Raw genomic sequence first — 57,551 nt, forward strand, 5'->3', positions numbered from 1 at the left:
ATCAGCGGGCCGAAGGCGGGCGTGGCCGCGGCCTCGGCGACCAGGTCCGCATACGAAGCGCGGGTCCCCCAGGCCCGGCGGCACTCCTGGAGCAGCCACAGGCCGTTGAGGTTGCGCAGGAACCGCACGGTGCCGAGCACGCCGCCCTCGTTGGTGAACCCGGCGAGCCGGGACTCGGGCGTGGTGATGGGCGCCGCCGTCTCCACGCCGACGAGCGACCATGTGCCGCAGGAGACGTACGCGACCGCGCCGGAACAGCCGCTCGGATCGGAGACGGCGGGGAGCGCCGCCACCGCCGACGCGGTGTCATGACCGGCCACCGCGACCACGACGGCCTCGCCGGGGCGGCCGGCTTCGTCCCGCAGCGGCCCGGCGACCGTGCCCGGTTCGACGACCTCGCCGCCGAACAGACGCGACGGCAACCCGAGCCGGGCGATGAGGTCGCCGGCCCAGCGGCCGGTCCGGGCGTCCAGGAGCTGGCTGGTGCTCGCGATCGTCCGCTCGGTGAGCGTCTCGCCGCTCAGCCAGAGGGTGAACAGGTCCGGTAACATCACCAGCCGATCGGCGGCGTCCAGCAGCGGCGACCCCGCGTGCGCGAGCAGTTGGCACGACGTGTTGATGGGCAGCGGCTGCACCCCCGTCACCTCATACTGCTCCTGAGAGGAGACAAGGGCGGTCAGGCCCGCGGTGTAGGGGTCGCGATGGTGCCGGGGGTTGGCCAGTAGCCGCTGGTCGCGGTCGAGCAGCCCGAAGTCGTTGCCCCACGCGTCCACGCCCACGCTGACGACCCGGCGCTCGGCGGCGACGCGCCCGATCCCGGCACGCGCCTCCGCCAGCAGGCGCAAAACGTCCCAGTGGAGGCCGCCGAGAACGCGCACCGGCACGTTGGGAAAGCGGTGGGCTTCGCTCACCACGAGACGCTCGCCGTCGAACTCACCCGCGAGCACCCGTCCGCTCTCCGCCCCGAGATCCACGGCAACGTAGGTGGGCACAGGCCGAGCCTATCCCGCACACGGCGCCCGGAAGGTGCCGCAAGGTCACGGTTCGAAGGCGGCTGCGACCACGGGTCCGGATCGCCGCCCGCGGCCTGACCCACCAGGACAAGACCATCCTTCTCGACCGCGCCACCGGCCAGATGGCCAGACCGGCCCCACCCCGCGCCGCACCACCCCACGCCCCGTGCCCAGGCGACGCGGGCACCCTCCACCCCCGGCCCCACCGGGCCGGCGGGTCAGCGTCCGGAGGGACACGCTTACACGGACCAACCGCACCCCCCACCCGACGGGGCCAAGGATCGCTCAGCCAATCAGAGACGCTGTAGACGGATGCCGGAGGGTCGACGTTCGGACCAGCAGGCGAGTGTGGTGGACCACGCCTCCTGACACCGCGGGCGTTTCTCCTTCGACGAGTTGGATGAGGAGTTCCGTGGCGATTCTGGTCGCTCCGACGGGATCGAGGGACAGCGTGGTGACCGGCGGTGTGGTCGTCTCGTAGGCACTGGACTCGCTCGCGCAGGCCACGAGGAGGTCTTCGGGAATCCGCAGGCCATGGCCAGGGGCGGCCGACAGCACGGCGTGCCCGCATCGGTCGTACGGACCGAAGATGGCGTCAGGAGGATCGTCCCGGGACAGGAGGCGGGCGACGGCAGGGGCCGGATTCTTGCGTCTCATGAGTTCGAGCAGGGCGGGCTCTCCCCGCTCGGCACACCACTGCCGGTACGTTGTCATGCAGGCCTGGATGTAGGAGTCGGTGGTGTCGCCGCCCAGCAGGGCGACCCGCCGTGCACCGGCCTCCGACAGGTGGTCCAGCACGCCGCGCACCGCGCCTTCGACATCGTTGTCCACCCAGATGTCGTGCGGCTGTGGGCTGGCCGGCCTCCCGATGTGGACGACGGGCACGCCGCGCATCAGCAGATCGGCGCGAACCCGATCGCCCTTCGGGCTGTCGATCAGCAGCATGCCGTCGACGGCCAGCACGGCCCACCGCTCCAGACCGACAGCGGTGGGCTGCACGACGAGCCCGTAGCCGTGTTCGTGTGCGACAACGGTGGCAGTCTGGATGGCTTGGGAGAAGTATGGGATTTCCGCGAAGCCCCATGAGGCGGGGTGGTCGGTGGTGACGGCCAGGCCCAGCGTTCTCGTGTGCGTCTTGCCAGGGAGGTAGCCGAGCTCTCGTGCCACGCGCCGCACGGTGTCACGCGTGCTCTGGGACATGCGGCCGGCCGAGTTGAGCGCGTTGGAGACGGTGGCGATCGACACTCCGGCCACTCGCGCCACATCCGCCATGGTCACGTCAGGTGAGGGCTTTCGGGGCACCTTTACGATCGTACGCTCGTGGCGTTTCGCGGAGGTTACCCGCCGGCTGTCATCCGGTCGTCTCCACCGGGACGAACGACCCGCCGTGACCAGGGATGATCAGGCTGGGACGCAGGGCGAGCACGCGCTCGCGCGATCGTCTCAATGCGTGGCCGTCCTCGGCCAGCGGGTCGTCGGCGGGCCCGTCGGCACTCCACCACAAATGCGTGGCGACCACCAGCCCGTCATCGGTCTCCGCCACCGTGGAGATGTCCTGCGCCGTGTGCCCCGGGGTTCGCAACAGCCGGACCGAGGGCGACAGCTCGAAACCATCGGCCTCACGCTCCACCCACTCGTCGCCGGAGTAGATCGCCCAGTGGTCGTGGAAGCGGGCCTCGGGGAACAGGGCGGCGTTCAACGTGTGGTCCGGGTGGTGGTGAGAGAACACCACGTCGGTGACCTGCTCGGGTTGCAGGCCCAACTCGGCAAGAGGGTCCAGGATGAGCCGGCGGTGGGCGACCATGCCCGGGTCGACCACGGCGATCAGGTCGCCCTCCCGGATCAACGTCACGGTGCCGGCGACGCGCTCGCCGGCGTATCCGTCCGTGAGGACGTGAACGAATGCTGGCATGCCAGGCAGCATATGGAAACCGTTGCCAGTAAGAAAGGTGGCGACCGATTCGGTCGCCATGCCGGGGCCATGCAACGAGATTGTTACCGTACGGGGTTGAGGTTAATTCATTAATCAACCTCAATGGCCCTCACCCGCAAGCTCGTCCGGGTGGAGGTACGGAATGCTCGCTCGCATACTCGCGATGGCCGCCGCGCTGTCGTTGACCGCATGCGGAACGACGGGGAAAACGGAGGCGGCTCCAGCCGGCGGCAAGGCCATGGTCGCGCCTCCTGCGGTGATCAAGGATGGGGAGATCGTCTACTGCTCCGACATCTCCGCCCCGCCACTGGAGTTCTACGACAAGGCCAAAAAACCCAGCGGCGCCGACGTGGAGATCGGCGAGGCGCTCGCGGCCAGGCTCGGTATGGCGGCGGTATGGCGCAACACCAAGTTCGCCTCCATCATCCCCACGTTGGTGGCCAAGCAGTGCGATGCGATCCTGTCCCAGCTCTACATCAAGGCGGAGCGGGAAAGGGTCGTCGACTTCGTCCCCTATATGTACTCCGGGCAGTCGATCCTCGTGGCCAAGGCCAATCCCCGACGCATCACCGGGCTGGACGAGAGCCTGTGCGGGCTGACCGCGTCGACCCTCATTTCCACCACGGCCGCCGCGCGTCTCGAGGGTCAGTCGAAGAAGTGCGAGGCGGCCGGCAAGCCGGCCATCAAGCTGACCCGGTTCGATCAGGACATCGCCGCGCTGCAGGAACTGGCGCTCGGCCGGTCGCAGGCATACGCGACCACGAGCGAGACCGCCGCCTACTACATGGGGCAGAAGCCGGGCCTCTTCGCCTTCGCCGGCGAGTCCTTCGACAAGATCAAGGCCGGCATCGCCGTGCGCAAGGGCAACGCCCCGCTGCGGAGCGCGCTGGCCAAGGCCCTGCAGGAGATCCGGGCGGACGGGACGTACGACAAGATCCTGACGAAGTGGAATCTCCAGATGAACAGGCTGGAGCCATGAGTTTCGACCCCGCGTTCTTCTGGGATGCGCTCCTTCGCCCGTCGGGGCCGTTTCTCGAGGGGCTCTGGCGTACGGTCTACATCTCGGTCCTCGCACAGCTCCTGGCAGTGATCATCGGGCTTGGCGTGGCGCTGATGCGCCGGTCCAGGCGTCGCTGGGTCACCGCGGTGGCCGGGTTCTACATCTGGATCCTGCGAGGCACCCCGCTGCTGGTGCAACTGGTTCTCGTCTACAACGGCCTGGCCGCGGCCGAGATCTACTCCTTCTCCGACGTCACCCTGCTCGGCGTGACCGTCACCGGCGTGTTCCAGGCCGCCCTCGTCACGCTGGCGGTCAACGAGAGCGCCTACATGGCGGAGATCATCCGTGCGGGGATCGACTCTGTCGGGAAGGGTCAGATGGAGGCGGCGCTGGCCATCGGCATGACACCGCGCTCCGCGATGAGATGGATCATCCTGCCGCAGGCGCTGCGCTTCATCGTCCCGCCGCTCGGCAACAACTTCAACGCCATGATGAAGACCACCGCGATCTTGAGTGTGATCGGCGTCGACGAACTGTTCCTCAACACCCAGGCGATCAGTTCCACGACCTTCCGCACGTTCGAGGTGTTCATCGTCGCGGCCCTGTACTACCTGATGCTCACCACCTTGTGGTCGTTCGTCCAGGCTTGGATCGAGGGCCGGCTGAATGCATCGGCCGGGATATCGCGACCTCCGACGATAGGGCAGCGGCTCTTCGGCGGCGGGCGTGCCGTGGTCCGGGCAGAGGCGCCATGAGCGTGATCGTCCGAGCCGAGCACGTCACTGGCGCTCGGTGGCCACGTCGCGAACGTACGCGATCGTACCTACCCAAGATCATCTGAAAGTGACATGACCTATCACTGCGCCATCGCCAGCCCGCACGTTCTCGCCACCGCCGCTGCAAAGGAGGCCGTCGCACGCGGCGGCAACGCCGTAGACGCCGCGCTCGCGGCCGCCGTGACGCTCACCGTCGTCTATCCGCACAACACCGGACTCGGCGGCGATCTGATCGCTCTGATCCGATCGCCGGACGGAAGGATCTCGTGTGTCAACGCCAGCGGTCCCGCTCCCGCCGGCATCGACGTGGCGGCGCTGAGCTCGCGTTCCGGTGGCCAGATGCCCGTGTCCGGGCCTGACACGATCACCGTGCCCGGCGCGGTCGCGGGCTATGCCGCGCTGCACGCCTGCGGTGCCGTGCTGACGTGGCCCGACCACTTCGCCGCCGCCATACGCCATGCGGAAGGCACTCCTGTCGTTCCGGGCCTGGCAGCGGCCATAGCCGAGGCCGGAGATCTGATCGCCGCCGACCCTGGGATGCGGAGCGTCTTCGGGTCACTGCGCGTCGGCGAAACCCTGCGCCAGGAGGCGTTGGCCGCGACGCTCGCGGAGATCGCGGCTCAGGGCCCCGAGGTGTTGTACGGCGGGCGGTTGGGCAAGCGGCTGGTCGCCGGCCTGCAGGCGTTGGCGGTCCCCATCGCCCTGGACGACCTGTCCGCCTACGAGGTCGAGCAGTCCGATCCGCTCCACCGTGCCTTCCGGGGTTTCGACGTGTACACAAGCCCGCCCAACACACAGGGCTTCCTGCTGCTGCAGGCGCTGGCCGCACTGGAGAGGACGGACCCGCACGGAGAGGACGCCGGACAACTGGCCGCGATCTTTCACGGAGGCATCGCCGACAGGACCCGCCATCTGGCCGACCCCCGGTTCGCGCAGATCGACGTGGACGCCCTGCTGCTGGGCCCCTCCCGCGAAACGGCCGGGCCGGCCGTCACCGGCAGGGCGAGTGGCGACACGGTCGCGGTCGTGACCGCGGACAGCGAAGGGCGCGCGGTCTCACTGATCCAGAGCCTCTTCCACAGCTTCGGCGCAGGGCTGCTCGAACCCTCGACCGGCATGGTGATGCACAACCGCGGGGCGTTCTTCTCCCTCGACGCCGCCTCGCCCAACGTCATCGCGCCGGGCAAGCGTCCGGCACACACGCTGATGCCGGTCATGGTCACCCATGAAGAGCGGCTGGCCTGGACGATGGGCACGATGGGAGGCAAGGCGCAACCACAGATCCTCACCCAAGTGCTGCTGCGGCTGCTCCACGGGGAACAACCCGCCGACGCGGTGGCCGCGCCCCGCTGGGTCGTCGGCGGCATGGAAGCGGGCCAGCCGGAGGACACGATCAGCCTGGAGATGGATCTCTCCCCTCGGACCATCGCAGCTCTGACCGCGACCGGCGCGCCGATCGTCCCGCTGCCGCCGGCATCGGAATGGGTCGGCCACGCACAGGTCGTCGGGGGCGCCACCTCAGCGGGGAGCGATCCTCGCTGCGATGGCGCCTCCGCCATGGTTTCGCTGATACCGGAAGATCCCCAGGCCGACATGTCCTGAGGTGACGCGGGACAGTGGGGTTGCCACGCCGACACCGTTGAGCTTGTCATCCGCTGAGCAGCGCTGCTCCGTCGTCCGCGAAAGCGCGCGACCGTCGAACAAGCGCCGCTCGAAGCGTCCGGCGAACATGCAGCCGGCCTGAAGCCCGGTACGGCCGGCTCGCACATGCGTCCGCGCGAAACCGGGGCTCGATCCTGACTCTCAGGCCGCGACTCATGCCCCTGGCCCTTGTCCGCCCTGGCCGTGCTCGGGATCATCGTCACGATGCAGAGCAGCCCCATGAGCACAAGGGCACCGCGCCCGGGTAGGACGCCGAACCGAACTTCACGATCACCCTCCTGATCGAGGGCCGCGGTGTGTCAGGTGCGGGTCCAGCGTTGGTTCGCGCCGCCGTGGCATGAGTAGAGCTGGATGCGGGTGCCGTTGGCGGTGCCCTGGCCAACGGCGTCCAGGCACAGTCCGGACTGCGTCCCGGTGATGGTGCCGTCCGAGTTCACGCGCCACTTCTGGTTGTCTCCGCCCCAGCAGGAGTAGATCTGGATCCTGGCGCCGTTGCCGGTCCCGCCCGCGTCGAGGCACTTGTTGCCATAGACCCTGATCTCGCCGGCCGAGGTGGCGACCCAGTGCTGGTTGCTTCGCCCGTTGCAGTCCCACAACTGCACCTCAGTGCCATCAGCGGTGGCGGCGTTCGGGACGTCCAGGCAACGCCCGGAGCCCACCCCCTTGATCTGCCCGGCGCCGTCGCCGGGTCCCGTGGGAGTCGTCGTCGGTGAGCCGCCGTCCAGGCCGAAGAAGCGGATGGCGTGAGCGGCCATCCCGGGTCGCGGCAGATCGTGGCCGGCACCGGTGATGGTGTACGCCTCGACCTGCCCGGAGCCGAAGACTCGCCGGGTCCATCCGGATTGCGGGCTGTCGGTGGAGGTCGGGGTCTGACTCAGTCCGTGCACGTTGGTCCACTGGTCGACCTCCTCCTGCAGCATCGTGTAGGGCAGCACCGAGTCGGCGGTGCCATGCCAGGCCATCACGCGCGGCCGGGGCCCGGTGTAGCCCGGGTAGGCGTTTCTGACCAGGTCACCCCACTGCTGCGGCGTCTTGTCCCCGCACCCGGCGGGCCCGAGGCAACCGTAAGGAACACCCGCGAACGGCGCGCCGGCCTTGAACACGTCCGGATACGTGGCGAGCAGGTTGTTGGTCTCCATCGCGCCGGAGGAGAAGCCGGTGGCGAACACCCGCTCCGGGTCACCGTTGTAGCGTTGCAGCACATAGGTCGTCATGGAGACGATCGACACCGGGTCACTGCCGCCACCGTGGCGCAGGGCCTCGTTCGACCACACGTCGAAGCAGTTCGACATGCCGTTGGCGCTCTTGTTCGCCTGCGGGTAGATGACGATGAAACCGTACCGGTCGGCCAGCGAGGCGAACTCGGTGCCTTGGTGGAAGCCCGGGGCCCAGCCGTTGCAGCCGTGCATCGCCACCAGAACGCCCGGACGGGGTGCCACCGTGGCGGGGACGTAGAGATACATCCGCAGGCCACCGGGGTTGGATCCGAAATTCGTCACTTCGGTCAGGGCCGCCGCCGACGCACGCGGGGCAGCGGTGAGGAACATGGACAGTGCGGTGGCCACCACCACCGCGACCAGAGCCGCCACGCCGGCTCCGATGGTCGCGTACGCCCTACGACACGGTTTCATGTGCTGCCCTTCTCTTCACTGTTCCGCCTCTCTGTGGGGCCGCCGTCTCGGCGGAGACGCATCGGACGGGCCCTCGCTCCGAGCCGCCGGCGCTCGCGAGCCGGCTGCGCCGGTACGGATGGGGAGCAGCCGCGCAGCGTCCGGCGGCCAGCACGAACCGTCTCCCATCGGCGGATGGGCGAGCGAGGACCGAAGGGTGTGGTGCCTGTGCGGATCTCGCGGGCTGCGGTCGTCAGCGCTACGCTTGTTGTGAGCGCTAACAAGCAGCTTGGCTGGTCGAACTCCTCCTCCTCGGTCCGGTGGAGGTGGTGGCGGAAGGAGCAAATACGAAGCCGAAAGCCACTGTCAAGGAGCCCCGAGCTCGCGGTGAATCGGAGTAGGCAGCGGCCGGGCGCGCTCACCTCGCGCTATCAGGACCTGCCGCACCGGATCCGCGATGAAACTTTCATGCGAGTACCGGCCGGGCGCGTCAGGCCGAAAGTTTCAGGAGCAAGAAGCCGAACGTGAGCCACTGCAACAACATGAACTGCGATGGCTCTTCACCGAAAGTTTTCACGCCTTCCTTGACAAGTTTCGGCGAGATTCCCACACTGAGTCCCCAAGGCGATCTCCCTGTCAGATCGGTGGTGCGCGGCAGGGGCCGCCGTCACGACGCCCTTGTGGTGCGCGTTCCCCATGACGGGGCGTCGGGTCCTGCGGGTGTGTCCCGCACGCTCCTATCCCCCGATTCGCTTACGGAGGCTCAGGCATGCGTGTCAACGCCATGTCCCTACCTGCCGCCCGGCACCCGCTCGGCGGGCGCCGGGCGCTGATCGCCGGCGCGCTCGGCGTACTCGGCCTGCTCACGGCGTTGACGGCGCCGACCCCGGCGGACGCCGCGGCGAGCACGCTCGGCGCGGCTGCCGCCCAGAGCGGCCGTTACTTCGGCACCGCCATCACCGCGGGCAAACTCGGCGACTCCGCCTACACCACGATCGCCAACCGCGAGTTCAACATGGTGACGGCCGAGAACGAGATGAAGATCGACGCCACCGAGCCCAACCGGGGGCAGTTCAACTTCACCGCCGGGGACCGGGTCTACAACTGGGCCGTGCAGAACGGCAAGCGGGTGCGCGGGCACACCCTGGCCTGGCACTCCCAGCAACCGGGCTGGATGCAGTCGCTGTCGGGCAGCTCGCTGCGCCAGGCGATGATCAACCACATCAACGGCGTCATGGCCCACTACAAGGGCAAGATCTACGCCTGGGACGTGGTCAACGAGGCCTACGCCGACGGCAACTCCGGCGGCCGGCGCGACTCCAACCTCCAGCGCACCGGCAACGACTGGATCGAGGTGGCCTTCCGCACCGCGCGCGCCGCCGACCCGGCTGCCAAGCTGTGCTACAACGACTACAACATCGACAACTGGACCTGGGCCAAGACACAGGCCGTCTACAACATGGTCAGGGACTTCAAGGCACGAGGCGTGCCCATCGACTGCGTCGGCCTTCAGTCGCACTTCAACAGCAACAGCCCCTACAACAGCAACTACCGCACGACCATCCAGAGCTTCGCCGCACTGGGGGTCGACGTGCAGATCACCGAGCTGGACATCCAGGGCGGCTCGGCCACCACGTACGCCAACGTCGTCAACGACTGCCTGGCGGTGCCGCGTTGTACCGGCATCACGGTCTGGGGGGTTCGTGACAGCGACTCCTGGCTCGGCGCCAACGCCGCCCCGCTGCTCTTCGACGGCAACGGCAACAAGAAGCCCGCCTACACCGCGGTGCTCAACGCGCTCAACGGCGGCACCACGACGCCGCCGCCCGGGGGCGACGTGGGGCAGATCAAGGGCGTGGCCTCCGGCCGCTGCGTGGACGTGCCCAACTCGAGCACCACCGACGGCACCGCGGTGCAGCTGTGGGACTGCAACGGCCAGGCCAACCAGCAGTGGACACAGACCTCAGCAGGGGAATTGAAGGTGTACGGCAACAAGTGCCTGGACGCCGGGGGCACGGGCAACGGCGCCAAGATCCAGATCTACTCCTGCTGGGGCGGCGACAACCAGAAATGGCGCATCAACTCCGACGGCACCATCACCGGGGTGCAGTCCGGGCTGTGCCTCGACGCCGTCGGCGCCGGCACCGGCAACGGCACGGGGCTGCAGCTCTACAGCTGCTGGGGCGGAAGCAACCAGAAGTGGACCTACAACGCGGGCACCGCGTCCTCATAGCCCCGCATGGGACCTGCCGGTCGGCAAGGCAGACACAGGTGAGGTCATCAGGCAGCGGTTGGCGAACAGGGTGGCTCACCCTTCTTCGGCCCGGTGGAAAGGCCGAAGGAGGGCGAGCCACGCCGGTGCCCGCGGAGTGGGTGAAGCAGGTCCGGTCTCGAGCGGGCCGGAAGAAACTTAATTAAGATCAAGTACGATGCCGACCACGCCCGCAGAGGAGCCACAGGCCGGCAGCATATTGCCGATGAGCGGCGGTTGAACTCAGCGCCAGACCGAAGGGGATCACCCCTACGTCGCATGGCCACGACGCCGAGACAGCAACTTAACCCATTATTCGCGGCAAATTATCCTGTTGCCAACGGGTAACTTCTGTGAAACTTTCACAGGCACGAGCAGCACGGCGCGATCTCCTTGGAGGCAAAACTCCAGGCGGGAAGCGTTCCGATGGCAACGCCCAAGTCGGGAGGGGGTGCCCCTCGTTGACGCCGGGCCGGACCGTCGGATGTACTCCGCGACAACGCGCTCAACGGAGTAGCCACACGGCTGTCGACAGGAGGATGTTAACGCTAACAGCTTTCGTGACCCCATCTGCGACCTAGTCAAGGAGCCCTGGATGTGCCCCCTCATCCCCGGCGACCGCACAGGACACACGGCATCGGCCTCCAAGAACAGCCATGACGGCCGCGGCCCCGCATCGCCCCTTCCCGACCTTCCGGGTGACCCCATGAGCGAATTGTTAGCGTTAACAAGTCGTTCGCGAGCGGCATCTCCGCGCGGACAGCCATGGGCGGCCTTTCCGACAGCCTGACCCGGTGAACACGGACCGGTGGCGGCCGGTCAACACCCCCCATTTTTCCAAGGAGCTCCACATGTCCTTGAGCCGTCGTCAGATGTTTCAGGCCACAGGCGCGACCACCGCGTTCTCGGCCGCCGGCCAGGCAGCCGGCACATCCCCCGCTCTGGCCCCACTCCCCCGGGCCAGATCCGACATCGGCGTCTCGGCCTACGAGTTCGACCTCGGCCAGGTCCGGCTGACCTCCGGCGCCACCATGCCGGGCACCTACGCCGCCCTCACCCGGTCGTGGGCGTCGCCCCCCTCCTCGATCACCCGGACCAGCACCTCCTCCCTTGCCTTCACGGCCACGGCCAACGGAGCGTCGGTGCGGCTGGGGCCGTTCTACGACGCTCACGACCACAACAACGTCGTCTACTGGAACACCGGTGGCCAGGGCGGTACCGGCACGGCGAGCTTCCGGCTGGTCAACGCCGCCGGCGGGCCGGCCTTCGGCGGCACGTCCCAGGGCGCGCAGGTCGTGCTCGCCGACGACAACGACGCGAACAACAACCTCTGGAGGCTCCTGTGAGGCGCGTGCTCGCGGTTCTCTCGCCGCTGCTTCTCGTCGGCGTGTTCCTCACGCCCCAGGCGTCGGCCGCGACGGTCGACACCAACGCGTGGTACGTGCTGGTCAACCGCAACAGCGGCAAGGCCTTGGACGTGTACAACCTGTCCACCGCCGACGGCGGCCGGATCACCCAGTGGACCCGCAACAACGGCAACCAGCAGCAGTGGCAGTTCGTCGACTCCGGCGGCGGCTACTACCGGCTGAAGTCCCGCCACTCCGGCAAAGTCCTGGACGTCTACAACTTCTCCACCGCCAACGGCGCGAACATCGTCCAATGGGCCGACCACAACGGCACCAACCAGCAATGGAGACTCGCCGACTCCGACGGCGGCCACATCCGCCTGATCAACCGCAACAGCAACAAGGCCCTCGAAGTCCAGGGCGCCTCCACCGCCGACGGCGCCAACATCGTCCAATACGACGACTGGGGCGGCGCCAACCAGCAATGGCAACTCGTACCCGTCGGCGGCAACCCGGATCCGGGCGGCACCTACACCAACCCGGTCGTCTGGCAGGACTTCGCCGACGGCGACATCATCCGGGTCGGCGACGCCTACTACTACTCGGCCTCGACGATGCACTACTCGCCGGGCGCGCCGATCCTGCGCTCCTACAACCTCATCGACTGGGAGTACGCCGGGCACTCGGTCCCGAGGCTCGATTTCAACTCGGGCGCCTACGACCTCAACGGCGGGCGGGCGTACGTGAAGGGCATCTGGGCTTCGACCCTGAACTACCGGCCCAGCAACAGCACCTACTACTGGATCGGCTGCGTCGAGTTCAACCGGACCTACGTCTACACCGCCTCCGCCGTCGACGGCACGTGGACCAAACGCTCGCAGATCAACAACTGCTACTACGACGCCGGCCTGCTGATCGACACCAACGACACCATGTACGTCGCCTACGGCAACGGCACCATCAGCGTCGCCCAACTGTCGGCCGACGGGCTCAGCCAGGTGCGCGCCCAGCAGGTGTTCCAGACCCCCAGCAGCGTCGGCACCCTGGAAGGCGCCCGCTTCTACAAGCGGAACGGCTACTACTACATCTGGCTCACCCGGCCCGCCAACGGCCAGTACGTGCTCCGCTCCACCTCGCCATGGGGCCCGTACGAGATGCGCCAGGTCCTGCTCAACATGCCCGGCCCCATCTCCGGCGGCGGCGTCCCCCACCAGGGCGGGCTCGTCCAGACCCAGAACGGCGACTGGTACTACATGTCCTTCGTCGACGCCTACCCCGGCGGACGCGTCCCCGCGCTCGCGCCGATCACCTGGACCGGCGACTGGCCGACCGTGCAGACCGTCAACGGCGGCTGGGGCGTCAACTACCCGAAGCCGAACATCCAGACCAGCCGGACCGTGGCGTCCATGATCGGCCCCGACACCTTCACCTCGGGCAGCCTCGGGCACCGCTGGGAGTGGAACCACAACCCCGACACCAGCCGCTTCTCCACCGGCAACGGCCTGCGCCTGCAGACCGCGACCGTCACAGGCGACCTCTACAACGCCCGTAACACGCTGACCCACCGCATCCAGGGCCCGTCGTCGACGGCGACGATCGAGCTCGACTACTCGCAGATGGCGGACGGCGACCGCGCCGGGCTGGCCATGCTCCGCGACCAGTCGGCCTGGATCGGCGTCAAACGCGACAACGGCGTCAACCGGGTCGTGATGACCAACGGCCTGACCATGAACAGCTCGTGGCAGACCACAGGCACCGGCACCGAGGCGGCGAGCGCGAACATCTCGGGCGGCCGGATCTGGCTGCGGGTCAACGCCGACATCCGGCCGGGTTCCGGCAGGCAGGCCCGCTTCTCCTACAGCACCGACGGCAGCACCTTCGTGAGCCTCGGCCCGGCCTTCACGTTGAACAACGCCTGGCAGTTCTTCATGGGCTACCGCTTCGGAATCTTCAACTACGCCACCCAGTCCCTCGGCGGAGCAGTGACCGTGCGCCGCTTCGACCTCACCACCCCCTGACCCGACACGTCGACACAGGAAGGCACCACCCCGTCCATGAAACGACTTTTATCCCTGCTCACCACCGGGCTGGTCGCCATCGGCCTCTCGGTGGCGCTCACCGGGCCGACCGATGCCGCCTCGACCCTGGGCGCCTCCGCAGCCGAGCGGGGCGGCCGTTACTTCGGCGCCGCCGTGGCCGCCGGCAGGCTCGGTGACTCGACGTACGTGAACATCCTGAACCGGGAGTTCAACTCGGTCACCGCCGAGAACGAGATGAAGTGGGACGCCACCGAGCCGTCCCGGAACTCCTTCACCTACACGAGCGCCGACCGGATCGTGAACCACGCGATCGGGCGCGGCATGAAGATCCGCGGTCACACCCTGCTGTGGCACTCGCAGATGCCCGGCTGGGCGCAGAGCCTGTCCGGCTCGACCCTGCGCAGCGCCATGATCAACCACGTCACGCAGGTGGCCACCCACTACCGAGGCAAGATCCACTCCTGGGACGTGGTCAACGAGGCCTTCGCCGACGGCGGCAGCGGCGGCCGGCGCGACTCGATCCTTCAGCGCACCGGCAACGACTGGATCGAGGCCGCCTTCCGGGCCGCCCGCGCCGCCGACCCGGGCGCCAAGCTCTGCTACAACGACTACAACACCGACGGGATCAACGCCAAGAGCACCGGCATCTACAACATGGTGCGCGACTTCAAGGCGCGAGGCGTCCCGATCGACTGCGTCGGCTTCCAGTCCCACCTGGGCACCTCGCTCTCCAGCGACTACCAGGCAAACCTCCAGCGCTTCGCCGACCTCGGCGTCGACGTCCAGATCACCGAGCTCGACGTCGCCTCCGGCCCCAACCAGGCGAACATCTACGCCTCTGTGACCCGCGCCTGCCTGGCGGTCTCCCGCTGCACCGGCATCACGGTCTGGGGCATCCGGGACAGCGACTCCTGGCGCGTCGGGGAGAACCCTCTGCTGTTCGACTCCTCGGGCAACAAGAAAGCCGCCTACACCGCCACCCTGGACGCCCTCAACGGCGGCTCCACCAACCCGGGGCCGATCGACACCAATGCCTGGTACGTCCTGGTCAACCGCAACAGCGGCAAGGCCCTGGACGTCTACAACCTCGCCACCAACGACGGCGCCCGCATCACCCAATGGACCCGCAACAACGGCAACCAGCAGCAATGGCAGTTCGTCAGCTCGGAGAGCGGCTGGTACCGGCTGAAGTCACGGTTGTCCGGCAAGGTCCTGGACGTCTACAACTTCTCCACCGCCAACGGCGGCAACATCGTCCAGTGGACCGACCACAACGGCACCAACCAGCAGTGGCGGGTGGCCGACTCCGGCGGCTACCTGCGCCTGATCAACCGCAACAGCAGCAAGGCCCTGGAGGTCCAGGGCGCCTCCACCGCCGACGGCGCGAACATCGTCCAGTACGACGACTGGAACGGCGCCAACCAGCAATGGCAACTCGTCCGAGTCGGATGAATCGGAGCACATCATGAAATTCAGATCCCTGGCCGTCCTCGCGACGGTCGCCACCTTACTGGCGAGCCTGTTCGTCGCCGTTCAGACTCAGTCCGCCAACGCGGCCACCGTCGACACCAACGCCTGGTACGTCCTGGTCAACCGCAACAGCGGCAAGGCCCTGGACGTCTACAACCTCTCGACCGCCGACGGCGGCCGCATCACCCAGTGGACCAGGAACAACCAGAACCAGCAGCAATGGCAGTTCGTCGACTCCGGCGGCGGCTACTACCGCATCAAGTCCCGCCACTCCGGCAAGGTGCTCGACGTCTACAACTGGTCGACCGCCAACGGCGGCGCGATCGTGCAATGGGCCGACACCAACGGCACCAACCAGCAGTGGCGGCTGGCCGACAGCTCCGACGGCTATGTGAGGTTCATCTCGCGCCACAGCAACAAGGCCCTGGAGGTGCAGGGCGCCTCCACCGCCGACGGCGCGAACATCGTCCAGTACGACGACTGGGGCGGCAACAACCAGCAGTGGCAGCTCGTCCGGGTCGACGGCGGCAACCCCGGTGAGTGCGATCTTCCGTCGACGTACCGCTGGACATCGACGGGCCCGCTGGCGCAGCCAAGGTCGGGATGGGTCTCGCTCAAGGACTTCACCGTCGCCCCCTACAACGGCAAGCACCTCGTCTACGCCACGACGCACGACTTCGGGACGAGGTGGGGTTCGATGAACTTCACCCCCTTCACCAACTGGTCCGACATGGCCTCGGCCAGCCAGAACGCGATGTCGTCCTCCACCGTCGCGCCCACGCTCCTCTACTTCGCCCCGAAGAACATCTGGGTGCTCGCCTACCAGTGGGGCGGGACCGCCTTCTCCTACAGGACCTCCAGCGACCCCACCAACCCGAATGGCTGGTCATCGCAGCAGGTGCTCTTCTCCGGAAGCATCTCAGGCTCCAACACAGGGCCCATCGACCAGACGCTCATCGGTGACAGCACGAACATGTACCTGTTCTTCGCCGGCGACAACGGCAAGATCTACCGGGCCAGCATGCCCATCGGGAACTTCCCGGGCAGTTTCGGCACCACCTCGACGGTGATCATGAGCGACACGACGAACAACCTGTTCGAAGCCGTTCAGGTCTACAAACTCCAGGGCCAGAACAAATACCTCATGATCGTCGAAGCGATCGGCTCACGGGGCCGCTACTTCCGCTCGTTCACCGCCACCAGCCTGAACGGTTCGTGGACACCCCAGGCCGCCACCGAGAGCAACCCCTTCGCCGGCAAGGCCAACAGCGGCGCCACCTGGACCAACGACATCAGCCACGGCGAACTGGTCCGCACCAGCGCCGATCAGACCATGACCGTCGATCCCTGCAAGCTGCAGCTGCTCTACCAGGGCCGCGACCCCAACTCCGGCGGCGATTACGGCCTTTGGCCCTACCGGCCGGGTCTGCTGACACTGCAGCGCTGATGGCGTGACACGCGTCCGGCTCGGATGTTCCTGACGTTCACGGCAATGGCGTATGCCCCATCGGGTGAGCGCCATCACGGCACGTCATCAGGTCCGGGTGGAGCCGGCGTGGCGGGCTCGGTGCAAGGCCGAGCCCGCCCGTGCCATGCAGAAATGTCAGCGCTCACTCTACGCCTCCGGCGGCAGCGAGTAGCCGGCGGTGCCGATGGGCTGCCCGTGCCCCCGCGCCAAGATCGCCGTCTACACGATCAGCGGCTCCTCGGCCCTCGGCGGCGTGCTGCTGTCAGCTCCTGGTGGACGAAGATCTTCATCGGCGCCATGCTGCTCGTCTTCCCCCTGCACCGCCTCATGTCAAATCGCGGACATGACCCGCGGCGCAGAAGCCCTGATCTTGGCAAGACGGCACCGCCCGCCTCCCTGTACTCCCTGACTAGACTGCCGCCATGACCACGGAGTCGTCCCCTCTCACCATCGCTCAGCTCGCCGAGCTGGCCGGAGTTTCCACCGCGACGGTCTCCAAGGTCGTGAACGGCCGTTCCGCAGTGTCGTCCGAAACCCGCGCCGCCGTGGAGGAGCTCATCCGCCGGCACGGCTACCGGCGACAGCGCCGCCGTTCCACGCCGGCAGCCCTGGTGGAGCTCGTCTTCCACGCGCTGGAGGGCGACTATCCCGTCGAGATCACCAAAGGCGTGGCGGAGGCCGCCCGTGAGCACGAGCTCACGGTGGCGATATCGGACCTGCACCGTGACCACACCGCCGCAGACGCCTGGCTGGACGGTGTGCTGCGGCGCCGCCCGAGCGGCGTGATCGCAGTGTTCTCGGGCCTGACCGAAACCCAGCACGAACAGCTCATCCGCCGCGAGATCCCGCTGGTCCTGCTGGATCCGGCCGACGCTCCCGCGCGGAACATCCCATCGGTCGGCGCCGGCAACTGGAACGGCGGGCTCACGGCCACCCGCCACCTCCTGGAGCTCGGGCATCGCCGCATCGCCATCATCACCGGACCCGACTCCGCGCTGTCCAGCCGGGCCCGTCTCGACGGCTACCGAACCGCCCTCGACATGGCCGGCGTGCCCGTCGACCCGGGGCTGATCGGCCGGGGGGACTTCCTCATCGAGGGCGGTCTGGCCGAAGCGCACCGCATGCTGCGCCTGCCCGACCGGCCAACCGCGATCTTCGCCACGAACGACGGCCAAGCCATCGGCGTCTACCACGCGGCCCGTCAGCTCGGCCTGCGCATCCCGGACGATCTCAGCGTGATCGGCTTCGACGACATGCCGTCGGTGCGGTGGGCCATTCCGCCGCTGACCACCATCCGCCAGCCCCTCGCCGAGATGGCCGCGGCGGCGACCTCGATGCTGCTGACGCTGACCCATGGCGAGCAACTGCCACAGAGCCGCGTCGAGCTGGCCACCGAACTCGTCGTACGCGAGAGCACCGGGCCTCCCCCACTCCCAACCGCCTGAGCCGAAGCGCGGCCTCCAAAGGGCAGCGGCGCGAGTTCACCAGCAGGAGCAGGCCTATCCGCCAGAGAAAGCGGCCATGGCCGGTACATCATCGCCGAACTCGACCCGGCGCAGGTGACGGCGGTCGTCACCGCTCCCGAACCCGTTCTGATCGGCGTGAGCCCGACCGGTCTGGAAAGGCTCGGCGTCACCGTCCACACCGGGCGTTGGAACCCATCCGGCATTAATGGAGGCTTTGGTGTGCCCTGGGTTCGATGGAGTCGCGTTCCTGGATTGTCATGCCACGGTGGACGCGTTCTCGAACTGTATCGGGGTGAGCATGCCCAGGCGGCTGTGCCGTCGTTGCCGATTGTGCCAGACCACCAGGAGGCCCAGTCGATGGACAGCGACCAGGCGGCGGCGCGCCAGGGCAGTGAGCTGGTCGGCTCGCTACGTGGGGCTCAAGTCGTACGGCGGCGGCTCCGTACCGGGGCGGGTCACATCCGGGCGCCGTCCTGGTGCGCCGGCTGCTCGGCCACGCCGGGCGGCACTTCGCGATGCCGCTGGCCCGTGGCGTGCTGAGCGTCTTGTGCCACGGTGGCGTCCATGAGCCGGGTGGCCAGCGTCCGGATGTGCTCGGCCAGTTCGGGTGGCTCGTGCACCGTGAACGGCATCCCTATCAGAGCCACCCACAGAGCCAGTTCGTCGAGTGAGTTGGAGCCGCAGACCAGCGTGCACGTCCGCTCGTCGATGGGCTCGACCGTGCCTGTCGTAGGTGAGACACGCTCGGCCACGGTCGCGGCAGGGGCGTGGAGGGTGAAGCGGCCCTGGTAGCGATAGGGGGCGCTGGAGATCGTGTGAGAGGTGTATCCCGCGAGGTCGGTGGCGGGCGGGTCACGGGGGATGAAGCGCGGGCCGTTGGGTGAGCGCAGGCTGAGCCGGTCGAGGCGGAAGGTGCGCCAGCCGGCGCGCTCTGTGTCGTAGGCGACCAGGTACCAGCGGCGGCCGGTGGCCACCAGCCGGTACGGCTCCGCCATCCGGCTGCTGTGGACGCCCTCATGGGAGCGGTAGTCGAAGCGCAGGGTCTCATGATCGCGGCAGGCCGCCGCGATGGCGGTCAAGGCCCCGGAGTCGACCGCGGGCACGTCGGTGGTCATCGGGACCGTCATCGACTGCAGCGTGTGGACGCGGTGCCGCAACCGGGACGGCAGCACCTGCTCCAGCTTGATCAGCGCCCGGACCGAACTCTCCTCGATTCCGGTCACGGTGCCGCCCGCAGCGGTGCGCAACCCCACGGCGACCGCCACCGCCTCCTCGTCGTCCAGCAGCAGCGGCGGCAGGTCGGCTCCGGCGCCCAACTGGTATCCCGCCGCCCCCGCGACCGCATGCACGGTATAGCCGAGCTCGCGCAACCGGTCGACGTCGCGGCGTACGGTGCGCGGGGTCACGCCGAGGCGGTCCGCCAGTTCCGCGCCCGACCACCGGCGATGGGTCTGCAGGAGGGTCAGGAGCCTGAGCAGCCGTGCCGAGGTTTCCAGCATGTCTCCACCCTTCCAGGCACTTAGGACTCATCCTGTCCTAGGAGTCTCCTAGCGTCTGCGTCATGAGCGACACCGACTTCGAAATCCGCCCGTTCCGCATTGAGATCCCCCAGGCCGAACTGGACGACCTGCGTGAGCGGATCGGCCGTGCCCGCTGGCCGAGCGAGATCGACGGCCAGGACTGGAGCCGCGGAGTGCCCGTCGGCTATCTGAAGGAACTGGCCGCCCATTGGGCCGCGGGCTACAACTGGCGGGCCTGGGAAGCCAGACTGAACGCCTATCCACAGTTCACCACCGAGATCGACGGACAGAACATCCACTTCCTGCACGTCCGCTCCACCCGGCCCGACGCCCTGCCGCTGATCCTCACCCACGGCTGGCCCGGCTCGGTCGTGGAGTTCCTCGACCTGATCGAGCCGCTCTCCCAGGACTTCCACCTGGTCATCCCCTCCATCCCGGGCTTCGGCTTCTCCGGGCCGACCCGGCAGGCCGGCTGGACGACCACGCGCATCGCCGCCGCCTGGGCCGAGCTCATGCACGGACTCGGCTATGACAGGTACGGCGCCCAGGGCGGCGACTTCGGCGGCGGCATCGCCCGGGCGCTGGGCCTGGCCGCTCCGGACAACGTCGTCGCGGTGCACGTCAACGGCGGCACGACCTATCCGAGCGCGGCCGAAGACGACCCCACGCTCACCGATCGGGAACGGGCGAGGGTGCGGCGGATGCAGGAGTTCATGAACGAGGCGGGCGGCTACATCGCCATCCAGTCCACCCGGCCGCAGACCCTCGCCTACGGACTGACCGACTCCCCCGTCGGCCAGCTCGCCTGGATCATCGACAAGATCCGGGACATGACCGACCTGGCCAAGCCGCTTCCGCACGAGGCGATCGACCGGGACCTGCTGCTCACCGATGTGACGATCTACTGGCTGACCGGCACGGCGGGCTCCTCGGCGGCGCTCTACTACGAAGACGCGCAGGAGTGGGGCGAGCAGCAGACATCTTCGGTGCCGATGGCCGTGGCGCTGTTCACCATCCAGGACATCGCGCTGCGCCGCGATGAGGAGAAGGTCAACAATGTCGTGCGCTGGTCGGACTTCGACCGTGGCGGCCACTTCGCCGCGATGGAGGCCCCCGATCTGCTGCTCGGCGACCTGCGGGAGTTCTTCGGCACCTATCGGTGACCCACTGGTCCGAGCCGCGGGGCCCGGGAGAGCATGATCTCGCACGCCGTCCGGCCGGCTGCGGTCGCAGCTGGCCACCAGCGCCTGGACCTGGCCCGATGGCAACGCCTGCGGCAGCGACAGGCCGCGCGGCCCGGCGACCGCCGGCACCGCCGCGGCCAGATCCCGCCGGATCCGGCCAGTCAGATGCAGGTAGCGCAGAAACGCCCGCATGCCGGTCACCAAGACTTGGGCCCCGGCGACGCTGCGCCGGCGCGCGCCTGTCCGATGAAGCCCGTGATCTGGGCGGCGCTGCGCGAGCTGGCACCGCCCTGGCCGGGGAGCGGCACATGACCATCTCCTTCACCGCCGCGGTCGCCGACTATCCCGGCACTGGCCATGGCGGCAGGCCTGGACCAACGCCTTCCACGCGACCCACCGCCCACCACCGGCCCGCACAGCCTGACCCGCCCAAAAGCCCAGGTCACCACCCCGCTCGACGACCTCCCGGTCACCTGCCACCCCGCCCCGACCCGCATCCACGGACAAGCCGCGACCCGAGCACGGCGGGTCACCCACGCCCCGAAACTGGGCCTCTACCTGCGAGAACGATCCTCATAGAGGAATTGGGCCGAGGAATGATCACAAAGAATGAAGCCGTGGATCCAGGCTGAGGGATATCACCACAGCGCCGAATGTGAAGTTGCGAACGGGGCACGAGAATAACATGTCGCCCCTTCTTCGCCGGTAATGACTTTCGCGGACTCGACCGGCCGCCCGCGTGGGAACGCGCGTTTCGCAGCAAAGTATCTTTTATCGCTGGAAGAGGCAGCGTGTCCAGGGCGGGAGGCGGACATTCAGCGGACATTTCGCTGTCGGGGACGACGGGATAATCCGCCCAAGTCCCTGCGCAAGGCGCCGGACCCGGTCGAGGCAGCCGAGTCCGCGAATTACAGCGACATAATCAGCACCTCAAGCGGCTCAGGTCGCTACCATGCCGTGAGATGAAAACGTCATTTTCCCCGTTCTGGCTACCGCTGGATGCACTTGTACTGGCGGTGCGCTATTTTCTGCCCCTGGCGTTCTTCTACACGATCGGGCGCGTCGCGCACGACCTGGTGCTGGTCGCGGCGGCCTACGTGGGTGACGTGGAGGGGCCGCGCAAGTACGCGGGCTTCGCCATCATGAGCATGGCGGTGCTGGCCACGCTGGCCGCGTACGTGGCGATGTTGCAGGTGCTGAAGCACGACACCGCCCGGTCGGAGGGCGGCGATCGCGGCGAACGCCTGCCCGCGGTGATCGCCCACACCCTGCTGCCGTTCCTGGTGTTCTACGGCGCCTGGGGGCTGTTCGTCGACGACGTCCGGCAGTACAGCATCCTGGCCCAGGAGCTGTTCGGCGTGCAGCAGATCAAGAACCTGGAGTTTGACCCGCTCCTGCTGATCCTGGCGATCGCCGGGGTGGCGTTCGTGATCAGGGTGGTGATCGAGAAGCAGTACGAGCGGACGAGGAAGGGCTGGCTGGGGCTGCTGACCACGGTCTTCGAGGCCATGTGGATGTTCTTCGCCGTCGTCAGCGTCGAGGAACTGATCGGCGGCGGCGTCGACTGGATCACCTCCAGGGCCGCGTGGGTGGCGGCCGGCGACGCCGTCGGCACCGTGCTCGGGCCGGTCGGCGACGCCATCGGCTTCGTTCTGCCCGACTGGCGCGATGCGCTGCTGGTGCCGCTCGTCTGGATCACCATCGCCGCCGTGGTCTTCGGCCGCGAGATGGGCCAGGGCGAGGCGGTCATCGCGGGCACCAGGATCGAGGAACGGGCCGGCCGGTTGCGCTCCGCGGCCCCCACGCCGGTCCGCAGGACAGTCGAGTTCGTCACGCGTGACCTGCGTGACAAGTACACGCCCATGCTGAACGGCCTGCGCCTCGTGCTGGGCGCTGGGCCGGTGCTCTTCCTCGTTCTGTGCCTGTGCTACACGCTGCTGACCGTGGCCAGGGACTGGGCCTTCATCGGCGTGACGTACCTGATCGGGCCGCACGAGGCCCACTGGTGGACGGTTTGGCACGGCCCGGTCAAGTTCGGCGTGACGGCCGTCTACGAGGTGTTGCGGATCAGCCTGCTGGCTGCGGCCTTCCGGATGGCGCTGCGGCCGGCGTCAGGCGCACGAAGCCCTCAGTCTTCTGCACCCGCACCTCAACCTGCAGCGAACTGACCGCTTCGATGGGAACGGCGAAGGAGGCCTGCCACTTCAGCTCCGTGCCCGGTGGGACTAGCACGGGCTTGTTCAACCGCATGCACACGGACGCGAGGCCGGGCAGGCCCTGGACGGCTCTGGAGGGACTCCACACACGGTCGGCCCTGTCGCGTACGGTGGCGCTGCATCCCTGGGCCATCGCCTTGCTGGCCGCCTGGTCCTTGGGCGTGACACCGATGACCGCGGTCACGCCGGCGGTGCCCTTCGGCAGGTTCTCGCCGGTCGCCGGGGCGAGGCTGATCAGCCGCCAGGACGCGCCGCCGTAGGAGTCGGCGGGGACGGGTGAGCCGCCCTCTTCCAGCGTGTACTGCTCGAGATGGGGCACCACCTGCACGGCGACCAGAGCGGCCACGGAGACGATGATGCCGAGCCCGTACCAGAGGTGCTTCATGACTCCACCTCCGCGACCGAGGCGGTCGGGACGGGTGCGGGCAGGGTGCCCAGGTCGATCTCGACCGCCGGGCCGAGCGCGCTGGAATATTGCGGCCCGGTGATCCGCAGGACCGCGCTCTTGAGGCCGGGCGGCACCTCGAAGGCGATCGAGCCCGCCTGGGGGATGCCTGCCTCGAGATTGGCGGTGTTGAGGCCGAAGACGCCGTCGCCGGCGGCGTAGACGGTGCCGTCCGGTCCCTCCAGCATGACGTCCTGGAGCGACACCGGCTCCTTGGTGGCGGTCGCGGTGAGCTGGACCGTCACCCACACGCCCTTGGACGGCAGCACCTTCTTCACCTCGCCAGAAGGCGCGGTGACCTGCAGCTCGCGACCGGTCCGGACGCCGTCCACGCGGACCGAGTACGGCGCGGTCCGCACCTCCTCGTTGATCCCGCCGGTGGAGGCGATCGGCCGGTACATGCGATCGGCGTCGGGCAGCAGCCGCTGCGCCAGGCCGACGGCCACCAGCAGCACCGCTGCGATGATCCACTTCATGTGCGCTCTACCTGCGTTTCCAGCAGGGCCATGATTTTTCCGCGGTACCAGAGGGAGGTGCCGGAGCTGTAGCCGAGAAGTGACCAGCTCGGCTCGTACACGTGGTCGCGGAAGGAGACGGACAGCCGCTGGGGATTGCCGGCGTTCTCGGGCAGTTCCCAGGCGATGCGCACTGTTTCCGGCAGTCCCGGGTTGAGCAGGGTGCCGCGCTCCTCCCCGTTCCGGATGATCTCCCGGCTTTGCAGGTTCATCACCGGATCGAGGGCCTGGCCGTCGACCTTGGCGTTCATGGCGAGATAGAGGTCGGACACGTCGGCGGGCATCTTGCTCACGTTGGTCACGTCGAGGTTCAGGACCAGGTAGCGGCCTGTGAGGCTGCCGCCGGGAGAGCGCGTCGTGGAGTACACCTTGCGGGGGACCAGTTCGAGGCGGTGGCCTTTCACACGCTGGCCCAGGCTCACCCGCGGCGGCTGGGGGTCAGGGGCGTCGGCCAGCCCGCCCAGAGGCCAGGCGATGGCGAAGGGGAGCAGCAACGCGACCGCTGTGGCCGCGCCCCACGTCCATGCAAGTCGGGTGGTCACTGGCGGGAGTGTAGTAGTTAAAGATGTGATATGCGTCGTTGTGCAACCCAATTCGCGTGGCCCATCCGACCTTCGCCGAGTCTTCGTGCTGTTTCACCAGGTAATCGTCCGGCCGAGCGGATCTGAAGCAGCTCCCATGAAGCTCATATGAAGCCGTCAGCTGAGAGACTGCCTACTGTCTACGTTGGGGTCGGGTTTAGTCGGCGTGAAGCCGCTATACCCAACCTGCTCCGCCAACGCCTCGAATCGAACGGGGAATGTGTCCGCACCCGTTCCGGCTCGTCCAGCCACGCAGAAGATCGATATCCGTCCTTGACGTGCTTGGTGATGTCACCAGTCACTGCCAGAGGGCGCGCGCAGCCGCTCCGTCCAAGCAGTGAAACTCTCCGCTACTGCCTGTGGCACCTGTCCGCCTAGCGGGTTCTCACACGCGGCGCCCACCTGACCAGCTCAAATGTGTCCCACCTAGGAGCGGAAGGAGGCCAACACAGCATCGGGCACAGGTATCGATGATGCACTCCCCTGCGCTCCCGCCGCGGGTGTCAACGACGGCCGAATACTGGGTCTGGCACGAATTCCGTGAAGTGGTGGACTCATTATGCAGTTCGGGCAGGGCGTCGGTGTCGGCTGTGGCCATCCAGCGTTCGAGGTGGTGGCCGTGCCGGTTGAGCATCATGTCGGCGAAGGCGCGTACGTGGTCGTGCAAGCCCGCCAGGGGGTGGGCAGGCAGTGGTGAGCGCGTCCAGGTGTCGCCGCTCGTCCGAGGTGAGGGTGGCGGGGTTGCGCAGCAGCCATCCGGTGGCTTGGCGCCCGAATGAGATCAACTCCACGAGATCGAGCTGGGAATCGACGAGCTTGCGTGGTCAGTCCGAATCCCACCAGCGCGGAGCGAAGTCTGGTTGCTCCGGGCTCGCAAAATGAAACGGGATACCGAACCGTTCTGCCAGCCTTCGCCCGATGGTGCCAGCTTCCTCAGCCTCTGGCCACGGAGGGACCTCGCCGTTGAATAGACGGAGGTCGGTCCCATGCCGAATGATCGCGAGATGATGCTCGGCCCTCGGCTCAATCGTGACGGCCAGAAGGCAGACCATCCATCCTTCGCTATCGCCGTCCCATAGAGCTTCGATTGCCGCGGGTGCGTGGGGCAGGGCCCGGACCATGGCCATGAGTTCGTCGAGATCCAATGAGGCGGTTGGTGAGCGGGTGAACCGTTGTCCGAGGTCTTTGAAGCGCTCGGCGACCAGATCCATGCACTCGCGGAGTCCTGGCCGCGGCTCCTCCAGGGCTTCCCGGATCACCTTGACGGCCTGGAGTTTGTTGCCCTTCGTCACGAGATCATCGACCTGGGCGCGCACCTGCGCGGGCAAGGCCTCCCAAAGCGGAGTTTTCATGCCTGCATTCAACCGGCACACGCCCAGGACGGGCCGTGCTGTTACCCGTCGCTCGGCATGAGCATGAACGTCACTGGGATCGAGCACGTTGGGGACCGAAACCCTGTGGGGATAGGCGACACGATCGTGAGTATGACGAGGTCTTCGGCATCGTGGCCCTCGCCTGCCCGCGGGCACGCAGTGCTGGCTGATCGATCGTGTCCCGTGCCGGAAGGGCGATGTCGTCCTCATCTGCCGATGACAGCGTCGCCCTCCGGGGACTGCGACGATGGAGGCGGGCCGTCGGTCTTCAACTCCGCGGGAACATTTGTCCAAGACTGATAGTCGACCACCCGTGCACAGTCTCCGCATGAGTGAGTACGACATTGAGCACTCGCATGGGATGCACGTGGTCCATGACGGCCCGCGGCACGCGCCGCCGTTGTTGCTCATCCACGGATCGGGGGCCTCGGGCGGCTTCTGGAGCCCGGTGGTCCCGGCACTGGCCGGCCACCATCACGTCATCCGGGTCGACCTCCCGGGCTGCGGCCAGTCCCCGCCCGCGCCGTCGTACGACGTGCCTGCGCAGGCGGGCCAGGTGGCGGCGCTGCTGGACGACCTCGGCCTTCGTCACGTCGCCGCGGTCGGGCACTCCAGCGGCGGCTACGTCGCCACCGCGCTTGCCGAACAACGTCCCGACCTCGTGGGTTCGCTTGCACTGATCAGTAGCGGCCCAAGTCTGGATGCGCTCCTTCGGCAGCCGTTCATCCTTCGGGTTCTGTTGGCCCCGCCTTTGGGCCCGCTCCTGTGGTCGAGGCGTTCGGATGCGATGATCCGCAGGGGGATCATCGCGACGGCCGCTCGCCCGGTGGACCTCTCGGACGACGTGGTCGCCGACGTACGGGGCATCACCTACCGCGTGATGAGGACGGTGCTGCGCCGGAACACCGCGTACATCGCCGAGCGGAGCGTGCCCGAGCGTCTCGCCGCCCTCGAGGTCCCCGTGCTGGTGATCTTCGGCGCTGCCGACCCCCGTTGGGAGCCGTCGTCGGCGCACCAGTACGACGCGGTGCCGAACGCGCGGGTCGAGCTGCTGCCCGGCGTCGGGCACCTACCCATGTTGGAAGCGCCCGAGACGACCGGCAAACTGCTGCTGGGCTTCACGGCAACGGGCCGCTGACAGCCCACCCATGATCCCTGAGGCCTAGACTGGTCACGTGTTGTCGACCGGGACGCCACCTGACCGGGCGTGGGTGGACGTCGCAGTCCCACGCCCGTCGGTTCGGCTGCCGGGGGTCAGCATGGCCGGGTTCCGCCATCGTGCCCCGGCCCTTGTGGACATCGCCATGGTCGCGTACCCGTCCGTCACCCTGCTCGTCGATCTGAGCGAGGGAGAAGGCGTCGTCTACGAAACCCATGGCCGGCACGAGCGCGGCAGTGTCGTCGTCGGGCTCCTCCCCGGCGATCTTCGGGCAACTGGCTGGGGAGTCGGCGAGTGCCTCCAGATCCGGCTGCAGCCGGTCGCGGCGGCTGCGTTGTTCGGCGCATCGACCGAGCTCAGCGGGACGGTGGTAGCCCTTGAGGATGCCTGGGGCCGCGACGCCGGGCGAGCCGAGGACAGGCTGCGCGCCGCCCCGTCGTGGGACGAACGGTTCACGATCGCGGTGGACATCCTCGGCCGACGGCTGGGCGCCCACCCACCGGTCGATCCGCAGGTCGCCTACGCCTGGCGGCGGACGCTCACCAGCCGGGGGCGGGTGCGGGTCGACGGCCTGGCGGACGAGGTCGGCTGGAGCCGCAAGCGCCTGTGGTCCCGCTTCCGGTCCCAGCTCGGCATCACACCCAAACGCGCCGCCCGGCTGGTGCGCTTCGACCACGCCGCCCACCTTCTCGCGGCGGGTCACGCCGCCGCCCGCGTTGCCACCGAGAGCGGCTACGTCGACCAGTCCCACCTCCACCGCGAGGTCACGACGTTTGCCGGGCTCACGCCCACGGCCCTGGCCGTCGCGCCGTGGCTCGCGATCGACGATGTTGCGTGGCCGGCTTCATCGCCAACCCAGCGCCCTGCGAAGGGTGGCGAACGCATCCCCGGCCTTCGTTGAACAGCTTGCTACACGATGCGGCTGCCACGCGCTGCGCACATTGAGAAACCCACCGCGTCAGGGCAGTTTCGTCAAAGTCCCCGCGGAAGGTTCGCTGGTCGTGGCTGCAGCTCGAGAACTTCCTGCCCGGCGCAGTGACGTTCTGTGCTCACAGCCGGTGACGCCTGACACCGTGCCGACGTCTGAGCGTGCCGCGGGCACACCCATCTGATCGCCTGGCCGTCGAGCAGGGCCACCTATCGTTCACAGGGGCCATCTACCGTCACAGGCACACCCACAGAGGCTGTGAACGATTAGACGGCGGACGAGAGCGGTAGTTGGCGGCACAGACGCCTGGAGCCGATCAAGCAGCGCAAGGAGATCGGTTGATCACGATGTTCTCGAGGCGAGGCTGCGCGCCGGCCCTGGCTGCGGCAACCCCTGGCAGGCGCCGACCTGCGCCCCGGCGAGACCGCGCTCCATCTCGGCTCCGGTGACACAGAAGCCTGGGAACCACCGGAGAGCCTCACCGAGGAGCGAGCCATGTCGACGCATGGTCCGCGACGATGCGGGCGAGCTCATCGGGAGCATCACGAGCTACCAGGTGACCTGCGGAAGGCACACGGGAGACGGTGAGCGCAGGGTTGGCTGCGCGGAAGCGCTCCACGTCAGCGTCAGTGAGCGGCGAGCCCGGCCCGCCACGAACGAGCAGGATCGGCAGCTCGATCCTCGTGGCCGTCGCCAGGAGCTCGGGGCCTTGTCCGAGGATGTCCTCGACGAGCTCGAGGCTGTGGCGGCGGAGGCCGCGGTCATCGAGCCAGGCGCGAACCCGATCGGGATCGGGGTCGGGGACGACGTCGACGAGTACCAACCCGGCGACATGTCGTGCCGCGCGGGGGTCGGCGAGGGACGCGATGGCCGCCAGTCCGCCGAGGGAAGCGCCGACCACGACGACCGGTGCTGGCTCACGGCAGATCATCGCGGTCACGTCCTTCGCGATCGTCCGCAGCGTCGTCGCCCGTCCCGAACTGTCGCCGTGACCCCGCAGGTCGAAGGCCACGGTCCGCAGCCCGCACGGGGTGAGCGCCGCCACGACCGGCGACCACACGCCGCGACGTTCGCCACCGGCGTGGAGCAGGAGGACGGTCGGCCCGGTGCCGGTGGCCGTAGCGCGCAGCGTCGCGCCGTCTCGGACGAGGGTGGCTTCGGCCGTCGCCGGTTGAGACGCGGCTCGTCCCGACGTTTTGCTGCCGGGGACGGGACCGGATTGCCGAGCGAGGCCCGCGCGGTCACCCGGTAGCTCGTTCCTCTGCGGCTTCGTCAGATCGACCATGGGTGCCTCCATGTCCTCTCTACCTTGAGATGTCAAGGTACGATATGGCCCAATACCTTGACCGGTCAAGGTAAAATTGACGGTATGGCGACACGTCGAACCCGAAGACCGCCCGAGGAGGCTCGCCGCCTCATCTTGGACGCCGCAGCGGCACTGCTCGCCGATGGAGGCGTCGCAGCGGTCCAGGTCCGCGCCGTCGCCGCCCGGGTCGGCATGACCGACGCCGGCGTGACCCACCACTTCCAGAGCCGCGACAACCTGCTGCGCGAACTGCTCCGACACGGCGGACGCAACCTGAGAGCCGCTGTGCAGGACGTTCTCTCGTCATGGCTGGAGCGGGACGCCGACCTCCTCGAACTCGTCGAGTCACTCGCAGGCCTGTACCGGCAGGGTTACGGCGAGCTGGCGGTCGCGCTGCACGCTGCGGGCTGGCGAGAGCATGGCAGCGGGATGCTGAACCCGGTGGTCGACGCCCTCCACAAGCTCAGGCCACCCGGGGCCTCGATCGAGGACACGCGGCTCGCGGTCGCGGCCCTCCACCAGGCGATGGCGACAGAGCCCCTCTACGGGAGTGCCTTCCGCCGCAGCGCCGGCCTCACCGACGCCGCAGCGAGCGACTCGACCGCACACCTGCGCTGGTGGACGCGCCAGCTCGAACTTGCCCTCGGGCTCGAACCGTCCCCGCTTCGGCATGACCGGTGACCGGCCAACGTCTGGAGAGCCGGTCATGCAGTCGTCAGGATACGAGGCTGTAGCCGTCTCGCTGTCGCGACGGCCGCTGCGGGCCACGATGGTCGGCCCGGGGAACGGCCCGCCATATCCCCATATCTAGGTACGCAACCCGGGCAGCAGCTCCATGTCGGCCGCCCGCTCGACCAGCTCGTAGAAGCCCACTCCGCCGACGCTGCGTACCGGCTTGGCGACCTCGGGGATCGGCAGCGGCACCGCGTACGGCTTGGGCGGCGCCGCCGCGCAGGCCAGAAACCGCGGCTGCGGGGTGCCGGCCAGCAGCGAGCAGCCCGGCACCCCGGCCACCGCCACGGCGCCCAGCCCACCAGGCGCAGCACGTCACGTCTGTTCGGGTTCATGCCGCGGGCCGGCCCAGCACCCTGAAGAGCTGCGCGACGCCACCGCCGAACAGCAGCGCGACGACGTGCAGCACCACCACGGCCCGGAGCGCCTGCGTGGTCCAGGAACGGGCGGCGACGTGCTGATGGACGGTCATGATGTTCTCCTGCGCGTGTTCGGGTGATGAGGGCCTCGGCGCCTTATGTGCAGCCGCCCAGCGCGTTCGGGTCGCCTGACCAGGTCCGCGACCAGGGGCAGGAGCGAGTAGGCGCCTCCGGCGGCTGCGACCAGCAGCAGGACGCACACCGCCGAGGGGCATCGATGTGACGACAGGGTGGCGGAACCGGGCTTTCGCCGGCGTTCGGAGCCGGGCACGTGCTGAAGAAGCTAGCGCCAGTTGCCGAGCTGTTCGACGTACGCCTGCCCGGTAACCGGCTTACCCCGGTACCGTCCGGTGACGGTGGCCGCACCCTCGTAGACGCCACCGAACGCCTGGACTTCCTGCCCCTGCGGCGCGGCGACAACGGTGAGGCGGGCATCCAGCGCGGGAATGTGCACGGTCCACCGGGTGCCGTACCGCTTCCCGGTGGTCGGGCTGGTCCAGAAGCCGGAGGTGCCGTCGGCGAGCGGCTTCACCGCGACAATCTCGTGAGTTCCGTCCCGGCGGAGCACTGTGGCGTAGGGAGACTCACTCCCCTGGGCGAACAGGTCCCAGAGGGGTAGGTACGGTTCTTCACGGTAAGCGTGCCCTGTGTCGCCAAGCTGGGCAGCGAATAGTAGTAGCTCGTGCCACCGAGAAAGGGCATCAGCCCGGTCCCGTTGTTGTACATGGCGGGTCCCCGCGCGCTGAGCGTCAGTTTGATTTCGCCGACCGGCAGGGGGGCGTGCAGTTCCGTCGCATGCATCGGCCCAGACAGCCTCGCCGGGGGCACACGTGCGTCGAGCTCGGTTGCGGAGAAGCTGGCCTGGTCAGGCGAGTAGCTCTGGCTGTGCGTGTAGTACTCGCCAATGGCCTTATCAGTGATCGCGATGGAAGCCTGCGGCGCCTCCTCGGCGTGGTTGATCATGACCTCGTAGCTGAACCGGTGACCGTGTGCGTTGACGTGGCCGACCACGTACCACCATTCCTGGCGTGCGTTCGGATGCGCCGCCTGATCAGCCGGCAGATGCACGAACCTCGGGAAGGCGGGGCGGCCGCCGCCGACGACGCGACGGCCAGCACCGTGCTGACCATCAGGGTGGCGATAGCCGCACTCGATCGACGTTGCAGCTTTTCATACTGTTCCTCATCTCTTGCTGACCTGGAGTCCACTGGTCCACGTGGTCAGCGCCCACTGCCGGAATCTCGCATCGTCCGGATGCCGCCGTCCCGTCGAGCCGGAGCGCGGTGGCTCGGCCTATGCCGGTCGATGTACCGGTGAACGAGCGCCTAGAAGGGTTTCACGGAATCGATCATTGTGCCGTCGGGGCAGCCGCGGCCTTCACAGCGGATGGCAAAGTCTAGGCCGGCCCTCGCCTCCAACGCATCCAGTACATCCGCGCTGGAGGCAAGGCGAGCCGGGATCTGGGGCAGGGCGACCGGTCACTTCTCCCTCAGCGAGCTCGGGGCAGGCGGGAAACGTGGGCGGGACTCCAGGCCGAGCCGGGTGGTGGCTCTGGTCGGGCGGGGTGAGGTTGAGGGTCCCACCGCCGAACCGGCGGAGGGCATACCATCGTCCTCCCGATCCCGCAGCACTTCCAAAGCCTTCTCGATCCGCCGTATGCGCGTCTCGGGCTTCTTCGCGCTTTCGATGGCCAGCACGTGCTCGCGCTTGTGGCTGTAGGCCAGGCGGTCGTAAACGGCGCGGGCAACCGGGTCGGCGTCCAGGGCGCGGGCAAAGTCCGCAGGCTCTACCACGTCGTGTTCGCGCAGCCACGTGCGCAGGTCGTCCCCGCGGGCGGACCCGCCACGGACGGCCGCAGCGACCGATCGCCCCTTTGTGAGCAACTCCGCCACCAGCCACCGCCCCTGAAAACCGGTCGCGCCGGCGACCAAGGTGTCAGGCTCTTTGATCATGACCATGTCTCCTAACTAGATCGGTCTACATATTCTTGGCACACATGAAGGCGAGAGACTTGGTTTTCTGGGCTGGGCGGGCGCCGGGGCGCCTCTCAGGCGTTGAGGAGTGCTCCGGCAGACTCTCGTGCCCGGTCAATGGGGATCCGGCTTCGCTGGGCGCGGGCGAGAACGAGCGCTCCTTCGATCAGGGCGAGCAAGGAGCAAGCCAGGGCCCCGGCGCGGTCGGGGGCGTAGCCATCAGCAACGAGATGGTCCGCGAGCACTCCCTGCCAGTCGTCGTATGCCTCAGCACAGATTTTCTGCAGTGAGTCATTGGTTGCCGCGACTTCCAGGGCGACTGTGGCGATCGGACAGCCTTTGGCGTAGCCGGCCTCCTCCATCCGGTCGGCCAGTGCGTCCAGCACGGCCTCGACCAGCGCCCTGGCGTTGGGCGCATCCTCGGAGAGGGTGCGGATGAGTGCAGCGATCTCCTGGCCGGAGGCGGCGAGAGCCGCCGCGACCAGTTGGTCCTTGCCGCGGGGGAAATGGTGGTACAGCGAGCCCCGGGGTGCCTTGCCGGCGTCGGTCATCTCGTTGAGCCCAGCACCGAAGTAACCCCGCTCCTCGACCAGCGTGCGTGCGGCGTTGATCAACCTCGCCCGCGTCTGCTCTCCCTTGGTTGCCATGACGGAAGAGTAGACCGATCTATATATTTGTCCAGCAGGGCGGCTACCTCGCAAAGACCCTCGAGAAGGAAACCCAGCGACCTGATCGCCCAACTCCAGGCCCTCGGCCACAAGGTCACCGTCGAACCGATGGCCGCCTGACCCGAACTCCCCACGTAACTCTGACCGATGATCCTCCAATGCCGCGAAGTTAAGGATCTTCGAGGTTCTTCAAGGGGCTGAGGGTGTGATCGTCGGCACAGTGCGTCGGGGCCGGGCATGGGACGAGACCTTTGCTATGCCGGGGTGGTCCGTCCGAAGATCCGTCCCGGAGCCGAGGTTTCGTTGCTGCCCAAGTCTGCCAGGTCTGTAGTTGTCGAGGTTGTGCGGAGGGTCCAGGTTGCGCTTTCGGTGTCCGAAGGCGCGGCGGGGTTGATGGTCACGGCCCCGGCATCGTCGCCGCCGTCGCGGCGCCGGTCTTGGCGGTGCTGGCCGAGCTCAGACGCCCTCGCGCCGGGTTTGCGTTCGAGCGCGCTCAAAGCCCTAGCGTCGTCGCCATGACGACACAGACCTGGATCATCACTGGCGCGTCCCGCGGGTTCGGGCGCGCACTGGCGGAGTCGGCGCTGGAGGCGGGCGACAACGTGGTGGCGGCGGTGCGCCGGCCCGACAGTGTGGCCGACCTGCGGGCCACCCATCCGGACACCTGCCTGATCACGAAGTTCGACGCCCGAGACGTCGCCGCGGCCTCGGATCTTGTGGAGGAGACCCTCGACCGCTTCGGTCAGCTGGACGTTCTCGTCAACAACGCGGGGCGAGCCGTTGTCGGCGCGGTCGAGGAGGTCGGCGACGCGCAGTTGCGGGAGCTGATGGAGCTGCACCTGTTCGGCCCCGCCGCGCTCGTCCGCGCGGCGCTGCCCGCGATGCGCGCGCGGGGCACCGGGACGATCGTGCAGATGAGCAGCCAGGGTGGGCGGATGTCGTTCCCCGGGGTGTCGACGTACTCCGCGTCGAAGTTCGCCCTCGAGGGCTGGTCGGAGGCCCTGGCCGGGGAGGTCGCACCGTTCGGGATCCGCGTGATGATCGTCGAGCCCAGCCGGTTCAGGACCGAGTTCAACGCCGCCGACGTGCTCGAGTTCGCCGAACCGTCCGAAACGTACCGCGACGTGCTCGCCGCCGTCCGCGCGGACATGGCCGGGGCCAACGGCCGCCAGGAAGGCGACCCGGCGCGGGCGGCCGAGATCATCGTGTCCCTCGCGCACGATGAGGAGGTGCCGCTGCGGCTGCCGCTCGGGCGCGAGGCGGTCGAACGTATCTCGGGCGTGTACCGGCGAGGCCTGGAGGATGTCGAGCGGTGGGCCGAGACCGCCCGCAGCGCCGACTTCGCCGGCGTCCCGGCATCGGTCCGGCCGATTTAGGGTTGGCTGTCATGGCCACCGACGAGCTGATGAGAAAGGCGCTGGAAGCGCTCCGGGACGACGGCCCGCCCTCGGTCGAGGCGATCCACCGCCTCACTGATCTGGGCGGCGTGCACGAGCCCATGATGATCAATGAGGTCGCCGACCTCCTCGATATCTCGCCCCACACGCTGCGCTACTACGAACGGGCCGGGCTGGTCGAGGTGGCCCGCGACGGCAACGGTCACCGCCTCTACGACGCCGAGGCGGTGCGGCGCCTGGTGTTCCTCACCCGGATGCGGCTGGCCGGCATGCCGATGCGCGACCTGCAGCACTACATCACGCTCGTCGAAGCCGGGAAGCACACGGTGCCCGAGCGGCTCGACATGCTGATCGAACATCGCGACACCATCTGCCGGCGGATCCGTGAGCTGGCCCTTTCCCTCACGGCGGTCGAGTACAAGATCGCCACCTACGGGGGCTGGACCGGACCGGACGTCCAAGATCTCGACACCGCCTTGCCGCGCGAGCCGCAGCGGCGAACGCAGGCCGCAGGAACCGACAAGAGAGGAGCCGGCGAGCGTGCGGATGGCGGACCTGAGTGAGCAGACCGGAGTCTCGGTCCCCACGATCAGGCTCTACCTGCGGGAGGGCCTGCTTCCTCCAGGTCGGTCCGCGGCACGCGACCAGGCCGAGTACAACGCCGCGCACGTCCGCAGGCTCAAGCTCGTACGCACACTCGCCGAGTACGGCGATCTCAGCATCGCGATCATCCGTGACCTGATCGCGCACCTCGACGACCCGGAGGCCGGCGGCGGAGATCTCCTGGGCATCGCCCTCGCCGTGACCGCGCGGCACCACCCCCCGCCGCCGGGCCCCGGCCGTGACGCGGCCGAGGGCATCGTGGACAACCTGCTGCGGCGCCGGGGGTGGACGGGCCTCGGCCAGCATCCGACGCGGCAGGCCCTCATCGGGCTCGTGACCAGCCTCGCGGAGCTGGGCCGCGAGGACATGCTGGAGGTTTTCGACGACTACTGCGCGGCGGCAGAGCGGGTGGCCGAGGCCGACCTGCGGGCCGTCGGCGACCCGCGCGACCGTGGGCGCGCGTTGGAGATCGGGGTGCTCGGCGACGTCGTCCTGGCCGCGCTGCGCCGGGCCGCCCAGGCGCACAAGCTGACCGGGTGACTGTGCGGAGCGCGCCGGGACCGATCGGGCGAGGAGATCGTTTTGCCTAGAATCGGGGCCGGGCATGGGACGAGACCTCTGCTATGCCGGGGTGGTCCGTCCGAAGATCCGTCCCGGAGCCGAGGTCTCGTTGCTGCCCAAGTCTGCCAGGTCTGTAGTTGTCGAGGTTGTGCGGAGGGTCCAGGTTGCCGGCGGTGTTTTCGCGCCGGGGCATCTGGGCGAGTTGACGCAGGTGGTGCCGTTCGAAATGGTCGATGCCGTACTGGAGGCAGACCGGGACGACCGAGCGGCGGCTGCGGTCGCTGCCGTCGCGGGGGGTGTCTACTTCATGCTGGCGTTGGGGCTGTTCGAGCAGATGGGCGCCGCGCTGGTGTGGCAGAAGCTGGTCGCGGGCCTGGCTGGGTTGCCGGTTCCGGCCCCGTCGGAGAAGGCGTTGCGGGATCTGCGCCGCCGGATCGGAGCGGCCCCATTGAGGGCCTTGTTCGAGGTGTTGGCCGTCCCGCTGGCGCGACCGTCCACACCTGGGGTGCGGTATCGGCGGTGGCGGACGGTGGCCTTCGACGGGTGTGCGTCCTTGCGGGTCCCCGACCGGGAGGCCAATCGTGGCTGGTTCGGCAGGCTCAAAGTGAGGTTCGGGGTGGCCGGGTATCCGTCCTTAATGCTGATGACGCTCGCCGAGACCGGCACCCGAGGGCTGCTCGGGGCGATCTTCGGCCCCTCGGCCACGGGTGAGCGTGCTTACGCGATGAGATTGGCGCCGCTGCTCGGCCCGGACATGCTGCTGCTGGCCGACCGCGGTCTCGATGGCAACGACCTGTTGGAAGCGGTGACCCAGACCGGTGCACAGTTCCTGGTCCGGGGCAGGACCGACCGGCGGCCGCCGGTTCTGGCCCGGCTGCGCGACGGCTCCTACCTGACCCGGATCGCCGGCCTGAAGCTGCGGGCGATCGAAGCCGACATCACCGTGACCGGCACGGACGGCACCTTCGTGACCAGCACCTACCGGCTCCTGACCACCCTGACCGACCCGCACACCGACCCCGCCGCGACGCTCGTGGCCTTGTATCACGAACGCTGGGAGATCGAATCGGCCTACTACGCGCTGCGCCACACCCTCCTGCACGGGCGAGTCCTGCGCTCCAAGGACCCCGCCGGGATCGAGCAGGAGATGTGGGCACTGCTGGCCCTCTACCAGGCCCTGCGCCACGCCATGGTCACCGCGGTCGAGACCATGCCGGGCACCGACCCCGACCGGGCCTCCTTCACCACCGCACTGGCCGCCGCCCGCGACACCGTTACCGCAGTCGTCGGCGTCCTGCCCACCTCCGACACCGGACGGATCACCACCGCCGTCCTGACCAGCCTGCTCCCACCCCGCCGGCCACGCTTCAGCGCTCGCACCGTCAAATCCGGTATCTCCCGCTACCACACCTGGAACGCCGGAAACCGTCCCCTGGCCAGCACGAACATCCCCAACATCGCGATCATCATCGGCCAAGGCGCCCCAACCCAGCCACACGATGACGACACCCCCGCCACCTATCCTCCGGGCCCCACGATCGTCCTGGCCATCATGCAGGCCACACCAGAACACTCCTGGCGCGCCCGCGACCTCGCCCGCAGATCAGCGGCAAGAAACCCCTCGACGCCTTCTGTACCCGGATGGCGAAATGGGCCAGCCAAGGACTCCTCACCAAGACCGGCCCCGCAACCTACAAGATCTCATCCCAGACCTTGACAGACCAGCAAGATCCTTAACTTCGCGGCATTGGATGATCCTCAGCCAGGATGTGCCCTGCCGCCCGCCTGGCTGAGGTTGATTCACGTGTCAGCGCGCCGCGATTCGGCAGCGGTATCGGTGCTCGGGAGCGGTCACGACGCCGCGAGAGCGTACGGGGAGGCGGGTTGCGGGCCGGTTCCCTCGTAGGCGGCGATCCAGGAGTCGTGGAGCCACATCTGAGTGCCTCGGCGTCCCCGACTGGAGTCCCAGGTGATGTCGCGCTCATAGGTCAGCACGGTCTCGTCGGGGCCGACGATGACCCAGGTATAGAGGCCGTTGTCGTGATGCATCTTCACCTTCATCCCGGAGATCGTCTCGGTGGTGCCGTCGGTCCGGGTCACGGTCTCATCGTGTTGCGCGACCCAGTTGACGGTGAGCCCTTCGGCATGGTCGGGCGCCACCTGCCGCAGGAAGCGCAGAGCGATCTCCTCGGCGCGACGTGCGTCGGGGAGCCGGCCGCGATCTCCGTCCTGGAGGCGGGTGAATCCGAGAATCGTGCCGGCGGCGTCGAGGACGAGGCTGGTGTGGGGGCCGTTGAGACGGTAACCGTCGGGTTGGTGGCGGATGACGGTGACATCGCGGTCGTCGTGCCGTTCCTCGCGCACCCTGACGATCTCCCACCCGCGGGGGATGCGGAGACCGGTACCGTTCAGCGCATCGCCCTCCAGGCGCCGGGCGCCGTTGACGTCGGCGGCTGGTGGCTCGGTGGAGGGCGGCATGGTGATCTCCTGTCGGCCGGTCCTCGGCTCGGCGGCTGTCGGCGGGATCTCATCGCGGGTGGTCGCGGTGTAGGCGGCTCCGGAGGTGGCGAGGACCGCAACGGCGACCCCGGAAAGGACGACGGAATTCAGACGAGGCATGAAACAACTCCTCACGTGGTGATACGGGCGTGTACTCGGCGGGAAAGGACGTGGGTGGTCATGGTCACTGGCGGCCCTTCATGGCACAGGCCGCGTAGACGACGGCGCTTGCGGCGACGTACAGCCCGGACATGACGCCGAGCGCGCCGCCGAAATCTCCCGGCAGCTCGATGGCGTAGGAGCCGACACCGGCTCCGAGGAAGAGGACGAACCCGTTGACGGCCATCCCGACGCCTCGGGCGGGATGCGCGGCTTCGCCCCACAGCGTGATCATCGTGGGGACCAGGACGGCGACGCCGGCGACGAAGACGACACTGGCGGCGAGGAGACCTGTGAGTGCGTCGGCCAGTACGGACTCGGCTGCCAGGCCTGCAGCCGCAAGGATGAAGCCGGTGAGTGCAGTACGTGCCGGACCGAGGCGTGCGGCCAGTGGCCCGGCGAGCAGCGAGCAGAGCATCGCCGGCAGGGCGGCGGCGCGCACAAGCATGATCTCGTTGGCGGAAAGACCGGACGAGGCCAGATGCGTGCCGAGCAGGTTGTACATTCCGACGAAACCGCCCAGGACGACCAGATGCCCTGCAGCGAGGAGTAGGGAACGGGGCCGGAGTGCGAACCGGATGAGACCGGCATAGCGGGCCGGGAGAGGCTGATGGGGCCGGCCGGCGTCGGGTTCGCGGATGACGGCAAAGGCCGCGAGGGTGAGGGCGGCGAGCAGGATGCCGCCGATGAAGAACGTTCCGCGCCAGCCTGCGGCGGCGGCGATGGCGGCCAGTTGTCCGAGGATTCCCGAGGTGAGGAAGGCCACCGAGAGGGCGCCGATCGCGCTGGCACGCCGTGGAGGGGGCAGCGCCTCCCCGAGGTAGGCCAGGGCGGTCGGCGCGAAGGTGGCCGCCGCCAGGCCCTGTACGGCTCGCAGGACGGCCAGGGCGCCCGTCGAGGGGGCGAAGCTCACGGCGAGCGTTGCGACCGTAAGCGCCGCGAGGCCGGAGACGAGAATGCGCCGGCGCCCGTAGTGATCCGACAACGGCCCGAAGATCAGGAACCCCAGTGCGTAGGCGAACGAGTAACCGGCGGCCAGCGCGGTCGTTACGTCGGCGGACCCGAGGTCGGCGGCCACGAACTGGTGAAGCGGGATGGCCACGTAGAGCTGAACGAGTACGACGAGTGCGGTGCCGACGAGCAGGGGGATGGTGCCTGCCCGAGCGGCTGCATGCTCGGCCGTGGGCGGCGGCGGCCCGTGCAAGATGGTGGACATGAATTCCAACTCCAACGTTTGGGTTGGAAACCACCCTAGCGCCTCATCGGAGATTTGCAACGCAAGCGTTGGATATGCTGTCGGGCATGGCCTGGAACACCGCCGAGACCAAACGCAGGCTCAAGGAGTCCGCGGTCGCCGAGTTCGCCGCTCACGGCCTCGGTGGCACCACCATGGAGCGCATCGCCCGCCGGGCGGGGATCAACAAGGAGCGCCTGTACACCTACTTCGGCGACAAATCCCGGCTGTTCGCCACCGTGCTCGCGGACGAACTGAACAAGGTCGCGGCCGCCGTTCCGCTGGACAGCCTGGACGGGCCGGAAGCCGTTGCCGCGTACGCCGCCGCGGTGTACGACTACCACGCAGAGCACCCCGAGCTGACCCGGCTGCTGCTGTGGGAGGGCCTGCTCGATCTCCCCGAAGTGCCCGACGAGGATTCCCGCACCGACTACTACCGCACCAAGGTGACGGCTTTCACCCGTGCCCAGCAGGCGAACCTGATCAGCGACGACATACCCGCCGCCGACCTCGCCTTCCTCATCCTGGCCCTCGCAGGCTGGTGGTACGCGGTTCCGCAGATGGCGCGCATGATGCATGCCGACGATCCGGCGACACCGGACACTGCGAGGGAAGCGCTCATGCGCGCCGCCGCGAAGCTGGCCACGTCCGCGTCGCCGTGGTCCCGCCGCGGCGGCCGAGGCCGCGGCCTGCGCGACCGTGACGGTGAGCAGGGCGGCGGCGAGCAGGATGACGAAATTTGACGGCGGCGCGCATCAGATCCCCTTTCGGCGGGTTCTGCCTGTTACTCCGACGACGGGCGGCGTCGCGGTCTCGGGGCGAACGCAGCCGGGCCGTCTTGTCTGAATGGCCTGCTGATCTAAGCCGTGTTCAGGGCCGGCGCCCACCTCTGCAGCGTGCATCTCCTGGACCAAAGCCGCTCGCTCCTGCGGATGGAGACGACCATGGGCGTCCTTGCCGCCATCGCCCGGACATGGGCCACCATCGGGACGAACGACTCCGGGCCCGTGGCCTTGTCAGCGCGCGAGCGCAGCGGGCAGTCATCGAGGTCGGCGTGGTGCGCGTGATCCGCAAGGAAGTGAGCTGACATGACCCGCTAGCTCCTCCGAGCGCTCCTGAGAGCGTGACTCATCTTGGGCCTTGATCGTTAGGGCGTTCGTGGATGCATTCCTTCGGCGCCTGGTGCCCGATGAGTTGTGGGAGTTGTTCCAGCGCGTGGTGCCGCCGTCGCACTCACCACCATATCCACTGAGGTAATCCCAGCAAGTTTCATGTGATCATTCCGTGTGCTCGAAGTGGGTGAGAACGAGCGCGGCTTTTGGCGAGGCCGCCGACTCGGCTGGGGCTGAGGTGGACGTGCTGAAGGGTGCGCCAGCGTTGTTCAAGAAACGCGAAGCCGCGTTCTCCCAGACACGCGAAGAGATCGAGGAAGCGCGTTTCTGGTACGGGTGCCAACGTCAAGCTCGCGGCCGTCTGCGGGCTGCTTGACCGGGACATGGACGCCGGCGCCTGAGCCTTCGTAGCCCGAGTCGGCGGGCAGCGGCATGTCCTTGAGATAAGGGCGCATGGTGGCGAGAACCTGTTCGCGCGCGGCGGTGATGTCATGAGTCGACCCAGGCAGGGCGTCGGATATCCATATCGGAAAGCCGCCCGGTGTCATGAGACCTTGCAGGTTGGCGGCGGAGGCTCGGGCTTTGCCGGAGTACCAGGCGTCGATTTCCTTGCCTTCACGCTGGTCTTCTCGCCGATCCGATCGATGCTCGTCAGGGTGTCGTCCAGGATCAGGTGAGGTTGGCCGTCGGCCAGGGCCAATCCAGTGCGTCCTTGAGGCCGGGTGCCTGTCCTGCCAGGACATCGATGATGACCCGCGTCATCCGGTACGAGTCCCTCCAGGCCTAGGGCGAGCGCACCGCCCGGCTGGGCCGTCAGTCGGATGCGGAGATGTGCAAGATCGACCTTCAGCCCCGGGGGGCACATGCGCGTCGGGCAACTCGACCGGCGGCTCGTCCTGGGCCCGGGATCCTACACGTTCGTCGACCTGTCACGCCCGACACGAACCGTCACCGACAGGGAGAGCGGCCTTGTCGCCGTCGTCTTCCCCTGGGCGGTGCTGCCCCTGCGTGACCGGATGTCAACGCGTTGATCGGCGCGACGTTCTCCGGCGGCCAACCGGGGGCGTGCCTGCTGGCGTCGATGGTGCGCCAGATGGCCGGGGATCTGGGCGCCTATGAGGGCCGGGACCGGTCCGAGTTCGGCTTGGCCGTCCTCGACCTGATCATGGCCACGCTGGCGGCGCGGCAGCCGCTCGGGGCAGGTCTCGGCGTCGCCTCCGATCTCCACCCGGCCGGTGCGGCCGGCCGCGAGCAGCCCGCGTGCCCGGGCCGCGGCCACCCGGTCCACGTCCTCACCGCCGCCCAGACCCCCGTACGGCGTCCCGCCGTCCGGGATATGGACCATACGGCCGAGCAACGCCTCTGGACCGTCCACCACGTGGGCGATGGCCACAGGGCGGTCGCGCAGCACCTCGTCGAGCGCCGCGACCAGGTGCGGGGCTGCGGTCGGCGACATCTGCTGCACCAGCACCTCGATCTCGCCGCCGCAGGTCAGGCCCACGGCGAAGGCGTCATCGTCGGAGTAGCCGAAGCGGGCCCGGGCAGGTGCGCCGCCGTCGGTCAGCGCCTGCCGGCACAGCTCGTAGACGGCGCCCTCCACACAGCCGCCGGAGAGGCTGCCGACCGCGTTGCCGTCGGTGTCCACGGCGAGGCCGGTGCCGGGTGGCAGGGGTGCACTGCCGCTGACGCCCACGACAGTGGCCAGGGCGAAGAGGCGATTCTCACGACACCAGCGGTACAGCGTGTCGGTGATGTTCAGCAGCGCGGGGTCCTTCTGCGGGGAGTCGGCCCGGCGGCTCAGAGCAGGGCCTCGGCGGTGATGGGCAGGTCGCGGACGCGGCGTCCGGTGGCGTGGAAGACCGCGTTGGCGATGGCGGGCGCCACGCCGATCTGCACGAGCTCGCCCAGGCTCTTGACTCCGATGGGGTCGGCTTCGTCGTCCCGGCCGTCGAGGTAGATCGCCTTGAGATCGGGGATGTCGGCGTTGACGGGGACGAGGTAGTCGGCCAGGTTGGCGTTGACGATCCGGCCGTCGCGGTGGTCGGTGACCGTGTGCTCCAGCAGGGCCATGCCGATGCCGCCCACCATCCCGCCGATCGCCTGGCTGTCGGCGAGCTTGGGGCTGATGATCCGGCCCGCGTCGTAGACGCCGAGCATCCGCCGCACCCGTACCAGCCCCAGGCGGGCGTCGACGGCGACCTCGGCGAACATCGCGGCGTAGCCGTACATCGAGAACCGGGACTCCTGTGGCGGGTTGTAGGACCCCCGCGCTACGAGGTGGGTGCCGTTGTTGCGGGCAAGGAGCTGCTGGTAGGTCTCCCCGCGCGCACGGTCGCCCTTCACCTGCAGCCGGCCGCCGCTGACCACCACGTCATCGGCGTCGACGCCGTGCAGCGGTGAGCCCTCGTCCTCGACGGCGAGCTTGATGGCCTGCTTGCGCAACTTGTCGCAGGTGTCCTGGACGGCGGATCCCACGCTCGCCATGGTCTGCGAGGCGCCCTGTGGCGGGGCCGGCGGCATGGTGGAGTCGCCCAGCCGGAACTCGACGTGGCGTGCCTCCAAGCCGAGAGCATCGGCCGCGACCTGGGTCATGGAGGTGTACGTGCCCGGGCCCGCGTCGTGGGTCGCGGATTCGACCACCGCGGTGCCGTCGGCGTCGATCCTGGCATAGGCCTGGGCCTGTCCCCGCCAGACGTCGTAGCAGCCGGTGGCCACGCCGGTGCCGATGAGCCAGTCGCCGTCGCGGGTGGAGCGCGGCGTGGGGTTGCGCCGGTGCCAGCCGAATTCGCGGGCGCCCACGCGGAAGCACTCGCGCAGCCGCCGGGTGGAGAAGGGCCGCCCGTTCGACGGATCTTCGTTGGGTTCGTTGCGCAGCCGCAGCTCGATCGGGTCGATGCCGAGTTCGTAGGCGAGGTCGTCCATCGCGGACTCGATGCAGAAGGCGGCGCTGCTGTAGCCGGGGCCGCGCATCCACAGCGGGGTGCTCACATCGAGCGGCACCGTCCGGACCGACTGGCTGACGTTGGGCACGGCGTAGAGCATCTGCCCGAGCACCAGGTTGGCCTCCCAGAATCTCTCGTAACGGGAGGTCTCGTGCTTCAGCTCGTGGACCATCGCGGTCACCCGCCCGCGCCGGTCGCTGCCCAGGCGCAGCTTGTACTCGTACGCGGGCCGGTACCCCACCGAGAAGTACATCTGCCTGCGGGTCAGCGCGAGTTTCACCGGGCGTCCCACCTCGCGAGCGGCCAGAGCCGCGATGATGACGTGCGGCCAGGTCCGCAGGGCGCTGCCGAACGCGCCGCCGACGAACGGCGAGATGACGCGCACCGACTCCGCCGGGATGCCGAAAACGGCCGCGAGCTCGTGCTGCACGCCGATCACCCATTGGGTCTTGTCCCATACGCGGAGCCTGTCGCCGTCCCAGCGGGCGATGGTGGCGTGCGGCTCCATCGGATTGTGGTGGTTGCGGGAGAGCCGGTAGCTCATCTCCAACCGGACGCCCGCGGAACCCAGCGCTTGCTCCGCGTTGCCCCGGGCGTAGGTCTGGGGCTCGTCGGCCGGGCTCCCGGCCAGGTCGGTCGAGGACTTCTCGGCGTCGTAGGTGATCTCGACAAGGTCGGCGGCGTGCTGCGCGGCCTCCAGGGTGGTGGCCACCACGACGGCGACCGGCTGGCCGAAGAACTGGACGCGGTCGTCCTGGAAGACGCGCAGCCGCCGACCCCCTCGGGGGGCGAGCGAGACCGGGTTGTCGCGGTAGGCCAGCCTGGGCGCGTCGAGGTGGGTGATCACTTTCAGCACGCCGGGCTGGGTGAGGGCGGCGCGGGCGTCGATGCCGGCGATGCGTCCGCGCGCGACGCTGCTGTCGACGACGACGGCGTGGACGACCCCGTCGATGTCGTGCTCGGCAGCATACTTCGCCTGCCCGGTCACCTTCAGGCGTCCCTCCACCCGGGACAGCGGCGCTCCGACTGCCGCCTGTGGCTGCGGGCTCACTTGGTACCTCCTACGATGCGCAGTTGGCGTTCGACGGTGCGTTTGAGCAACTCGACCTTGAAGCGGTTGTGAGTGAGGGGGCGGGCCCCCTCGGCCGCCCCCTCGGCCGCCTCGGCCCACAAGGCGTCCGAGGGCCGCCGGCCGGTGAGCCGCCGCTCGACCGCGGGCAGTCTCCACGGCACGGTGCCCACGCCTCCGACGGCGATCTTCGCCTGCCGGATCACTCCGCCGCGGACGTGCAGGGCGACGGCCGCGGAGGTGAGCGCGAACTCATACGACTGCCGGTCGCGCACCTTCATATAGCCCGACTTGAGCGGGCCCGGATGCGGCGGAATCTCCACGGCCGTGATCAACTCGCCTGGGCGAAGAGCCTGTTCGCGGTTCGGCGTGTCGCCGGGCTGAAGCAGGAAGTCGGCGAAAGGCACGCTGCGCTCCCCGTCCGGCCCCAGCAGGTGCACGCTCGCCTCCAGCGCCGCGAAGGCCACCGCGACGTCGGAGGGGTGGGTGGCCACGCAGTGGTCGGAGGTGCCGAGGATCGCGTGGGTGCGGTTGTAGCCCTGCAGGGCGGCGCAGCCCGAGCCCGGCTCACGCTTGTTGCAGGCGGCGGTCACGTCACGGAAGTACGCGCACCGGGTGCGCTGCATGATGTTGCCGCCGATCGTGGCCATGTTGCGCAGTTGGGCGGACGCGCTCAGTTCCAGAGCCTGGGAGATGACCGGGTAGAGGGTGCGCACCTTGGGGTGGGCGGCGGCCTCGGCCATCCGCACCAGGGCGCCGATGCGCAGCCCTCCGCGTGCGGTGTCGGTGACCTCGCGCATCGGCAGGGCGCTGATGTCGACCAGGGTGCGGGGGCGTTCGACGGTCTCGCGCATCAGGTCGACGAGCGTCGTACCGCCGGCGATGTAACGCCCGCCGCGCCGACCGGCCTCCAGCGCCTCACGAGTGCCGGCGGCCTTGGTGAAGGAGAAGGGATACATCGGCACTCACTTCCGGCCCGCGGCCTGCTCGACCGCCCGTACGATCTTCACGTAGCAGCCGCAGCGGCAGATGTTGCCGCTCATCCACTCCCGGATCTCCTCGGCCGATCCGCTGTGGCCCTCCTGCATGCAGCCGACGCCGGACATGATCTGCCCGGGGGTGCAATAGCCGCACTGGAAGGCGTCCTGGTCGATGAACGCCTGCTGCAGCGGGTGCAGCCGGTCGCCGTCGGCAAGACCCTCGATGGTGGTGACCTCGGCGCCCTCCAGCCGTACCGCCAGTGTCAGACAGGAGTTGACCCGCCGACCGTCGACCAGCACCGTGCACGCCCCACAGGCACCGGCGTTACAACCCTTCTTCGAGCCGGTCAGGCCCAGATGTTCGCGCAGCAGGTCCAGCAGCGAGGTCCGGTTGTCAACCGTGACGGTGTGCCGGTCGCCGTTGACGGACAGTGACACGGGACTGGTGGGCGGCGACTCAGCGGGTGCCGCTGCGCCGACCCTGGACGGCCCGGCGACCAGGCCACCGGTCGCGACGGTAGCGCCGGCTGCGGTGGTCGCCGTGATGAACGTGCGCCGGGTGGGCCTGACCGGTGGTGCGGTGGGTACGGCGGCTGTCTCAGACGGTTGGGCCGGTATGGGTTCTTCCATGAATCGCTTCCCTCGGATCGGTGTACGTTACGGGCGAGGTCCGGTCAGGCAGCGAGGCGGCTACCCATGGCCGCTTCCGAGATGTGGTTCCACTCCTGCCAGGCCACGACGCGACGCGCGTATTCGTCACGCGTCAGCTCGAGCAGGCCGGCGCCGAGGAAGATCCGCAGCGGCGGTTCCTCGGCATCGACGACCTGGAGGATGGCCGGGGCGGTCGCCTGCGGGTCGCCGGGGGTCGTCCCGCTCCAGAACGCGGCCGCGGCCTCGCGCACACCGTCGTAGGCGGGCAGGTGCTCAGAGTGCACCGCCGAGCTCCCTCCCCAGTCCGTGGCGTAGCCGGCCGGCTCGACGATCGTGATCTTGATACCGAAGCCGCGGACCTCGGCGGCGAGAGCCTGGCTCATCGCTTCCAGCGCCCACTTCGACGCGTTGTAGATGCCGAGGGCGGGGAACGCGCGCAATCCGCCGATCGAGGAGAGCTGGATGACGTGGCCCGAGCCCTGCTCGCGCAGATACGGCAGGACGGCCTGGGTCACCAACAGAGTGCCGAAGACGTTGGTCTCGAACTGGTCGCGGGCCTGCTTCTCGGTGGCCTCCTCGGTCATGGCGAAAAGACCGTATCCCGCGTTGTTGACGACGATGCCCAGCCGCCCGAAGTGGTCGTGGGCCGTCTTCACGGCCAGGTCCACGGCGGACTTGTCGGTGACGTCGAGTGCGATCGGCAGGACATTGTCGCCGTAGCGGTCGACGAGATCGGTCAGGGTGGCGACATTCCGGGCGGTGGCAGCCACCTTGTCACCTCGACCCAGCGCGGCCTCGGCCCAGATGCGGCCGAACCCCCGCGACGTTCCGGTGATGAACCAGGTACGAGACATCAAAGCTCCTGGAAGAAGTGGCCGGGCAGGCCACGACAGCGCACCTCTGCCCGAGACACTGATCGAAGGAAACCGGACGGCCGCGACGGCGGGTCTCAGCACCGTGCTGGTCGGCGCTGGTTCCGTTCCGGCCGGGACATCGCCAAGCCTGCCGTTCATGCCCGGGAACAGCCATCCGCCGCCTTGGCTACCTTCCGTGTTCCTACTGCTGGCAGTGGCAGGCACGGCAGTCGCTGGATGGGGCACACTGGACAGCATGTCCAGCTTCAGCGCCGGCGACGATGGGTCGGCTGCCGGCCTCGATCGGCGTGCAGAGCTCAGCGAATTCCTGCGCAGCCGCCGGGCCCGGCTCAAGCCCGCCGACGTCGGCCTGGCCGACTATGGTCGGCGACGGCGGGTGCCCGGGCTGCGCCGGGAGGAACTGGCACAGGTGGCCGGCGTATCGGTCTCCTACTACACGCAGCTCGAACAGGGCAACAGCGGCAACGTTTCGGTGGAGGTGCTGGACTCCATCGCCCGAGCCCTGCAACTGACCGAAACCGAGCAGGCCTACCTGGCACACCTGGCGAAGCCCACACGAAAGAGGCCGAGCAAGCCGTCACCGCGGACCCAACGGTTGCGCCCCGCCATCCAGCAGCTTCTCGACACGATGACGGACGTACCCGCGTACGTGAACGGATTCCGCATGGACATCCTCGGCTGGAACCGGACGGCCGCCGCACTGTTCGGCAACTGGGCAGAGCTGCCGCCCGAGGAGCGCAACTGGGGACGGCTGATCTACCTCTCCCCCGCCATGCGCGATCTGTTCATCGACTGGGAGCGCAAGGCGGGCGCCATCGCCGGGATCTTGCGCATGCACGCCGGCAGCCATCCCGAAGATCCGCAGCTCGCTTCGCTGGTGGGCGAACTGTCGGTGCGGAGCGAGGCGTTCCGCCAGTTCTGGACTGCGCACGAGGTGCGCCGCAAGAGCCATGGGGTGCTGCGGTTCAACCATCCGCTGGTGGGCGAACTCACCCTGTCATACGAGACGTTCCCTCTGCTCGACGACCCCGACCAGACGCTTGTCACGTACCACGCGGAACCTGGCTCCGAGTCCGCCACGGCCCTGCGGCTACTTGCCAGCTGGGGAACGGACGCGACGACACCGGTCGGCTGAACCAAACCGCAGAGCTCGCAGGGTTTCTGCGGAGCACGATCCTACCGGCGAGCGCCGGGCTGATGACCATTACTGGGGCTCGCTGTGCAGTTCTTCGACGTCGGCCTGGTGGATCTGGTCGCGGAGGCGGAACTTCTGGATCTTCCCGGAGCCGGTCAGCGGTAGTTCGGCGGTGTGGAACCAGCGGGTGGGTGTCTTGTGGGGTGCCAGGTGCGCACGGCAGAGCTGGTGGAGTTCGGTGACTGCTGGGATCTGGTCGGGGTGGGCGGGTACGAGTACCGCGGCAACGATCTCGCCCCAGGTGGGATCGGGCAGGCCGAGCACGGTGACATCGCGGATGCCAGGGTGGGTGAACAGCACTTGCTCGATTTCGGTTGCGTAGATGTTCTCCCCACCGCGAATGATCATGTCTTTGAGCCTGCCGGTGATGCGGAGGTAGCCGCGGTCGTCCATGGTGCCCAGGTCGCCGGTGTGCAGCCAGCCGTCCCGGTCGACGGTTTCGGCGGTGCGTTCGGGCATGTCGAAGTAGCCGAGCATGCGCTGGTAGCCGCGAGCGCAGATTTCCCCTTGCCCGCCGATGGGCACGGTGTCGCCGGTGACGGGGTCGCGGACGGCGATCTCGAGTTGCGGCAGTGGCCGTCCGACGGTGGTGGCTTTGTCGTCGGGCGAGTCGTCGGGGCTGGTCTGCGTGACCACCGGCGACAGTTCGGTCTGGCCGTACACCGTGGTGAACTGGACGCCGAAACGGCGCTCGACCCGGTGCACGAGTTCGGGCGGAACGGGGCTGCCGCCGGAGAGCACCCGCGACAGGCGGGACAGGTCGAACTGGTCGAACTCGGGGTGGCTGAGCATCGCGATGAGCATGGTGGGAACCCCTGCCAGCAGATCCGCGTGGTGGTCCTGGGCCGCGGTGAGCACGAGCACGGGGTCGAACAGCTGACACAGGACGTAGGCGGCTCGCTGGTGCACCGAGCCGAGCACGCCCATTGCACAGCCGGCGGTGTGGAACAACGGCATCGCCGAGACCATGGCGCCCCGGTCCGGAAGCTGTGTCCGGTCGATCATGAACCGGGCGTTGGTGACCAGCCCCCGGTGGTGCAGCAACGCCCCCTTGGGGAATCCGGTGGTACCGGATGTGTACTGGATCTGGGCGGGGTCGCTGGGCCGCACTGTCGGCAGCGAGCCGTCCGCTTGGTGGGTGCGTACGGTGTCCTGCCAGTCCTCGAAGCAGAACGTGGCGCGTAACTCCGGCAGTCCCGGCATCGCTTCCCGCGCGATCGCGGTCATGTCGCTACCGCGAAACTCGGCGGTGTGGAACAGGCCCGCTGAGCGGGACTGCTCAAGTACGTAGCGCAGTTCTGCCGCCCGTAGCGCCGGGTTGGCGGTCACGACGATCACACCGGCCAACGCCGCGCCGTATTGCAGGATGATCCACTCGGGAATGTTGGGCGCCCAAACGGTGATCCGCTCACCCGGTGCGAACCGGGTGAGCAGCCAGTGTCCGCACTGCTCGGCGTCGGCCAGCAGTTGCCGGTAAGTCCATCGGCGGTCCGTGCGTTCGGCACCGGCTGGCGACGGCGTGCCTGGTGGCGCCGCTTCGATGAGGGCGGTCTGGTCCCCGGCGTCCCTGGCGGCTTCGCGCAACAGGTCCCCTGTGGACAGGTCCAGGACGGGCCGGCTGGTGTCGGCGGGCCAGTACGCCAGGTCCATGGGCTTACTCCTCGTCGATTTCGGCTGTGGTGGGGATGGGGCCGCCGCCGTCGGGGATCGGCCTGCCGGAGTCGCGCCATCGCACCGCGGCGGGGAATCCGTGCTGTGCGGCGAATTCCTGGAACCAGCGGCCCTCAGGGGAGTGCCGGGTGATCCCGTCGAACAGGGTGGCCAGGATCTGGGTGCCGTGCAGGCCCATGTTGTCGTAAGCCTGGTTGATCATCAGTTTCTGCATGACCAGCTGGTTGACCGGGACCCCGGCGATGCGGTCGGCCAACGCCTCGACCGCGGCGTCCAGTTCGGCGGCCGGGACCGCCTGCAGCACCAGACCCCATGCGGCGGCGGTGGTTCCGTCGATGGTGTCCCCCGTCAGCAGCATCCGCTTGGCCCGCTCGGCACCGAGCCGGTAGACCCACATCGCGGTGGTCGGACAGCCCCACACTCGCGCGGGCATGTAACCGACCCGGGCGTCCTCGGCCATCACCACCAGATCGCAGGACAAGGCGATATCACTGCCGCCGGCCACCGCGTAGCCGTGCACCTTCGCGATGGTCGGCTTCAGTGAACGCCACAGACTGAAGAAGTCGTCGGTGTTGCGCTTCATGTGCTGGTAATCCTTGATCGGATCCCACACCGGCGGCTGCGTCAGATGGCCGTGCTCAGCGTACTGCTTGAGGTCGTAACCCGCGCTGAACGCACGCCCCGCGCCCTGGAGCACGATCACATGCACCGCCGGATCGTCGTTGGCCCGATCGACCAGCTCCTTCAGCCTGCGCGCCACTTCCGCCGTGATCGCGTTCAGCCGATGGGGCCGGTTCAACGTCAGATAGGCTTTGCGGTCCCGCACCTCATAGCCGATGACATCACTCACGGGTTATTCCCCTCCAGGATGGCCTGGGCAACCGCGACCCAATCGGCGATCAGCCGCTCGGTAGTGCGCCGCTCACCGCGCAGCACATCGGAAATCGCCAGGCCACGCAGGAATTGCACAGTCAGCGACGCCACCATGGGGTAACGCGCGCTGGACGACAGATCCTCGCCGAACACCTCTCCGACCACCCGGTAAAGATCCACACGCGCTCGCTTCTCCTCACGGCGCAACACCTCCCGCAACGCGGGATCCGTACGCGCGGCCGCCCACAACTCCAACTCCGCGACGAACGCCGGACGCACCATCGACGCGCACAGCACCCGGATCGCGCGCTCCACACGATCAAGGTCGGCCGGCGTTTCGGCCTCGGCCTGCCGCACCGCCGCCTCATTGCGCTCCATCAGCAGCCGGATCGTGGCACCCAGCATCGCCTCGCGCGTCGGGAAGTGATGCAGCAACGCACCCCGGCTGAACCTGCCAGCACGCTGCACTTCGACGGTTGTCGTCGCCGCCAGTCCGCGCTCGATCAACAACTCCACCGCGACCTGAACGATCCGCTGCCGTGTCGCCTCACGCTGCGCGGCCCGTACACCCGACGCCATGCGTGAACCGTTTCACAGTCACATCTGACTGTCAACCGCCCAAGACCAAAGGCTTAATGATGATCTTGTGAGTGGAGTGTCCTGTCGAGGACCTGGCCATGAACGTCACGAGGAACTCTGGGCGTGCGGCCGGGGCAGGCTGCAGCTCTGTCCCGTGAACCGAGGGCGATTCAAGGCGTCCACGAGCCGCCCGTCACGTGGTGAACCAGCACGGCACAAGGGCGGCGGCAGGAGCCCCGTCGCCACCCTTGAGGCCGCCAACCCCGACGACACGCCCCGGCTCGTAGGCGGACGCCGTGGCGCCGGCGAGCATCTCCAGTGTGCTTATGGCCGCTCCCGCCCACTTCCCCGCGGTTCCGGTCGGCCCGGTGCAGACAGTCCAGCCTCACTCCAGAGCACAGGACCTTGACCCGAAGGTGATCGTTCACTATTTTGTCCGAGTGAACGTTCACTAGATGGCGTTCACGTTTACCTTGACATCAACTTCAGCGCAGGTGCTCGCGTTGCGAGCCGGCTCCATCGCCCGAATACGACCGCGCGGCGCCGCACCCTATCCCGGAACGCGACCGCACGGCGTGCCCTCCCGCAGGTAACGCCCTCGCCTGTCGCCATCGGCGGCGAAGGAGGACAATGAGACACGGACTTCGCCCGACCCCACGTGCGGGCTTGCTCACCCTCGGACTGATCATCGCTTTGGGCTTGGTCACGAGGTGTGCTGGAGGCGGCGCATCCGAAATCACCGTTCAGCCGGAGGACTCCGCGTACCACGACTACTTCGACAAGCTGTCGACGAGCGCCGCGTCCGCTTCCCGACGTCACGCAGGTCGCCGATGCCCTCCCCACCGCCGATCTCCCCGTGACGTCGCTCCTCGCGGACCCGACAAAGGAGACGCCCTGTGTCCCACCTCCCAATGAACACCTTTCGTGACCGACTGTCCGGCATCCTCTATGGCGGGGACTACAACCCTGAGCAGTGGCCGAGGAGTATGTGGCACGAGGACGTCGAGCTGATGCGCGCCGCAAACGTACGGCTCGTGAGCCTCGGCGTCTTCTCCTGGTCGGCGCTCGAACCCGCCGACGGCACCTTCGAGTTCGGCTGGCTCGACGAGATCATGGACCTTCTCTGGTCGAACGGCATCGCCGTGAACCTCGCCACGCCCAACGCTTCGCCGCCGCCGTGGCTCGCGGAGGACTTCCCCGAGACGCTGATGGTCGAGCGCAACGGTGTCCGCGTCGGCGTGGGCAGCCGCGGACACTTTTGCCCATCCTCCGAGGTGTACCGAGACCGGAGCCGGCGCATGGCGCGCATGCTCGCCGAGCGCTATCGCGACCACCCGGCACTCGCCATGTGGCACATCGGCAACGAGTACCACTCGCACTGCTTCTGCGACGTGTGTGATGACCGGTTCCGGGGCTGGCTTCAGGACAAGTACCAGTCGCTCGAGGAGCTCAACCGGCGCTGGGGAACCTCGATGTGGAGCCAGCGCTACAGCGACTGGGCGCAAGTCCACCTGCCCAAACCGGTCCGAGGCTGGGTGAACCCCGCGCGCGAGCTGGACTTCGCCCGCTTCAACTCCGACATCCAGCTCGAACTCTTCACGCGCGAACGCGACCTGCTCAAGTCCATCACGCCCCACGTGCCGACGACGACCAACTTCATGCAGTTCTTCCGGCTGAACGACTACCGCCGATGGGCGGAGGAACTCGACGTCGTCGCCCTCGACATCTATCCGAACCCAGCCGACCCGGCGGGACTGGCGAAGGCCGCCCTGCAGTACGACCTGATGCGATCCCTGCGTGCCGGACAACCGTGGATGCTGATGGAACAGGCTGCCGGAGCCGTCAGCCAGTGGCCGATCAACCTGGTCAAGCAGCCCGGACGAATGCGGCTCGGGTCATATCAGACGGTGGCGCACGGCGCCGACGCGGTCATGTTCTTCCAATGGCGCGCATCGCGCTTCGGCCAGGAGAAGTTCCACTCCGCCATGCTTCCGCACGGGGGCCAGAACACCCGCATTTGGCAGGAAGTGCTCGCGCTCGGCGACGAACTGACCCGCATCGCGGACGTGGCGACCGCCCGCACCCACGCCGAGGTCGCCATCGTCTGGGACTGGGAGAACTGGTGGGCGGTCGAGGGCTGCGCGCACCCGGACAACACCTACAACTACGCCGACGTCGTGAGCAGCCACTATCAGGCCCTGTGGAACGCGCAGGTGGCGGTGGACGTCGTGACCCTGTCGGCGGATCTGTCGCGCTACCGCGTACTCATCGTGCCCAACCAATACATGATGAACGAGGCCCAGCAAGCCGCCGTGCGCCTCTTCGTCGAGAACGGAGGACACGCGCTCATCTCCTACTTCTCCGGCATCGTCGACGACGATGACCACGTCCTTCCCAACGGCTATCCCGGCGGCCTCCGGGAGGTCATCGGAGCACACGTCCGCGACTTCTCCCCGTTGACGCCGGACGACTCGGTGGCCGTACGAGCCGTCGCGGAGCAGTCGCTCGTGGACGACGCCTTCGCCGCCACCGCAACCCGATGGCAGGACGATCTGATCACCGAATCAGCGCGTGCCGTCGCCGTGTACACGGCCGGCTACCTCGCCGGTCAGCCGGCCGTCGTCGACAACGCTCTCGGCGCGGGGCGCGCGGTCTATCTCGGTGCGCGCCTCGATCAGCCCGCTCTCGACTCTCTCATACGCGCCGTCCTCGACCGTGCGGGCATCCACCCCGTCCACGCGGCGCCCGCCGGAGTGGAAGTCACAGAACGCCGCACCGCCGACCGCAGATTCCTGTTCCTGCTCAACCACGGCCAGGACAAGGCGACCGTGCGCCTCGACAGGCGCGGGGTCGAGCTGCTGACGGGACAGGTTGTCGATGTCGGTCACGAAGTCGTTCTGGAGCCGGCCGGCGTCGTGATCGTGGAAAGCACGCTTGCCTAGGCGATCGCTGTCCGGTCTGGGACCTCAGCACCGCCTGCGAAGCGCATCCGAACGAAAAGTCTCACGGCAGGCCGATGAACTCTGCCCGCCAACGAGACTTCGTTCGGATGCGCGTCATGCCCCGAACCCGTCGGCGCCGTGTCCCCCGAGGCAGTGGATCTTCTGACGCCGGGAGCGGCAACGATCGGCGACAAGCTCTTCACCTGCCGCCCTACGGCGTGGCCCTGCCGAGGCCGGCTCAGGCCCGGACCAGCGGGTCCTGAGCACCGCCACAATCGCCGCCCACGGCCCTCACTCCTCGCCCACCAAAAAGTGATCGATCACATTACGCGTATTGACCCATAGGTGAACGTTCACTACCCTCAACGCAACCGCGTCGCCACAAGCGGTGAGCGGGCCGCTTTCTGCAGCTCAACCGCACCGGCACGCGCACGCTGCCGCCACTTCTCCTCGTCCCGACGCCTCCAAGTCCAGGGAGTTGGACCATGAGCCAAATCAGCCGACGCCACTTGCTGCGCACCGCCGCGGCCGCCGCCGGCGGCGTGATGCTCGCCGCGTGCACCAGCGGTCGCCCTGACAAGCCCGCCACGACGTCCCCAGGCGCCGGCTCGGACCTGAAGGGCGACGTGACCAAGGCACTGGCGCGCCCGGCGAAGATCCAGGAGTCGCCCGCGCTGACGGGCAAAGGTCTGCCGCCCGTCGAGCAGCGCATCCCCGCGAACCCCTACGTCATCCCGCACCGCTGGACGAGTGGGGGCAAGTACGGAGGAAAGCTGAAGATGCTCGCCTTCGGCGCCACGGGCGCTGCCAACGCCAACTCGATCGCCGAATTCTTCTACGGCCACTCGCCCCTGCGCTTCCTCAACGACGGCCTGGACGTCGGCCCCGGTCTCGCCGACCAGTGGAGTGCCAACGACGACGCGTCCGAGTGGACCGTCCACTTCCGCGAGGGCCTCAAGTGGTCCGACGGCGAACCCTTCACCGTGGACGACATCCTGTTCTGGTGGGAGGACATGGTCCTGCCCGGCTACAACGCGCAGACGCCGCCGCCGTCGAACATCTCCGGCACGGGCACCGCGGTGAAGATGACCAAGGTGGATGACCATACGCTGAAGTTCACCTGGGACACCCCGCAGCCGCTCTTCCCCGAGCAACTGGCCACCTATGTCAACGGAGGCCTGGGCCGGAACGGCCCCACCTGGGTGCTGCCGAAGCACTACCTCAAGCAGTTCCACCCCAAGTACAACACGAAGGTCCCCAAGGACTGGGACACGCCGGGCGGTCTGTGGGAGCAGAAGGCCGACTGGAAGCGCAACCCCGACTGCCCCACGCTCACCGGCTACCGGTGCAAGTCCTTCGACAACAACACCGGCATCGTCCTCGAGCGCAACCCGTACTACTGGGTCGTCAACACCAACGGCGACCAGCTGCCCTACATCGACGAGATCAGCTTCTCGCTGCAGACCAACGCCGAGGCGCTCAAGCTCAAGATCCAGCAGGGTGCGGTCGACTACTGCCAGGGCTTGTTCAATCAGGTCAGCCTCGCCGACGTGTCCACGCTCTCCCGGCACAAGGACAGCGGCCACTACGACATCCTGCTGTGGAACACCGGGGACGGCACCGGCTCGATCTTCTTCTTCAACTACGACTACATCGCCAAGGACGAGAAGTACGGCAAGCTCATCCGCGACAAGCGCTTCCGCCAGGCCGTCTCGCTCGGCTGGGATCGTAAGGCCACCCGCAAGAACCTGTACTTCAACCAGGGCGAGCTCACCACCGGCACCATCGGGCCCGGCACGGCCGAGTTCCATGCGCAGCCGGACGGCCCGAAGCTGTACCAGCAGTGGCGCGACTCCTACCTCGGCCCCGACCCCGAGAAGGCCAAGGCACTGCTGGCGGAGATCGGCCTGAAGGACACCGACGGCGACGGCTACGTGGAGTTCCCCGACGGCGCACCCCTGACGATCCAGGTCCCCTACTCCGCCGACATCTCCAAGCCGGAGGCCGACAAGGACGAGCAGCTCGTCGCCGACATGAAGAAGATCGGGCTGCACATGAAGCGCGTCCCGATGTCGCCGGCCGCCTTCGGCGAGCAGTGGACGGCAGGGCAGCTGATGTCCCACACCAACTGGGGCAACGCCAACGGCACCTCGATCATGGTGGTGCCGAACTGGCTGGTCCCGGTGAACACCCAGTACTGGGCCCCGCTGGAGGCCGCCTGGTACGCCAACAGCGCGAGCGGCAAGAACAAGGAGGAGCTGGACCTCGCGCCCATCAAGCGGCATCCCCCGCGTATGGAGCCCGAGCCGGGCGACCCAGTCGAGAAGCTCACCAGCCTGTACAAACAAGCCAAGACCGAAGCAGATCCGGTCAAGCGCAACCAGCTGGTCTGGCAGATGTTCAAGATTCACATTGAGGACGGGCCGTTCTTCATGGGCTCCACGGCCAACTTCCCCGAAGTGATCGTCAAGAACCGGGACCTCGCCAACGTCCCCGGCCCGAAGAACCTCGCCCTCGGCGGCATCACCGGCCCCTGGCACATCCCCGCCCCGGCCACCTACGACCCCGAGTGCTGGTACTGGACGAACCCGGAGAAGCACGCGTGAGCGCATCCAGCGGGGACGGGCCGGCCGTCACCTCCGGGAAAGCCGCATGCTGATCGTGGTCGCCCGCCGCGCCGTCTACATGATCGTGACGCTCGCCGTCGTGTCCGTGCTCAGTTTCGCCATCATCGCCGCGCCGCCCGGCAGTGCTCTCTCGCAGAAGATCTCCCAGCTGCAGTCGCAGGGCGGGGAGGTGACCGAGGCGCAGATCGCCGCGCTGAAGGAGCAGTACGGCGTCGACGAATCCTGGTTCACCCAGTACGGGAAGTGGATATCCGGCTTCTGGCACGGCGACTTCGGGTTCTCCTTCACTCTCAACGAACCCGTCGGTTCCCTCATCTGGAGCCGGCTCGGACTCTCGCTGCTGCTCAGCATCGGGGCCCTGCTCATCGCCTGGGGCTTGTCGATCCCGCTCGGGGTCTACTCCGCCACGCACCGGCGCTCGCTGCCCGACAACGTCATCACGGTGATCCAGTTCGTCGGAGTCGCCATCCCGGAATTCCTGTTCGCGCTCGTGGTCATGACCCTCGCCGCCAACTACCTCGGCGCGGAC

General features: G+C 68.2%; 52 protein-coding genes (2 of these 52 cut by a window edge). 24 read left to right on the forward strand and 28 right to left on the reverse strand.

The genetic code is table 11. The features are described 5' to 3' along the window. From ID574_RS47345 to ID574_RS47355, 3 genes are all read right to left on the reverse strand, one after another. On the reverse strand, positions 1-992 hold the 5' portion of the coding sequence (locus ID574_RS47345) for a rhamnulokinase (protein ID WP_188195642.1). Its footprint begins 514 nt before the window's first position; the window shows 992 of its 1,506 coding nt (coding positions 1-992); it begins with the start codon at positions 990-992; the stop codon falls past the left edge of the window. Positions 993-1,298: 306 nt separating this feature from the next. Beyond that, positions 1,299-2,315 (reverse strand): LacI family DNA-binding transcriptional regulator, encoded by a 1,017-nt coding sequence (locus ID574_RS47350; protein WP_188195643.1) that lies wholly within the window; start codon positions 2,313-2,315, stop codon positions 1,299-1,301. A gap of 49 nt (positions 2,316-2,364) precedes the next feature. Further along, entirely contained in the window at positions 2,365-2,925 is a 561-nt protein-coding gene (locus tag ID574_RS47355) for an MBL fold metallo-hydrolase (protein ID WP_188195644.1), read from the reverse strand. Between the two features lie 163 nt (positions 2,926-3,088). On the opposite strand from ID574_RS47355, the gene ID574_RS47360 reads away from it, so the two are divergent. From ID574_RS47360 to ID574_RS47370, 3 genes are all read left to right on the forward strand, one after another. Continuing rightward, the gene (locus ID574_RS47360) at positions 3,089-3,925 is read left to right on the forward strand and encodes an ABC transporter substrate-binding protein (protein ID WP_188195645.1); all 837 of its coding nucleotides are present in this window, start codon (positions 3,089-3,091) and stop codon (positions 3,923-3,925) included. Beyond that, positions 3,922-4,701: an amino acid ABC transporter permease gene (locus ID574_RS47365; protein WP_188195646.1), complete on the forward strand. Its 780-nt coding sequence runs from the start codon at positions 3,922-3,924 to the stop codon at positions 4,699-4,701. The genes ID574_RS47360 and ID574_RS47365 overlap by 4 nt, the downstream gene beginning before the upstream one ends. Before the next feature lie 93 nt (positions 4,702-4,794). Continuing rightward, the gene (locus ID574_RS47370; protein WP_188195647.1) at positions 4,795-6,324 is read left to right on the forward strand and encodes a gamma-glutamyltransferase family protein; all 1,530 of its coding nucleotides are present in this window, start codon (positions 4,795-4,797) and stop codon (positions 6,322-6,324) included. A gap of 359 nt (positions 6,325-6,683) precedes the next feature. Here the strand turns inward: ID574_RS47370 and ID574_RS47375 are convergent, their stop codons facing one another. Beyond that, the gene (locus ID574_RS47375; RefSeq protein WP_188195648.1) at positions 6,684-8,015 is read right to left on the reverse strand and encodes an extracellular catalytic domain type 1 short-chain-length polyhydroxyalkanoate depolymerase; all 1,332 of its coding nucleotides are present in this window, start codon (positions 8,013-8,015) and stop codon (positions 6,684-6,686) included. A gap of 748 nt (positions 8,016-8,763) precedes the next feature. Here ID574_RS47375 and ID574_RS47380 point away from each other — a divergent pair. The 6 genes from ID574_RS47380 to ID574_RS47405 all read left to right on the forward strand — a co-directional run bounded on the left by ID574_RS47380 (position 8,764) and on the right by ID574_RS47405 (position 18,013). Next, the gene (locus ID574_RS47380; protein ID WP_188195649.1) at positions 8,764-10,227 is read left to right on the forward strand and encodes an endo-1,4-beta-xylanase; all 1,464 of its coding nucleotides are present in this window, start codon (positions 8,764-8,766) and stop codon (positions 10,225-10,227) included. Between the two features lie 869 nt (positions 10,228-11,096). Then, positions 11,097-11,591: a hypothetical protein gene (locus tag ID574_RS47385; RefSeq protein WP_188195752.1), complete on the forward strand. Its 495-nt coding sequence runs from the start codon at positions 11,097-11,099 to the stop codon at positions 11,589-11,591. Continuing rightward, positions 11,588-13,609: an RICIN domain-containing protein gene (locus ID574_RS47390; protein WP_223167806.1), complete on the forward strand. Its 2,022-nt coding sequence runs from the start codon at positions 11,588-11,590 to the stop codon at positions 13,607-13,609. Before ID574_RS47385 ends, ID574_RS47390 begins: the two co-directional genes overlap by 4 nt. A 36-nt stretch (positions 13,610-13,645) precedes the next feature. Then, on the forward strand, positions 13,646-15,082 hold the full coding sequence (locus tag ID574_RS47395) for a glycoside hydrolase family 10 protein (RefSeq protein WP_188195650.1): 1,437 nt from the start codon (positions 13,646-13,648) through the stop codon (positions 15,080-15,082). A 13-nt stretch (positions 15,083-15,095) separates the two neighbouring features. Further along, positions 15,096-16,547 carry a non-reducing end alpha-L-arabinofuranosidase family hydrolase gene (locus tag ID574_RS47400; protein WP_188195651.1) on the forward strand — a complete coding sequence of 484 codons (1,452 nt, stop codon included), beginning with the start codon at positions 15,096-15,098 and terminating at the stop codon, positions 16,545-16,547. 443 nt (positions 16,548-16,990) lie between these two features. Further along, positions 16,991-18,013 (forward strand): LacI family DNA-binding transcriptional regulator, encoded by a 1,023-nt coding sequence (locus ID574_RS47405; RefSeq protein ID WP_188195652.1) that lies wholly within the window; start codon positions 16,991-16,993, stop codon positions 18,011-18,013. Between the two features lie 276 nt (positions 18,014-18,289). On the opposite strand, the gene ID574_RS63125 is transcribed toward ID574_RS47405, so the two are convergent. Continuing rightward, entirely contained in the window at positions 18,290-18,376 is an 87-nt protein-coding gene (locus ID574_RS63125) for an IS3 family transposase (protein ID WP_442939417.1), read from the reverse strand. A 113-nt stretch (positions 18,377-18,489) separates the two neighbouring features. Further along, on the reverse strand, positions 18,490-19,533 hold the full coding sequence (locus tag ID574_RS47410) for a helix-turn-helix transcriptional regulator (protein WP_188195653.1): 1,044 nt from the start codon (positions 19,531-19,533) through the stop codon (positions 18,490-18,492). A gap of 62 nt (positions 19,534-19,595) precedes the next feature. On the opposite strand from ID574_RS47410, the gene ID574_RS47415 reads away from it, so the two are divergent. Both ID574_RS47415 and ID574_RS47420 read left to right on the forward strand, forming a co-directional pair. Next, entirely contained in the window at positions 19,596-20,717 is a 1,122-nt protein-coding gene (locus ID574_RS47415) for an epoxide hydrolase family protein (protein ID WP_188195654.1), read from the forward strand. A 983-nt stretch (positions 20,718-21,700) separates the two neighbouring features. After that, a complete protein-coding gene (locus ID574_RS47420) occupies positions 21,701-22,906 on the forward strand; it encodes a hypothetical protein (RefSeq protein WP_188195655.1) in 1,206 nt (401 codons plus the stop codon). On the opposite strand, the gene ID574_RS47425 is transcribed toward ID574_RS47420, so the two are convergent. Genes ID574_RS47425 through ID574_RS47435 form a run of 3 tightly spaced genes read right to left on the reverse strand, consistent with a single transcriptional unit; the run spans position 22,806 to position 24,456 of the window. Continuing rightward, positions 22,806-23,339 (reverse strand): hypothetical protein, encoded by a 534-nt coding sequence (locus tag ID574_RS47425; RefSeq protein WP_188195656.1) that lies wholly within the window; start codon positions 23,337-23,339, stop codon positions 22,806-22,808. The two genes, ID574_RS47420 and ID574_RS47425, sit on opposite strands and share 101 nt — an antisense overlap. Continuing rightward, the gene (locus ID574_RS47430) at positions 23,336-23,875 is read right to left on the reverse strand and encodes a hypothetical protein (protein WP_188195657.1); all 540 of its coding nucleotides are present in this window, start codon (positions 23,873-23,875) and stop codon (positions 23,336-23,338) included. Before ID574_RS47430 ends, ID574_RS47425 begins: the two co-directional genes overlap by 4 nt. After that, entirely contained in the window at positions 23,872-24,456 is a 585-nt protein-coding gene (locus ID574_RS47435; RefSeq protein ID WP_188195658.1) for a hypothetical protein, read from the reverse strand. Before ID574_RS47435 ends, ID574_RS47430 begins: the two co-directional genes overlap by 4 nt. A 598-nt stretch (positions 24,457-25,054) precedes the next feature. Here ID574_RS47435 and ID574_RS47440 point away from each other — a divergent pair. Further along, positions 25,055-25,192 carry a hypothetical protein gene (locus ID574_RS47440; RefSeq protein ID WP_188195659.1) on the forward strand — a complete coding sequence of 46 codons (138 nt, stop codon included), beginning with the start codon at positions 25,055-25,057 and terminating at the stop codon, positions 25,190-25,192. Positions 25,193-25,319: 127 nt separating this feature from the next. Here ID574_RS47440 and ID574_RS47445 read toward each other — a convergent pair whose 3' ends face one another. Then, positions 25,320-25,847: a hypothetical protein gene (locus ID574_RS47445; RefSeq protein ID WP_188195660.1), complete on the reverse strand. Its 528-nt coding sequence runs from the start codon at positions 25,845-25,847 to the stop codon at positions 25,320-25,322. A gap of 349 nt (positions 25,848-26,196) precedes the next feature. Here ID574_RS47445 and ID574_RS47450 point away from each other — a divergent pair, with 349 nt between their 5' ends. Beyond that, positions 26,197-27,006: an alpha/beta fold hydrolase gene (locus ID574_RS47450; RefSeq protein ID WP_223167807.1), complete on the forward strand. Its 810-nt coding sequence runs from the start codon at positions 26,197-26,199 to the stop codon at positions 27,004-27,006. Positions 27,007-27,043: 37 nt separating this feature from the next. Further along, entirely contained in the window at positions 27,044-27,928 is an 885-nt protein-coding gene (locus tag ID574_RS47455) for a helix-turn-helix domain-containing protein (protein WP_223167808.1), read from the forward strand. A gap of 505 nt (positions 27,929-28,433) precedes the next feature. Here ID574_RS47455 and ID574_RS47460 read toward each other — a convergent pair. Then, positions 28,434-29,240 carry an alpha/beta fold hydrolase gene (locus ID574_RS47460; protein WP_188195661.1) on the reverse strand — a complete coding sequence of 269 codons (807 nt, stop codon included), beginning with the start codon at positions 29,238-29,240 and terminating at the stop codon, positions 28,434-28,436. A gap of 84 nt (positions 29,241-29,324) precedes the next feature. Here ID574_RS47460 and ID574_RS47465 point away from each other — a divergent pair, with 84 nt between their 5' ends. Next, positions 29,325-29,942, forward strand: coding sequence for a TetR family transcriptional regulator (locus tag ID574_RS47465; RefSeq protein WP_188195662.1), 618 nt, complete (start codon positions 29,325-29,327; stop codon positions 29,940-29,942). Between the two features lie 126 nt (positions 29,943-30,068). Here the strand turns inward: ID574_RS47465 and ID574_RS47470 are convergent, their stop codons facing one another. The 6 genes from ID574_RS47470 to ID574_RS47495 form a co-directional block, all read right to left on the reverse strand. After that, positions 30,069-30,281, reverse strand: a complete 213-nt coding sequence (locus ID574_RS47470) for a hypothetical protein (protein ID WP_188195663.1) — start codon at positions 30,279-30,281, stop codon at positions 30,069-30,071. 43 nt (positions 30,282-30,324) lie between these two features. Continuing rightward, entirely contained in the window at positions 30,325-30,465 is a 141-nt protein-coding gene (locus tag ID574_RS47475) for a hypothetical protein (RefSeq protein ID WP_188195664.1), read from the reverse strand. A 230-nt stretch (positions 30,466-30,695) separates the two neighbouring features. Then, positions 30,696-30,944, reverse strand: a complete 249-nt coding sequence (locus ID574_RS47480) for a lipocalin family protein (RefSeq protein ID WP_262496139.1) — start codon at positions 30,942-30,944, stop codon at positions 30,696-30,698. Beyond that, positions 30,941-31,480, reverse strand: a complete 540-nt coding sequence (locus ID574_RS47485; RefSeq protein ID WP_188195666.1) for a lipocalin-like domain-containing protein — start codon at positions 31,478-31,480, stop codon at positions 30,941-30,943. The genes ID574_RS47480 and ID574_RS47485 overlap by 4 nt, the downstream gene beginning before the upstream one ends. Before the next feature lie 410 nt (positions 31,481-31,890). Continuing rightward, positions 31,891-32,364: a YdeI/OmpD-associated family protein gene (locus ID574_RS47490; protein ID WP_223167809.1), complete on the reverse strand. Its 474-nt coding sequence runs from the start codon at positions 32,362-32,364 to the stop codon at positions 31,891-31,893. A gap of 95 nt (positions 32,365-32,459) precedes the next feature. Then, positions 32,460-33,032: a TetR/AcrR family transcriptional regulator gene (locus tag ID574_RS47495; RefSeq protein ID WP_188195668.1), complete on the reverse strand. Its 573-nt coding sequence runs from the start codon at positions 33,030-33,032 to the stop codon at positions 32,460-32,462. Positions 33,033-33,568: 536 nt separating this feature from the next. Here ID574_RS47495 and ID574_RS47500 point away from each other — a divergent pair. From ID574_RS47500 to ID574_RS47515, 4 genes are all read left to right on the forward strand, one after another. Continuing rightward, entirely contained in the window at positions 33,569-34,429 is an 861-nt protein-coding gene (locus ID574_RS47500) for an SDR family NAD(P)-dependent oxidoreductase (protein ID WP_188195669.1), read from the forward strand. A gap of 11 nt (positions 34,430-34,440) precedes the next feature. After that, the gene (locus tag ID574_RS47505; RefSeq protein WP_188195670.1) at positions 34,441-35,013 is read left to right on the forward strand and encodes a MerR family transcriptional regulator; all 573 of its coding nucleotides are present in this window, start codon (positions 34,441-34,443) and stop codon (positions 35,011-35,013) included. Next, positions 34,997-35,593: a MerR family transcriptional regulator gene (locus ID574_RS47510; protein WP_223167819.1), complete on the forward strand. Its 597-nt coding sequence runs from the start codon at positions 34,997-34,999 to the stop codon at positions 35,591-35,593. The genes ID574_RS47505 and ID574_RS47510 overlap by 17 nt, the downstream gene beginning before the upstream one ends. Before the next feature lie 247 nt (positions 35,594-35,840). Beyond that, on the forward strand, positions 35,841-37,331 hold the full coding sequence (locus tag ID574_RS47515; RefSeq protein WP_442939415.1) for an IS4 family transposase: 1,491 nt from the start codon (positions 35,841-35,843) through the stop codon (positions 37,329-37,331). A gap of 134 nt (positions 37,332-37,465) precedes the next feature. On the opposite strand, the gene ID574_RS47520 is transcribed toward ID574_RS47515, so the two are convergent. Both ID574_RS47520 and ID574_RS47525 read right to left on the reverse strand, forming a co-directional pair. Next, the gene (locus ID574_RS47520; RefSeq protein ID WP_188195672.1) at positions 37,466-38,233 is read right to left on the reverse strand and encodes a hypothetical protein; all 768 of its coding nucleotides are present in this window, start codon (positions 38,231-38,233) and stop codon (positions 37,466-37,468) included. 64 nt (positions 38,234-38,297) lie between these two features. Further along, positions 38,298-39,488: an MFS transporter gene (locus tag ID574_RS47525; protein ID WP_188195673.1), complete on the reverse strand. Its 1,191-nt coding sequence runs from the start codon at positions 39,486-39,488 to the stop codon at positions 38,298-38,300. An 86-nt stretch (positions 39,489-39,574) separates the two neighbouring features. On the opposite strand from ID574_RS47525, the gene ID574_RS47530 reads away from it, so the two are divergent. Continuing rightward, a complete protein-coding gene (locus ID574_RS47530) occupies positions 39,575-40,249 on the forward strand; it encodes a TetR/AcrR family transcriptional regulator (protein WP_188195674.1) in 675 nt (224 codons plus the stop codon). Between the two features lie 638 nt (positions 40,250-40,887). Here ID574_RS47530 and ID574_RS63130 read toward each other — a convergent pair. From ID574_RS63130 to ID574_RS47560, 6 genes are all read right to left on the reverse strand, one after another. Beyond that, positions 40,888-41,361, reverse strand: coding sequence for a transposase family protein (locus ID574_RS63130; protein WP_188195675.1), 474 nt, complete (start codon positions 41,359-41,361; stop codon positions 40,888-40,890). A 167-nt stretch (positions 41,362-41,528) separates the two neighbouring features. Next, a complete protein-coding gene (locus ID574_RS47540) occupies positions 41,529-42,419 on the reverse strand; it encodes an XdhC family protein (protein WP_336245622.1) in 891 nt (296 codons plus the stop codon). Continuing rightward, positions 42,416-44,611 carry a xanthine dehydrogenase family protein molybdopterin-binding subunit gene (locus ID574_RS47545; protein ID WP_188195676.1) on the reverse strand — a complete coding sequence of 732 codons (2,196 nt, stop codon included), beginning with the start codon at positions 44,609-44,611 and terminating at the stop codon, positions 42,416-42,418. The genes ID574_RS47540 and ID574_RS47545 overlap by 4 nt, the downstream gene beginning before the upstream one ends. Continuing rightward, on the reverse strand, positions 44,608-45,588 hold the full coding sequence (locus ID574_RS47550; protein ID WP_188195677.1) for an FAD binding domain-containing protein: 981 nt from the start codon (positions 45,586-45,588) through the stop codon (positions 44,608-44,610). Before ID574_RS47550 ends, ID574_RS47545 begins: the two co-directional genes overlap by 4 nt. A 6-nt stretch (positions 45,589-45,594) precedes the next feature. Beyond that, positions 45,595-46,047 carry a (2Fe-2S)-binding protein gene (locus ID574_RS47555; protein WP_223167821.1) on the reverse strand — a complete coding sequence of 151 codons (453 nt, stop codon included), beginning with the start codon at positions 46,045-46,047 and terminating at the stop codon, positions 45,595-45,597. Between the two features lie 236 nt (positions 46,048-46,283). After that, positions 46,284-47,114 carry an SDR family oxidoreductase gene (locus tag ID574_RS47560; protein WP_188195679.1) on the reverse strand — a complete coding sequence of 277 codons (831 nt, stop codon included), beginning with the start codon at positions 47,112-47,114 and terminating at the stop codon, positions 46,284-46,286. A gap of 256 nt (positions 47,115-47,370) precedes the next feature. Between ID574_RS47560 and ID574_RS47565 the strand changes: the two genes are divergently transcribed. Next, positions 47,371-48,270: a helix-turn-helix domain-containing protein gene (locus tag ID574_RS47565; protein WP_188195680.1), complete on the forward strand. Its 900-nt coding sequence runs from the start codon at positions 47,371-47,373 to the stop codon at positions 48,268-48,270. 69 nt (positions 48,271-48,339) lie between these two features. Here the strand turns inward: ID574_RS47565 and ID574_RS47570 are convergent, their stop codons facing one another. The 3 genes from ID574_RS47570 to ID574_RS47580 are packed head-to-tail and all read right to left on the reverse strand — an operon-like array spanning position 48,340 to position 51,453. Beyond that, entirely contained in the window at positions 48,340-49,980 is a 1,641-nt protein-coding gene (locus tag ID574_RS47570) for an AMP-binding protein (RefSeq protein ID WP_188195681.1), read from the reverse strand. Between the two features lie 4 nt (positions 49,981-49,984). Beyond that, positions 49,985-50,851 (reverse strand): crotonase/enoyl-CoA hydratase family protein, encoded by an 867-nt coding sequence (locus tag ID574_RS47575; RefSeq protein ID WP_188195682.1) that lies wholly within the window; start codon positions 50,849-50,851, stop codon positions 49,985-49,987. Then, entirely contained in the window at positions 50,848-51,453 is a 606-nt protein-coding gene (locus ID574_RS47580; protein ID WP_188195683.1) for a TetR/AcrR family transcriptional regulator, read from the reverse strand. The genes ID574_RS47575 and ID574_RS47580 overlap by 4 nt, the downstream gene beginning before the upstream one ends. Positions 51,454-52,349: 896 nt before the next feature. Between ID574_RS47580 and ID574_RS47585 the strand changes: the two genes are divergently transcribed. The 3 genes from ID574_RS47585 to ID574_RS47595 all read left to right on the forward strand — a co-directional run. After that, a complete protein-coding gene (locus ID574_RS47585) occupies positions 52,350-54,395 on the forward strand; it encodes a beta-galactosidase (protein WP_188195684.1) in 2,046 nt (681 codons plus the stop codon). A 485-nt stretch (positions 54,396-54,880) separates the two neighbouring features. Continuing rightward, on the forward strand, positions 54,881-57,001 hold the full coding sequence (locus ID574_RS47590) for an ABC transporter substrate-binding protein (protein WP_188195685.1): 2,121 nt from the start codon (positions 54,881-54,883) through the stop codon (positions 56,999-57,001). 46 nt (positions 57,002-57,047) lie between these two features. Next, positions 57,048-57,551: the 5' portion of an ABC transporter permease gene (locus ID574_RS47595; protein WP_188195686.1), read on the forward strand. Its footprint extends 483 nt past the window's final position; 504 of the gene's 987 nt are visible here — the first part of the coding sequence; the start codon lies at positions 57,048-57,050; the stop codon falls past the right edge of the window.

The organism is Nonomuraea sp. SYSU D8015, from assembly GCF_008065375.1.
In the GTDB taxonomy this organism is placed as follows: Bacteria; Actinomycetota; Actinomycetes; order Streptosporangiales; family Streptosporangiaceae; genus Nonomuraea.

Bases quoted from the DNA above. Each gene is read 5' to 3' on its own strand.
- ID574_RS47355 (WP_188195644.1), bottom strand. From the start codon at position 2,925: ATGCCAGCATTCGTTCACGTCCTCACGGACGGATACGCCGGCGAGCGC.
- ID574_RS47360 (WP_188195645.1), top strand. From the start codon at position 3,089: ATGCTCGCTCGCATACTCGCGATGGCCGCCGCGCTGTCGTTGACCGCA.
- ID574_RS47365 (WP_188195646.1), top strand. From the start codon at position 3,922: ATGAGTTTCGACCCCGCGTTCTTCTGGGATGCGCTCCTTCGCCCGTCG.
- ID574_RS47370 (WP_188195647.1), top strand. From the start codon at position 4,795: ATGACCTATCACTGCGCCATCGCCAGCCCGCACGTTCTCGCCACCGCC.
- ID574_RS47375 (WP_188195648.1), bottom strand. From the start codon at position 8,015: ATGAAACCGTGTCGTAGGGCGTACGCGACCATCGGAGCCGGCGTGGCG.
- ID574_RS47380 (WP_188195649.1), top strand. From the start codon at position 8,764: ATGCGTGTCAACGCCATGTCCCTACCTGCCGCCCGGCACCCGCTCGGC.
- ID574_RS47385 (WP_188195752.1), top strand. From the start codon at position 11,097: ATGTCCTTGAGCCGTCGTCAGATGTTTCAGGCCACAGGCGCGACCACC.
- ID574_RS47395 (WP_188195650.1), top strand. From the start codon at position 13,646: ATGAAACGACTTTTATCCCTGCTCACCACCGGGCTGGTCGCCATCGGC.
- ID574_RS47400 (WP_188195651.1), top strand. From the start codon at position 15,096: ATGAAATTCAGATCCCTGGCCGTCCTCGCGACGGTCGCCACCTTACTG.
- ID574_RS47405 (WP_188195652.1), top strand. From the start codon at position 16,991: ATGACCACGGAGTCGTCCCCTCTCACCATCGCTCAGCTCGCCGAGCTG.
- ID574_RS47410 (WP_188195653.1), bottom strand. From the start codon at position 19,533: ATGCTGGAAACCTCGGCACGGCTGCTCAGGCTCCTGACCCTCCTGCAG.
- ID574_RS47415 (WP_188195654.1), top strand. From the start codon at position 19,596: ATGAGCGACACCGACTTCGAAATCCGCCCGTTCCGCATTGAGATCCCC.
- ID574_RS47420 (WP_188195655.1), top strand. From the start codon at position 21,701: ATGAAAACGTCATTTTCCCCGTTCTGGCTACCGCTGGATGCACTTGTA.
- ID574_RS47425 (WP_188195656.1), bottom strand. From the start codon at position 23,339: ATGAAGCACCTCTGGTACGGGCTCGGCATCATCGTCTCCGTGGCCGCT.
- ID574_RS47430 (WP_188195657.1), bottom strand. From the start codon at position 23,875: ATGAAGTGGATCATCGCAGCGGTGCTGCTGGTGGCCGTCGGCCTGGCG.
- ID574_RS47440 (WP_188195659.1), top strand. From the start codon at position 25,055: ATGCAGTTCGGGCAGGGCGTCGGTGTCGGCTGTGGCCATCCAGCGTTC.
- ID574_RS47445 (WP_188195660.1), bottom strand. From the start codon at position 25,847: ATGAAAACTCCGCTTTGGGAGGCCTTGCCCGCGCAGGTGCGCGCCCAG.
- ID574_RS47450 (WP_223167807.1), top strand. From the start codon at position 26,197: ATGAGTGAGTACGACATTGAGCACTCGCATGGGATGCACGTGGTCCAT.
- ID574_RS47460 (WP_188195661.1), bottom strand. From the start codon at position 29,240: ATGGTCGATCTGACGAAGCCGCAGAGGAACGAGCTACCGGGTGACCGC.
- ID574_RS47465 (WP_188195662.1), top strand. From the start codon at position 29,325: ATGGCGACACGTCGAACCCGAAGACCGCCCGAGGAGGCTCGCCGCCTC.
- ID574_RS47475 (WP_188195664.1), bottom strand. From the start codon at position 30,465: ATGACCGTCCATCAGCACGTCGCCGCCCGTTCCTGGACCACGCAGGCG.
- ID574_RS47490 (WP_223167809.1), bottom strand. From the start codon at position 32,364: ATGATCAAAGAGCCTGACACCTTGGTCGCCGGCGCGACCGGTTTTCAG.
- ID574_RS47495 (WP_188195668.1), bottom strand. From the start codon at position 33,032: ATGGCAACCAAGGGAGAGCAGACGCGGGCGAGGTTGATCAACGCCGCA.
- ID574_RS47500 (WP_188195669.1), top strand. From the start codon at position 33,569: ATGACGACACAGACCTGGATCATCACTGGCGCGTCCCGCGGGTTCGGG.
- ID574_RS47505 (WP_188195670.1), top strand. From the start codon at position 34,441: ATGGCCACCGACGAGCTGATGAGAAAGGCGCTGGAAGCGCTCCGGGAC.
- ID574_RS47510 (WP_223167819.1), top strand. From the start codon at position 34,997: ATGGCGGACCTGAGTGAGCAGACCGGAGTCTCGGTCCCCACGATCAGG.
- ID574_RS47515 (WP_442939415.1), top strand. From the start codon at position 35,841: ATGGTCGATGCCGTACTGGAGGCAGACCGGGACGACCGAGCGGCGGCT.
- ID574_RS47520 (WP_188195672.1), bottom strand. From the start codon at position 38,233: ATGCCTCGTCTGAATTCCGTCGTCCTTTCCGGGGTCGCCGTTGCGGTC.
- ID574_RS47525 (WP_188195673.1), bottom strand. From the start codon at position 39,488: ATGTCCACCATCTTGCACGGGCCGCCGCCGCCCACGGCCGAGCATGCA.
- ID574_RS47530 (WP_188195674.1), top strand. From the start codon at position 39,575: ATGGCCTGGAACACCGCCGAGACCAAACGCAGGCTCAAGGAGTCCGCG.
- ID574_RS63130 (WP_188195675.1), bottom strand. From the start codon at position 41,361: ATGTCCTGGCAGGACAGGCACCCGGCCTCAAGGACGCACTGGATTGGC.
- ID574_RS47550 (WP_188195677.1), bottom strand. From the start codon at position 45,588: ATGTATCCCTTCTCCTTCACCAAGGCCGCCGGCACTCGTGAGGCGCTG.
- ID574_RS47560 (WP_188195679.1), bottom strand. From the start codon at position 47,114: ATGTCTCGTACCTGGTTCATCACCGGAACGTCGCGGGGGTTCGGCCGC.
- ID574_RS47565 (WP_188195680.1), top strand. From the start codon at position 47,371: ATGTCCAGCTTCAGCGCCGGCGACGATGGGTCGGCTGCCGGCCTCGAT.
- ID574_RS47570 (WP_188195681.1), bottom strand. From the start codon at position 49,980: ATGGACCTGGCGTACTGGCCCGCCGACACCAGCCGGCCCGTCCTGGAC.
- ID574_RS47580 (WP_188195683.1), bottom strand. From the start codon at position 51,453: ATGGCGTCGGGTGTACGGGCCGCGCAGCGTGAGGCGACACGGCAGCGG.
- ID574_RS47590 (WP_188195685.1), top strand. From the start codon at position 54,881: ATGAGCCAAATCAGCCGACGCCACTTGCTGCGCACCGCCGCGGCCGCC.